Source organism: Pseudomonas fuscovaginae SE-1 (assembly GCF_000364705.1).
GTDB classification, from domain to species: Bacteria; Pseudomonadota; Gammaproteobacteria; order Pseudomonadales; family Pseudomonadaceae; genus Aquipseudomonas; species Aquipseudomonas fuscovaginae_A.
Genome location: NZ_AQOH01000004.1, coordinates 1 through 52787, shown reverse-complemented (window position 1 = coordinate 52787; position 52787 = coordinate 1). Strand labels below are relative to the sequence as shown.

The 52787-nt window shown below is 62.5% G+C and carries 38 protein-coding genes; 24 read left to right on the top strand and 14 right to left on the bottom strand.

Annotated features, from left to right (window positions below):
• The 4 genes from K675_RS0100705 to K675_RS0100690 form a co-directional block, all read right to left on the bottom strand.
• On the bottom strand, nt 1-321 hold a 321-nt coding region (locus K675_RS0100705), incomplete at its 3' end, for a hypothetical protein (RefSeq protein ID WP_017901589.1).
• A gap of 421 nt (nt 322-742) precedes the next feature.
• Nucleotides 743-3091, bottom strand: coding sequence for an FdhF/YdeP family oxidoreductase (locus K675_RS0100700; RefSeq protein ID WP_017901588.1), 2349 nt, complete (start codon nt 3089-3091; stop codon nt 743-745).
• Nucleotides 3088-3927, bottom strand: a complete 840-nt coding sequence (gene fdhD / locus K675_RS0100695) for a formate dehydrogenase accessory sulfurtransferase FdhD (protein ID WP_017901587.1) — start codon at nt 3925-3927, stop codon at nt 3088-3090. The genes K675_RS0100700 and fdhD overlap by 4 nt, the downstream gene beginning before the upstream one ends.
• A 94-nt stretch (nt 3928-4021) precedes the next feature.
• On the bottom strand, nt 4022-4909 hold the full coding sequence (locus tag K675_RS0100690; RefSeq protein ID WP_017901586.1) for a LysR family transcriptional regulator: 888 nt from the start codon (nt 4907-4909) through the stop codon (nt 4022-4024).
• A 138-nt stretch (nt 4910-5047) separates the two neighbouring features.
• On the opposite strand from K675_RS0100690, the gene lysM reads away from it, so the two are divergent.
• On the top strand, nt 5048-5488 hold the full coding sequence (gene lysM, locus K675_RS0100685; RefSeq protein WP_017901585.1) for a peptidoglycan-binding protein LysM: 441 nt from the start codon (nt 5048-5050) through the stop codon (nt 5486-5488).
• A gap of 92 nt (nt 5489-5580) precedes the next feature.
• Here the strand turns inward: lysM and yrfG are convergent, their stop codons facing one another.
• Complete coding sequence (gene yrfG / locus K675_RS0100680; RefSeq protein WP_017901584.1) at nt 5581-6243, bottom strand: GMP/IMP nucleotidase; 663 nt, start codon at nt 6241-6243, stop codon at nt 5581-5583.
• Between the two features lie 89 nt (nt 6244-6332).
• Here yrfG and nudE point away from each other — a divergent pair, with 89 nt between their 5' ends.
• A complete protein-coding gene (gene nudE, locus K675_RS0100675) occupies nt 6333-6899 on the top strand; it encodes an ADP compounds hydrolase NudE (protein ID WP_017901583.1) in 567 nt (188 codons plus the stop codon).
• Complete coding sequence (cysQ, locus tag K675_RS0100670; RefSeq protein ID WP_017901582.1) at nt 6896-7738, top strand: 3'(2'),5'-bisphosphate nucleotidase CysQ; 843 nt, start codon at nt 6896-6898, stop codon at nt 7736-7738. Before nudE ends, cysQ begins: the two co-directional genes overlap by 4 nt.
• A 163-nt stretch (nt 7739-7901) precedes the next feature.
• Here cysQ and K675_RS0100665 read toward each other — a convergent pair whose 3' ends face one another.
• The 7 genes from K675_RS0100665 to rfbB all read right to left on the bottom strand — a co-directional run bounded on the left by K675_RS0100665 (nt 7902) and on the right by rfbB (nt 15035).
• Complete coding sequence (locus K675_RS0100665) at nt 7902-8357, bottom strand: YiiD C-terminal domain-containing protein (RefSeq protein WP_017901581.1); 456 nt, start codon at nt 8355-8357, stop codon at nt 7902-7904.
• A gap of 22 nt (nt 8358-8379) precedes the next feature.
• Complete coding sequence (locus K675_RS0100660; RefSeq protein WP_017901580.1) at nt 8380-9774, bottom strand: sigma-54-dependent transcriptional regulator; 1395 nt, start codon at nt 9772-9774, stop codon at nt 8380-8382.
• Nucleotides 9771-11585 (bottom strand): sensor histidine kinase, encoded by a 1815-nt coding sequence (locus K675_RS0100655; RefSeq protein ID WP_017901579.1) that lies wholly within the window; start codon nt 11583-11585, stop codon nt 9771-9773. Before K675_RS0100655 ends, K675_RS0100660 begins: the two co-directional genes overlap by 4 nt.
• A gap of 72 nt (nt 11586-11657) precedes the next feature.
• Nucleotides 11658-12542, bottom strand: a complete 885-nt coding sequence (gene rfbD, locus K675_RS0100650) for a dTDP-4-dehydrorhamnose reductase (protein WP_017901578.1) — start codon at nt 12540-12542, stop codon at nt 11658-11660.
• Nucleotides 12539-13084 carry a dTDP-4-dehydrorhamnose 3,5-epimerase gene (rfbC, locus tag K675_RS0100645; RefSeq protein ID WP_017901577.1) on the bottom strand — a complete coding sequence of 182 codons (546 nt, stop codon included), beginning with the start codon at nt 13082-13084 and terminating at the stop codon, nt 12539-12541. The genes rfbD and rfbC overlap by 4 nt, the downstream gene beginning before the upstream one ends.
• Nucleotides 13081-13956: a glucose-1-phosphate thymidylyltransferase RfbA gene (rfbA, locus tag K675_RS0100640; RefSeq protein ID WP_017901576.1), complete on the bottom strand. Its 876-nt coding sequence runs from the start codon at nt 13954-13956 to the stop codon at nt 13081-13083. The genes rfbC and rfbA overlap by 4 nt, the downstream gene beginning before the upstream one ends.
• Nucleotides 13953-15035, bottom strand: coding sequence for a dTDP-glucose 4,6-dehydratase (rfbB, locus tag K675_RS0100635; RefSeq protein WP_017901575.1), 1083 nt, complete (start codon nt 15033-15035; stop codon nt 13953-13955). Before rfbB ends, rfbA begins: the two co-directional genes overlap by 4 nt.
• A gap of 438 nt (nt 15036-15473) precedes the next feature.
• On the opposite strand from rfbB, the gene aguA reads away from it, so the two are divergent.
• Both aguA and K675_RS0100625 read left to right on the top strand, forming a co-directional pair.
• The gene (aguA, locus tag K675_RS0100630; RefSeq protein WP_017901574.1) at nt 15474-16580 is read left to right on the top strand and encodes an agmatine deiminase; all 1107 of its coding nucleotides are present in this window, start codon (nt 15474-15476) and stop codon (nt 16578-16580) included.
• Nucleotides 16581-16825: 245 nt separating this feature from the next.
• On the top strand, nt 16826-17026 hold the full coding sequence (locus K675_RS0100625; protein ID WP_026144800.1) for a hypothetical protein: 201 nt from the start codon (nt 16826-16828) through the stop codon (nt 17024-17026).
• A gap of 62 nt (nt 17027-17088) precedes the next feature.
• On the opposite strand, the gene K675_RS0100620 is transcribed toward K675_RS0100625, so the two are convergent.
• Nucleotides 17089-19179 carry a TonB-dependent receptor gene (locus K675_RS0100620; protein ID WP_017901572.1) on the bottom strand — a complete coding sequence of 697 codons (2091 nt, stop codon included), beginning with the start codon at nt 19177-19179 and terminating at the stop codon, nt 17089-17091.
• A 249-nt stretch (nt 19180-19428) separates the two neighbouring features.
• On the opposite strand from K675_RS0100620, the gene K675_RS0100615 reads away from it, so the two are divergent.
• From K675_RS0100615 to K675_RS0100600, 4 genes are all read left to right on the top strand, one after another.
• Nucleotides 19429-20121, top strand: a complete 693-nt coding sequence (locus K675_RS0100615; protein ID WP_017901571.1) for a DsbA family protein — start codon at nt 19429-19431, stop codon at nt 20119-20121.
• A 289-nt stretch (nt 20122-20410) separates the two neighbouring features.
• Nucleotides 20411-21697, top strand: coding sequence for an OprD family porin (locus tag K675_RS0100610; RefSeq protein ID WP_017901570.1), 1287 nt, complete (start codon nt 20411-20413; stop codon nt 21695-21697).
• Nucleotides 21698-21838: 141 nt separating this feature from the next.
• Nucleotides 21839-22774 (top strand): alpha/beta hydrolase, encoded by a 936-nt coding sequence (locus K675_RS0100605; RefSeq protein ID WP_017901569.1) that lies wholly within the window; start codon nt 21839-21841, stop codon nt 22772-22774.
• Nucleotides 22775-22916: 142 nt separating this feature from the next.
• Nucleotides 22917-25010 (top strand): multicopper oxidase family protein, encoded by a 2094-nt coding sequence (locus K675_RS0100600; protein ID WP_017901568.1) that lies wholly within the window; start codon nt 22917-22919, stop codon nt 25008-25010.
• Between the two features lie 39 nt (nt 25011-25049).
• Here the strand turns inward: K675_RS0100600 and K675_RS0100595 are convergent, their stop codons facing one another.
• Nucleotides 25050-26558 (bottom strand): hypothetical protein, encoded by a 1509-nt coding sequence (locus K675_RS0100595; protein ID WP_017901567.1) that lies wholly within the window; start codon nt 26556-26558, stop codon nt 25050-25052.
• A 641-nt stretch (nt 26559-27199) separates the two neighbouring features.
• Between K675_RS0100595 and wecB the strand changes: the two genes are divergently transcribed.
• The 15 genes from wecB to asnB (K675_RS0100515) all read left to right on the top strand — a co-directional run bounded on the left by wecB (nt 27200) and on the right by asnB (K675_RS0100515) (nt 52718).
• Nucleotides 27200-28312, top strand: coding sequence for a non-hydrolyzing UDP-N-acetylglucosamine 2-epimerase (wecB, locus tag K675_RS0100585; RefSeq protein ID WP_017901565.1), 1113 nt, complete (start codon nt 27200-27202; stop codon nt 28310-28312).
• Nucleotides 28309-29556: a UDP-N-acetyl-D-mannosamine dehydrogenase gene (gene wecC / locus K675_RS0100580; protein WP_017901564.1), complete on the top strand. Its 1248-nt coding sequence runs from the start codon at nt 28309-28311 to the stop codon at nt 29554-29556. Before wecB ends, wecC begins: the two co-directional genes overlap by 4 nt.
• Nucleotides 29553-31691 (top strand): bi-domain-containing oxidoreductase, encoded by a 2139-nt coding sequence (locus K675_RS0100575; protein WP_026144797.1) that lies wholly within the window; start codon nt 29553-29555, stop codon nt 31689-31691. The genes wecC and K675_RS0100575 overlap by 4 nt, the downstream gene beginning before the upstream one ends.
• Before the next feature lie 89 nt (nt 31692-31780).
• Nucleotides 31781-34420 (top strand): bi-domain-containing oxidoreductase, encoded by a 2640-nt coding sequence (locus K675_RS0100570; protein ID WP_232434385.1) that lies wholly within the window; start codon nt 31781-31783, stop codon nt 34418-34420.
• 5 nt (nt 34421-34425) lie between these two features.
• On the top strand, nt 34426-36669 hold the full coding sequence (locus K675_RS0100565) for an acyltransferase family protein (protein ID WP_017901561.1): 2244 nt from the start codon (nt 34426-34428) through the stop codon (nt 36667-36669).
• Between the two features lie 95 nt (nt 36670-36764).
• Nucleotides 36765-38537, top strand: a complete 1773-nt coding sequence (locus K675_RS0100560; protein WP_017901560.1) for a glycosyltransferase family 4 protein — start codon at nt 36765-36767, stop codon at nt 38535-38537.
• On the top strand, nt 38534-40708 hold the full coding sequence (locus tag K675_RS0100555) for a heparinase II/III family protein (protein ID WP_017901559.1): 2175 nt from the start codon (nt 38534-38536) through the stop codon (nt 40706-40708). Before K675_RS0100560 ends, K675_RS0100555 begins: the two co-directional genes overlap by 4 nt.
• Nucleotides 40705-43440: a radical SAM/SPASM domain-containing protein gene (locus K675_RS0100550; protein WP_017901558.1), complete on the top strand. Its 2736-nt coding sequence runs from the start codon at nt 40705-40707 to the stop codon at nt 43438-43440. The genes K675_RS0100555 and K675_RS0100550 overlap by 4 nt, the downstream gene beginning before the upstream one ends.
• Nucleotides 43437-44249 carry an ABC transporter permease gene (locus tag K675_RS0100545; RefSeq protein WP_017901557.1) on the top strand — a complete coding sequence of 271 codons (813 nt, stop codon included), beginning with the start codon at nt 43437-43439 and terminating at the stop codon, nt 44247-44249. Before K675_RS0100550 ends, K675_RS0100545 begins: the two co-directional genes overlap by 4 nt.
• The gene (locus K675_RS31770) at nt 44242-45987 is read left to right on the top strand and encodes a polysaccharide ABC transporter ATP-binding protein (protein ID WP_017901556.1); all 1746 of its coding nucleotides are present in this window, start codon (nt 44242-44244) and stop codon (nt 45985-45987) included. The genes K675_RS0100545 and K675_RS31770 overlap by 8 nt, the downstream gene beginning before the upstream one ends.
• On the top strand, nt 45984-46151 hold the full coding sequence (locus tag K675_RS32825; protein WP_017901555.1) for a hypothetical protein: 168 nt from the start codon (nt 45984-45986) through the stop codon (nt 46149-46151). The genes K675_RS31770 and K675_RS32825 overlap by 4 nt, the downstream gene beginning before the upstream one ends.
• Complete coding sequence (locus tag K675_RS0100530; protein WP_017901554.1) at nt 46148-46993, top strand: class I SAM-dependent methyltransferase; 846 nt, start codon at nt 46148-46150, stop codon at nt 46991-46993. Before K675_RS32825 ends, K675_RS0100530 begins: the two co-directional genes overlap by 4 nt.
• A 24-nt stretch (nt 46994-47017) precedes the next feature.
• Complete coding sequence (locus tag K675_RS0100525) at nt 47018-48712, top strand: class I SAM-dependent methyltransferase (protein WP_017901553.1); 1695 nt, start codon at nt 47018-47020, stop codon at nt 48710-48712.
• Nucleotides 48713-48722: 10 nt separating this feature from the next.
• Entirely contained in the window at nt 48723-50720 is a 1998-nt protein-coding gene (asnB, locus tag K675_RS0100520) for an asparagine synthase (glutamine-hydrolyzing) (protein ID WP_026144796.1), read from the top strand.
• A 24-nt stretch (nt 50721-50744) separates the two neighbouring features.
• A complete protein-coding gene (gene asnB, locus K675_RS0100515) occupies nt 50745-52718 on the top strand; it encodes an asparagine synthase (glutamine-hydrolyzing) (RefSeq protein WP_037006179.1) in 1974 nt (657 codons plus the stop codon).
• Nucleotides 52719-52787: the final 69 nt, after the last annotated feature.

Genomic DNA, 52787 nt, shown 5'->3' with positions numbered 1-52787 from the left:
GCCGCCGCCGGCCGCCGCACCGATCAGGCTGCCGGTGGTGCCACCCATGCTGCGGCCGATCACGTTGCCACCGGCCGCGCCCAGCGCGCCGCCGATCGCCGCTTCGCCACGGCTGCGCTTGTCCGCGCCGACCGCACTGCCACCAGCGCCGCCGAGGGCCGCACCGATGGTCGAACCGGTGTTGCCGCCCAGCGACTGGCCGACCGCCGAACCGAGTACACCACCCAATGCGCCGCCGATACCGGCCTCGGTGGTACCACCAGCGCAAGCCAGGCCACTGGCCAGGCTCAGGGACAACAAGAGAATCGACGAGAACTTCATGTGAGAGGAGCCTCCTAGGGATGACGGCGCGATCCTGAGGCTTGTGACAGCGTGCTTACAACGGAAATCCGACGAATAGCACGACGTGTATACAAAAAGGTAACTTACTGATTTGTATGAGGAACTTAGTTGATTTCAGGCGGTCTCAGGCTACTTGAACCCCGCCATTTCCGCGCGCTCTGGAAGAGGCTGACGCCGCTTCCAGGATGCCGATGTGCCCCAGCGTTTTTCCATACCGTACAACTGTTGCCGGTTGCCCAGGTAGGCACTGCCGACCCGGTTGAGCAGGCCCGCACAGGCGGGCAATGCTCCGGGCTCGCCTGCCAGCGTGGAGTGCACGGCGCGGGCGCATATTGGCCACAGTAGGGCGCGGTGGCAATGCCCCGGGACGACAGTGGGTCGAACGCCAGGGCGGCTGGGGTCAACTGGCCTGGGCAAGGATCAGGCTGCTCTCTTTGGCCCTTTCCAGGCAGATTGCGACGAACTTGGAGGTCGGGGTATGGCTGCCTTCGCCGACGCTTTCCAGCGGTACCAGCGGGTTCACTTCCGGGTAGTAGGCGGCGGCCTGGCCGGCGGGGATGTCGAAGGCCAGCAGGGTGAAACCCTTGACCCGGCGCTCGCGACCGTCTTCCCAGAGCGACACGATGTCGACCTTCTGCCCCGGCTTGAAGCCCAGGCGGATGATGTCCGCTTCGTTGACGAACAGCACTTCGCGCTGGCCCTTGACCCCACGATAACGATCGTCGAGACCGTAGATGGTGGTGTTGTACTGGTCGTGGGAGCGCATCGACTGCAGGATCAGGTCCGGCTTTTTCCCGGTGGCGTGGGTGAGCTCGTGGATCAGGTCGTTCGGCAGGCTGTTGGAGCGGAAGTTCGCCCGGCCTGACGGCGTGTTCCAGCGCCGTGCGCCAGCTGTATTGCCCAGATAGAAACCACCCGGATGTTCGAGGCGCTGGTTGAAGTCCTTGAAGCCGGGAATGGTGTCGGCAATCAGGTCGCGGATACGGTTGTAGTCGCCGACCAGCCAGTGCCAGTCCACTGGGTGCGAACCGAGGGTCGCGGCGGCGATGCCGGCGATGATCGCCGGTTCCGAGCGCATGTGCCTGGACAGCGGTTGCAGTTGACCGTTGGAGGCGTGGACCATGCTGAACGAGTCTTCCACGGTCACCGCCTGGGTGCCTTCAGCCTGCATATCGATGTCGGTACGGCCCAGGCACGGCAGGATCAGCGCTTCCTTGCCATGGGTCAGGTGGCTGCGGTTGAGCTTGGTGCTGATCTGCACGGTCAGTTCGCAGTTGCGCAGCGCTTCGAAGGTCCGCGGGCTGTCCGGGGTGGCCTGGGCGAAGTTGCCGCCCAGGCCGATGAACACCTTGGCGCGGCCGTCGAGCATGGCGTGGATGGCCTCGACCACGTTGTGGCCGTTGCTGCGCGGGACCTTGAACTGGAAGCGGCGTTCCAGAGCGTCGAGCAGGGCCACCGGTGGGCGCTCGTTGATACCCATGGTGCGGTCGCCCTGCACGTTGCTGTGGCCGCGTACCGGGCATAGGCCGGCACCCGGTCGGCCGATGTTGCCGCGCAGCAGCATCAGGTTGGCGATTTCCTGGATGGTCGCCACCGAGTGGCGGTGCTGGGTGATGCCCATGGCCCAGCACATGATGACGTTCTTGCCCTTGGCGTACATCCGCGCCGCCTGCTCGATCTCGGCCAGGGTCAGGCCCGACTGCGAGACGATCCGATCCCACGGGGTGTCGTCGATGGCGGCCAGGTAGTCGAGTACGTTGGCGGTGTGTTCGTTGAGGAAGTCATGGTCGAACACCGACGGTTCGTTCGCCGCCTGGGCTTCGCGCTCCCATTGCAGCAGGAACTTGGCCATGCCGCGCAGCATGGCCATGTCGCCGCCCAGGGCCGGGCGGAAGTAGGCGGTGTTGGTCGGCTTGTCACCGTTGGTGAGCATTTCCAGCGGGTGCTGCGGATGCTGGAAACGCTCCAGGCCACGCTCCTTGAGCGGGTTGATGCAGACCACCTGGCCGCCGCGCTTGACCGCTTCACGCAGTGGTTCGAGCATCCGTGGGTGGTTGGTGCCGGGGTTCTGGCCCCAGACGAAAATCGCATCGGCGTGTTCGAAGTCGTCGAAGGTCACGGTGCCCTTGCCGACTCCGACACTCTGCGCCAGGGCCACGCCGCTGGCCTCGTGGCACATGTTCGAGCAGTCGGGGAAGTTGTTGGTGCCGAAGGCCCGGACGAACAACTGATACAGGTACGCCGCCTCGTTGCTGGCCCGGCCCGAGGTGTAGAACTCGGCCTGGTCGGGGCTGTCGAGGTTCAGCAGATGCTTGGCGATCAGCGCGTAGGCCGCGTCCCAACTGATGGGCTTGTAGCGGTCGCTGGCCGGGTCGTAGCTCATCGGCTCGGTCAGGCGGCCCTGGTACTCGAGCCAGTAGTCGGACTGCTCGAGCAGCGAGCTGACGCTGTGTTTGGCGAAGAACGCGGCATCCACCCGGCGCTTGGTGGCTTCCCAGTTGACGGCCTTGGCACCGTTCTCGCAGAACTTGACCATGCCGCTTTCCGGCGAGTCGCCCCAGGCGCAGCCGGGGCAGTCGAAGCCGCCATTCTGGTTGGTCTTGAGCATCATGCGGATGTTCTTCAGCGCGTTGTCGCTGGTCAACCAAGCCTGGGCCACGCTGATCAGCGCACCCCAGCCGCCGGCCGGACCCCTGTAGGGCTTGTAGCGGGGGGTAGGGGTCTGATCGGCTTGATTATGATTGCTCACGCAGGATTCTCCATCGCAGGGCTATAGACCCGCGGCGCACTTTTTTGCGGCAGGTGGATGAGGTTGAGGTTGTGCCGGCGCGCCCATTGCAGCGCCAGTCCGGTGGGGGACGACAGGCTGACCAGGGTCTGGATGCCGGCCCGCAGGACTTTCTGGATCAGCTCGAGACTGCAGCGGCTGGTGACGATGGCCACGCCGCCGGCGGTCGGTATCCGTTGGCGGATCAGCGCACCGATCAGCTTGTCGAGGGCGTTGTGCCGGCCGATGTCTTCGCGGCCCAGCAGTAGTTCGCCCTGATCGTTCATGAACACCGCGGCATGCACGGCACCGCAGTGCTGGCCCAGGGGCTGGAAGGCGCTGATGCGTTGGCGCAGGTCGAGCAGCCAGTCGGCTGGCGGCAGCGGCGCGCCGGGCAGTACGTTCAGCTCCGGCAGGGCCTGCTCCAGCGCCTCGACGCCGCACAGGCCGCAGCCGCTGGTGCCGGCCAGTTGGCGGCGCTGCTGCTTGAGGCTCCAGAACGCGCGGCTGGAAATCTCCACTTCGGCGTAATGGGCCGAGCCATTGCTGGTCAGTTTCAGGTCGTAGAGTTCGCTGGCGTCCTGGATGATGCCGCTGCCGAGGCTGAAACCGACGATGAAGTCTTCCAGGTCGGTGGGCGTGACCAGCATCACGGCCTGGCTGATGCCGTTGTAGGCGATGGCCAGCGCGACTTCTTCGGCGAGGGAGGTCTCAGCGGCTTCGTGATGATCGAGGTCGCTGTACTGGTAGCTTTGGCTGGCGGCCGGCGCGGCTGCCGTGGTGACAGGAATCGCGCAGCCGTCTGGCTTGGCGTGCATGGAGGATTACCGGCGAAATGTACAGTGCCAAGATTAGGCGCGGCAAAAGGTCACGTCTAATCGCTAGTACTGATCCGCCGATAGATGATATCGATCAAGGTGCGCTTGACGATTTCTGATAGAGCGTGAAGCAGGCTTCGGCCAGGGCCGAACGCGGTGCTCCCCGACGCATGATCAGGCCCAGGTTGGCCAGGGTCCGCGCATTTTCGATCGGTTGCAGGTTCAAGTGGTCTGTCAGGGTTTCGAGGCCGCTGTTGAGCGGCATGATCGCGCAGCACAGGCCTCCATTCACGGCTTGCAACAATTGATGAACGGCATCGGTCTGCAGCAGGGGTTGCGGATTCAGGCCACGGCTGTGGAAGTTGTGATCGATGGATTGGCGAAAGTGCATGCCGCTGGTGAGCATGCCCAGCGGCAGCTCGGTCAGCGCTTGCCAGCTCAGCGGCTGTTCGCCGAAGTCGAAGAAGCGCTGGTCGTAGAGCAGGCCCATGGCGGTTTCGCTCAGGGGCAGGGCGTCGAAGCGCTCGGTGTCCAGGCGATCCAGATAGGACACGCCGAGATCGAGGCGGTTGCTCGCCAGTTGTTCGAGGATCTGTTCGGAGCTGAGGGACGACAGTTCGAAGCGCAGGTCCGGATGTTCGGCGTGCAGGCGCTGCATCAGGTGCAGCGGATCGAAGTTCGACAGCGGCACCACGCCCAGGCGCAGGGTGCCGATCAGGTTGCCGCGACAGGCGGCGGCTTCGGCCTGCAGGCCGTCGTAGGCGGCCAGCACGGTGCGGGCCCAGGCCAGCACTCGTTCCCCGGGCGCGGTGAAACCCTCGAAGCGCTGGCCGCGGTTGACCAGTTGCAGGTCGAGCTCTTCCTCCAGGTTGCGCAGGCGCATGGACAGGGTCGGCTGGGTGATATGGCAGCGCGCCGCCGCCTGGCCGAAGTGTCGCGTCTCGTCCAGGGCAATCAGGAATTTAAGCTGTTTGATATCCATCGTCGCTCCAGGCGCGGTCCAGGCCGGGATTCTAGCGCGGTTGGGCTACGCTGAGTCATGGGTCTGTCCGGAACCTGTCGCAGACGTGCCCGGTCCAGTGGTTCGCGTCTGGATATCACCCATCAAGGAGAAGGAACCATGAGTATCCTGAGCTTCGTGAAAGAGGCGGGCGAGAAGCTGCTCGACCTGCTGACTCCGGGCAATGTCAATGCCGGCGAGCAACTCAAGGCGCATATCGCCGGGGTCGGTCTGGGCAACCCGAATGTCCAGGCCACGGTGGCGGGCGACAAGGTCACGGTGACGGGAACGGTGGCCAGCCAGGAGGAGAAGGAAAAGGTCCTGCTGGCGCTGGGCAATATTGCCGGTATCGGCAGCGTCGACGACCAGATCACGGTCAGCGGGCCAGTGGTGCCGGCGGCGCGGTTCGTCGTGGTGAAAAAGGGTGACACGCTGAGCGCCATCTCGAAGGCGGTTTATGGCGATGCCAACCAGTACAACCGGATCTTCGAGGCCAACAAACCGCTGTTGTCACATCCGGACAAGATTTATCCGGGGCAAACGCTGCGTATTCCCGCTTGATACGAAACCTGTAGGAGCCCGGCTTGTCGGCGAAGGGGCCCTTGAATACGCCCAAGCTTTACTGGCAGGCCGGCTCGCCGCACCGCCGTCTTCTACAGGTCAGTGATCAATTCCCTATAGTCGCCTACCGCAGCAAACTCCTCGGTGTCCTTGGGCCCCTTGCGACTGTCCGGCTCGCGCACCGCCAGCAGGTGCGCGACGCCGAAGCGGCGGGCGCTGCGCAGGATCGGCAGGGTGTCGTCGATGAACAGGCTGCGTGCCGGGTCGAAGCCGATATCGGCCTGCAGCGCGTCCCAGAACTGCGGGGACTCCTTGGCGAAGCCGTAGTCGTGGGAACTGATCAGGCGCTCGAAGTAGGGCGCCAGCTCGATCCGCTCCAGCTTCAGCGACAACGAATCGCGATGGGCGTTGGTGATCATGATCACCCGCTTGCCTGCCTGGCGGATCGCCGCCAGGAAGGTGTCGGCGTCCGGCCGCGGGGCGATCAGGTGCGCGGTTTCCAGCTTCAGCTCGCGCACCGGCAGCTTGAGCTCTTCGCTCCAGAAGTCCAGGCAGTACCATTGCAACTGGCCGGCGTTGTCCCGGAACAATGCACCCAGCTCCGCCTCGGCCATGGCGAGGCTGACGCCGTGCAGCTCGGCGTAGCGGCGCGGCAGGTGCTCCATCCAGAAGTGATTGTCGTAATGCAGGTCGAGCAGGGTGCCGTCCATGTCCAGCAGAACGGTATCGATGTCGCGCCAGGGTAATGAGGGCATGGAAAACTTCTCGACCGGGAAAAAGGATATCCGACACAGACAATCGGAAAAGCCACGGTATAGTAACCCGTTAACGCTCAGGAGCCGTCATGCGCCAGAAACCCACCGTACTTGCCCGTGAAATCGTCGCCAGCAGCCGTCTGTTCCGTGTCGAACAGGTCCAGTTGCGTTTCTCCAACGGTGTCGAGCGCACCTACGAACGGTTGGTGGGCAAGGGCGCCGGCTACGGCGCGGTGATGATCGTGGCGATGCTCGACGCCGAGCATGCGGTGCTGGTCGAGGAGTATTGCGGCGGTACCGATGAGTACGAGCTGTCGTTGCCCAAGGGGCTGATCGAGCCAGGTGAGGACGTGCTGGCGGCGGCCGAGCGGGAGTTGAAGGAAGAGGCCGGTTTCGGTGCCCGGCAACTGGAGCACCTGACCGAGTTGTCCTTGTCGCCGGGCTACATGAGCCAGAAGATCCAGGTGGTCCTGGCCAGTGACCTGTATGAAGAACGTCTTGAGGGTGACGAGCCCGAGCCTATGCGGGTCGACCGGGTGAACCTGCGCGAGCTCTCCGGCCTGGCGCAGAACCCGCAATTCACCGAGGGCCGTGCGCTGGCGGCGTTGTATCTGGCCCGTGACCTGTTGACCCAGCGTGGAGTGTTTCAACCATGAGTGATCCGTTTGTGAATCTGCCGCATCCGTTCCTGGCCCCGGTGATCGAACTGGCGCGCCGGGCCGGCGAGGCGATCCTGCCGTTCTGGCGGGCAGATGTCGAAGTGATGGACAAGGCCGATGCGTCGCCGGTGACGGCGGCGGACCTGGCGGCGCATCACCTGATCGTCGCCGGTCTGACCGCGCTGGCACCGGATGTGCCGGTGCTGTCCGAGGAGGACGCCGACATTCCCCGCGAGGTGCGTGCCGGCTGGCAGCGCTGGTGGCTGGTGGACCCGCTGGACGGCACCAAGGAGTTCATTTCCGGCAGTGAGGAGTTCACCGTGAACATCGCCCTGATCGAGCAGGGGCGGGTGGTGTTTGGCGTGGTTTCGATGCCGACCAGTGGCCGCTGCTATTTCGGTGGCCGTGGCCTGGGTGCCTGGCGTGCGGACAGCGGCCTGGCGCCCGAGCCGATTCGGGTGCGTACGCAGCCGCCGGCCGATGGTTCGTTCACCGTGGTGGCCAGCCGTCGGCATTCCAGCCCCGAGCAGGAACAGCTGCTGTCCGGGCTGAGCGCCAGCCTGGGTGAGCTGGAGCTGGCGAATATCGGCAGTTCGCTGAAGTTCTGCCTGCTGGCCGAGGGGGCGGCGGATTTCTATCCGCGCCTGGCTCCGACTTCCCAGTGGGACACGGCGGCGGCCCAAGGAGTGCTGGAGGGGGCTGGCGGCGAAGTGCTGGAATTGGGCGGCGAGCGTTTCAGCTACCCGGCGCGTGAATCGCTGCTCAATCCGTTTTTCCTGGCGCTGCCTGAGCAGGCGCCCTGGCGGGCGCAGTTGCCGAAGCTGCCACGGGCCTGAGCACATGGCTGTGTTTCTGATCCAGGGGAGTATTGACTGTGGGAGCCGGCTTGCTGGCGATCCGCCAAAAGGCGGCCATCTCCCACTGACTATGGCGCCTGCAAAATCGCGATCGCCAGCAAGCCGGTTCCCACAGGATGGTGGTGTTCCCGCGTAGGGGATTTCAGCGGTGCAGCACGTACTGGCCGCTGAAGCGCACGGCCTCCTCTTCGCTGCCGGCATTCATCATCCGGCTTTCCAGGGTCAGCCGCGCCCGGCCGTAGCGCTGGTAGGTCGCCAGGAATTTTTTCCAGACCTTCTCGTCCGGGGCCGCACAGATCGCCTCGGCATCGCCGGTGACCGGCAGCGGGTAGCTGATCTGACCCTCCTGGATGACGATGTGCCCGTTCCTGATGCCCGCCTCGTGCAGGCTCAGGTGCAGCCAGCCCCAGCCGGCCAGCACCGCGCCGCAATACAGGCTGCCGCCGAACATGGTGCTCTTGTGGTTGACGTTGGGCTCCAGCGGCAGCCACAGGCGCAGTTGCCCGCCTTCCCAACCGCCGACCTTGAGCCCCATCTCGCGTGTCAGGGGAATGTCGTGGTGCAGGATGGATTCCAGATAGTGGCTGTCGCGGTTCATGCAGTGACCTCAGTGGTGTGATTCATTCGAGCTCCTCGCCGCCGCCGTGGCTGCCGCTGTCGAAACTCAGGCCGTGTTTGCGCAGCTTGTCGTGCAGGGTCTTGCGCGGAATGCCAAGGGCCTCGGCCAGGCTGCGCAGGGAGCTGTGGGAGCGCGCCAGTTCGGCGGCGATCAGCGATTTTTCGAAGTGCTCGACCTGTTCGCTCAGGCTGCTGCCGCCGTTGCCGATGGCGATCTGCGCATCGAGATTTTCCGGGGCGCTGTTGTCCAGTGCCAGCTCCAGGCCAAGGGCGAAGCGTTCGGCGGCGTTCTGCAGTTCGCGCACGTTGCCCGGCCAGCCATGGCGCAGCAGCAGCGCCCGTTGCGCCGGTTGCAGGCTGTGGGGCGGCAAGCCATGGCGGCTGCTGGCTTCGTCGGCGAAATGCTGGAACAGGAGCAATGCATCTTCACCGCGTTCGCGCAGTGGCGGGATGCGCAGCGGCGCGACATTCAGGCGGTAATACAGGTCGGCGCGGAAACGGCCCTGGTCGGCGGACTGGCGCAGGTCTTCCTTGGTCGCGGCGATGATGCGGATATCCAGCGGGATCAACTGGTTGCCGCCCAGACGTTCGACCACCCGCTCCTGCAACAGGCGCAGCAGCTTGACCTGGACATCCAGGCTCATGCTTTCGATTTCATCGAGGAACAGGGTACCGCCGTTGGCGAACTCGAACTTGCCGATCCGGCGTTTCTGCGCGCCGGTGAACGCTCCCGGTTCGTGGCCGAACAGTTCGCTTTCCACCACCGACTCGGCCAGGGCCCCGGCGTTGATCGCCACGAACGGACCGTTGCGGCGGCTCGACAGGTCGTGCAGGGCGCGAGCGACCACTTCCTTGCCGGCGCCGGTCTCCCCGAGGATCAGCACGTCGGCCTTGGTCGCCGCCAGGGCGCCGATCTGCTCGCGCAGGCGCTGCATCTGCGGCGAGTGGCCGAGCAGGCGGGTTGCCAGTTGCTGGCGATCGCTCAAGGCCAGGCGCAGGCTGCGGTTGTCCAGCACCAGGCGGCGCAGGGCCAGGGCGCGGCGCACGCTGTCGAGCAGGGCATCGCTGGCGAAGGGTTTCTCCAGGAAGTCATAGGCGCCGGCGCGCATCGCCTGGACCGCCAGCGGCACGTCGCCGTGGCCGGTGATCAGCAGCACCGGCAGTTCCGGATCCTGGGCGTGCAGTTCGTTGAGCAGCTCGATGCCGTCCATGCCGGGCATGCGGATATCGCTGACCACCACGCCCGGCCAGTCGCGCTCGATGCGCGCGGCCAGGCCACGGGCCTCGGCCAGCGGCAGGATCTTCAGACCGGCCAGATCCAGGGTCTGGCTCAGGGCCTGGCGCAGGTGGGGATCGTCGTCGATCAGTACCACCTGGATCTGGTGGTCGATAGTCATACACTCGAATCCTCGGCCGGTTGCAGGCTGACCCCGGGCGCACCGGCGCGCATCCGCAGGGTAATCAGGGCGCCGCCTTCGCGGTGGTTGGCGAACAGCAGTTCGCCACCGAAGGCGCGCATCAGGGAGTCACAGATCGCCAGGCCCAGGCCGAGGCCCTGGGTGCGCGTCTTGGTGGTGTAGAACGGTTCGCCGGCGCGATCCAGTGCTTCGAGACAGAAGCCCGGGCCGTTGTCGCGAATGGTCAGGGTCACGCCTTCCGGCGACGCCTGGGCGCTCAGCCAGAGCTTGCGCGGTGGGCCCTTTTCGGTCAGGGCGTCGAGGGCGTTCGCCAACAGGTTGCCGAGCACCTGGCGCAGCCGGGTTTCACCGGCCTCGACCCACAGCGCAGCGGCCGGCAGGTCGCGGATCAGTTCGACTTCCATCGCCCGCCTGCGCTTGGCCAGCAGGGCCAGGGCGTCGTCGAGCGCCGGCTGCAGGGCCACGCTTTCCGGGGCATGCCGGTCGCGGCGGGCGAAAGCGCGCAGGTGGGCGATGATCGAGGCCATGCGCCCGGTCAGTTCGCTGATCAGCTTGAGGTTGCCACGGGCGTCGTCGGTACGCTGGTGGTCGAGCAGCACTTCGGCGTTTTCCGCGTAGCTGCGGATCGCCGCCAGTGGCTGGTTGAGCTCGTGGCTGATGCTCGCCGACATGGTCCCCAGTGCCGAAAGCTTGCCGGCCTGGACCAGGTCGTCCTGGGCGCGTACCAGTTCCTGCTGGGCATGTTCGCGCTCCAGCACTTCCTGCTTGAGTCGGCGGTTGAGTCCTTCCAGATCACTGGTCCGTTCGGCGACGCGCATTTCCAGCTCGCGGCGGGCCTTGGCCTCGAAGGCGATTCGTTCCAGGTAGTGCCGCCGGCGCTGCATCATCAGCCCGAGCAGCAGCATCAGCACCAGCAGAGTGGCGCCGCCGACCGCGACCACGGTCCGCACGGGACGGTCGATCAGCGTCCGTGGGGCGAGGATGCTGACGCTCCAGCCGGTCTCGTCGATCTGCCGGGTTTGGGTCAGCCAGGCCTCGGGATTGATGTTCAGCGGCTGCGGATTGCGTGTTGGATAAGGCTGGATCGCGGTGATGGCATCGCGTTCGCTGCCGTTCAGGGAACGGGTTGCGCGAAAGCGCCAGTCCGCCCGCGAGGTCAGGATGACCACGCCGTTATGGTCGGTCACCAGCAGTTGTTCGGGGCTCTTGCCCCAGAGGCTTTCGGTGTGGTCCAGGTCGACCTTGACCACCAGCGCGCCGATCACCTTGTCGCCGTCGCGTACCGCCGCGGCGAAGAAGTAGCCGCGCTTGCCCGAGGTGGTGCCGAGGCCGAAGAAACGCCCCAGGCGACCGGCCATGGCTTCGCTGAAGTAGGGGCGGAAGGCGAAATTGCGGCCGAGGAAGCTGTCGTGCTTGTCCCAGTTGGAGGCGGCGAGGGTCTTGCCGCTGGTGTCCATCAGGTACATGACTTCGGCACCGGTCTGGTTGCAGATGTCGCGCAGCAGACTGTTGGCGCTTTCCAGGCGCAGGTTCCGGTCCGGTTCGGCGAGTACGGCGCGCAGGGCCGGCAGATCGCCGAGGATCTGCGGCAGGACCTCATAGCGGTGCAGGGTACCCAGCAGGTTGGCGACGTAGAGGTCGAGGGTCTGGCGGTTCTGGCTCACCAGTTCGCTGCGGTAGTAGCGCTCGGCGAGATGTTCCAATGGCCATAGCAGCGGCGCCAGGCAGAGGAACAGCAGGGCCAGGCTGCGCCAGCGGGGTCTGCGTGGAATGGGGGGAGTCGTGATCATCGGGAGTGCGCCGGTTTGGTCCGACGCATTATGGGGGAGGGCGGGCAATCAATAAATGACGTTTCGCCGGCCTCAGCCCTGTTCGGCGAGACACTCGCGCAATGCGGTGTGCCAGTCCGGTTGGCTCACCTGCCATTCGCGCAACAGGCGGCTGCAGTCCAGGCGCGAATTCAGCGGGCGGGTGGCCGGCGTCGGGTAGGCACTCGACGGGATCGCTTCGAGAATTGCGCAGGGCTTGTTCAGGGCCAGCAGTTGTTCGCCGATCGCCTGGGCGAAGCCGAACCACGAGGTTTCACCGCTGGCGGTCAGGTGGTAGGTACCCCAGGCGCCGGCCTGGCCGGCCTGCCAGCGCTCGATCAGGGCGCGGGTGCTGGTGGCGATGGTCCCGGCCCAGGTCGGTGCCCCGACCTGGTCGGCGACGATGCGCAGTTCCGGTTTCTCCTGCAGCAGCCGCTGCATGGTCAGCAGGAAGTTGCGCCCATGGCTGGAGTAGACCCAACTGGTGCGCAGGATCAGGTGCTGCCCCTGGGCGGTGGCGATGGCCCGCTCGCCGGCCAGCTTGCTGCGCCCGTAGACGTTCAGCGGGTTGGTTTCATCGTCCTCGGTGTAGGGCTCGGCCTTGCTGCCATCGAACACGTAGTCGGTGGAGTAGTGGATCAGCGGGACGCCGAGGTCGGCGGCCTCCTGGGCGAGCACGCCGGGTGCCGTGGCGTTGATCGCGAAGGCCAGGTCCGGTTCGGACTCGGCCTGGTCGACGGCGGTATGGGCGGCGGCGTTGATGATCAGGTCCGGACGGTGGGCGCGGACCTGCTGGCGGATCTGCTCGGGGTGCGCGAGGTCGAGCTGGTCGCGTCCGAGCACGATCAGTTGGCCAAGGTCGCCCAGACGCTTCTGCAACTCGCGGGAAACCTGGCCATGTTGGCCGCTGATGAGGATTTTCAGGGGAGATGTGCTCATTCGAACAGATCGGCCTCGTGCAGGGGTTTACCGTTCTGATCCTTGACCGAGAGCTGCGGAACCCCTTCGAATTCCCAGTCGATGGCCAGGGTCGGGTCGTCCCAGCGGATGGTGCGCTCGGCGCTGGGGGTGTAGTAGTCGGTAGTCTTGTAGAGGAATTCGGCGTAGTCGCTGAGGACCACGAAACCGTGGGCAAAGCCTTCGGGTATCCACAGTTGGCGATTGTTCTCGGCCGAGAGGCGTACACTGGCCCACTTGCCGAAGTTCGGCGAACTGCGGCGGATATCCACCGCGACATCGAGTACTTCGCCAGCGGTCACGCGCACGAGCTTGCCTTGGGTATGTTCCAGTTGGTAGTGCAGGCCGCGCAGTACGCCGCGTTGCGAGCGGGAGTGGTTGTCCTGCACGAAATTGACCGCAAGACCCGTTGCCCTTTCAAAATCACGAGCATTGAAGCTTTCATAGAAGAACCCCCGAGCGTCACCGTATACCTTGGGTTCGAGAATCAGCACGCCTTGCAGATCGGAGGTCGTCACGTTCATGGAGTTTCTCCTGCGAGAGTAAAGAGATACTGCCCATATCCGGTTTTGCCAAAATACCTGGCACGTTCGAGCAAGTGCTCGCGATCGATCCAGCGATTCTGGTAGGCAATTTCTTCCAGGCACGCAACTTTGAGACCTTGGCGGTGTTCAATGGTTTGAACGTATTGCGAGGCTTCCAGCAGACTGTCGTGGGTGCCGGTGTCTAACCACGCAAAGCCACGTCCGAAGCGCTCTACTTGCAAGTCTCCACGTTTCAGGTAGGTATTGTTGACATCGGTGATTTCCAGTTCTCCACGTGCTGACGGCTTGACCGCCTTGGCGATCTCGATCACATCGTTGTCATAGAAATACAGGCCGGTGACCGCGTAGCTGGATTTTGGCTTGGCCGGTTTCTCTTCGATGGACAGTGCCCGGCCCTCCTCGTCGAAGTCGATCACGCCGAAACGCTCCGGGTCCTTGACCCGGTAGCCGAAGACCGTTGCACCCTTTGGTTGGCGGGAGGCTCTTTGCAGTTGGGTGCTGAAGGACTGGCCGTGGAAGATGTTGTCGCCCAGGATCAGGCATACCGGATCCTGGCCGATGAATTCCTCTCCGATCAGGAACGCCTGGGCCAGGCCGTCCGGGGACGGCTGCTCGGCATAGCTGAAGTGCACGCCGAACTGGTTGCCATCGCCCAGCAGGTTGCGGTACTGCGGCAGGTCCTGCGGGGTGGAAATGATCAGGATTTCGCGAATGCCGGCCAGCATCAGCACCGAAATCGGGTAGTAGATCATCGGCTTGTCGTAGATCGGCAGTAGTTGCTTGGACACCCCGAGGGTGATCGGGTGCAGGCGGGTGCCGGAGCCACCGGCCAGTACGATGCCTTTCATCATGCCAACAATTCCTTGTGGTCGAGGGAACCCAGGCGTTCGCCCTGGTAGCTGCCGTCCTGTACCCGGCGGCACCATTCCAGGTTCTGCAGATACCACTGCACGGTCTTGCGCAGACCGCTTTCGAAGGTTTCTTCCGGGGTCCAGCCCAGTTCGCGTTCGATCTTGCCGGCGTCGATGGCGTAGCGCAGGTCGTGGCCCGGGCGGTCCTTGACGAAGGTGATCAGGTCGGCGAACCGCGCCACGCCAGCGGGGCGGGTGGGCGCCAGTTCTTCCAGCAGGGCGCAGATACCACGGACCACATCGATGTTCTTCTGCTCGTTATGGCCACCGATATTGTAGGTCTCGCCGACCACGCCATCGGTCACCACCTTGACCAGGGCGCGGGCGTGGTCCTCGACGAACAGCCAGTCGCGGACCTGCCGGCCGTCGCCATACACCGGCAGCGGCTTGCCGGCCAGGGCATTGAGGATCACCAGCGGAATGAGCTTTTCCGGGAAGTGGAACGGCCCGTAGTTGTTCGAGCAGTTGGTCAGCAGCACCGGCAGGCCATAGGTACGGTGCCAGGCGCGAACCAGGTGGTCGGACGCGGCCTTGCTTGCCGAGTACGGCGAGCTGGGGGCGTACGGGGTGGTTTCGGTGAACAGGTCATCGACGCCATGCAGGTCGCCGTACACTTCGTCGGTGGAGATGTGGTGGAAGCGAAAGGCGCTTTTTTCCGGCGTGGCCAGTTTCGACCAGTAGTCGCGGGCGGCTTCCAGCAGGCTGTAGGTGCCGACGATATTGGTCTGGATGAAGTCCGACGGGCCGTCGATGGAGCGGTCGACATGGGATTCGGCGGCCAGGTGCATGATCGCGTGGGGCTGGAAGCGGCCCAGCACCGCGCTGACCGTGGCCTGATCGACGATATCGGCCTGGACGAACTCGTAGCGGGTGTCGGTCGCGATGCTGGTCAGCGACTCGAGGTTACCGGCGTAGGTCAGCTTGTCGAGGTTGAGCACTTCGTGCTCGGTGTTGCGGATCAGGTGCCGAATCAGGGCGGAACCGATAAAGCCGGCGCCGCCGGTGACTAGAATACGCATGTCGGTGTGCCTTTTCCTTAGACGGACATTCGATGGATGCAGCATAGCTTGTGGGTAGGGACGCAGCGGTGCAAGTGCGATTGCTCCTGTATCGGTGTCGACTCTTCCTACTTTACTTCGTGCTTGCGTATTGACGGCGCCGATGGCGACAGAGACATCCGATAAAACTTCAGGGAGTCGTTGCATGTTGCTCGCCTCGTCGGTCCGTCACGTATTGTGGACTGTTTCGTCGACAGGCTGTCGGAGGTACTGGACGAGCGGCTTTGAGGGCCGCTTTCCCCAGGCAGACTTTGTTCTTTAAGTCGATTGTTATCGATAAAATTTGCTTTCTGAAAGGTTGTAAATACTTCTTTAGCTTTAAAAGCCGATTTTTATCGGCTATAAAGTGGGTGCCACATGCCCTGAAACTTTCGACGGTTCCCCGGAGTCCTGATCCCCATGAGTATCCTGCACAGCACCCCTCGCGCCGATGGCTTCCACATGCCTGCCGAATGGGCCCCCCAGACCCAGGTCTGGATGATCTGGCCCGAGCGCCCGGACAACTGGCGCCTGGGCGGCAAGCCGGCGCAGGCGGCCCATGCCGCAGTGGCCAAGGCGATCGCCCGCTTTCAACCGGTGACAGTCGCGGTCTCCGCCGGCCAGTACGAAAACGCCCGGGCGCGCCTGGACGTGCCGAGCATCCGCGTGGTGGAAATGTCCAGCGACGATGCCTGGGTTCGCGACAGCGGGCCGACCTTCGTCATTAACGACCAGGGCGAGGTTCGTGGCGTGCACTGGGGCTTCAATGCCTGGGGCGGCTTCGACGGCGGCCTGTACTTCCCGTGGAACCGTGACGAGCAGGTGGGTGGCAAGATCCTCGAGATCGAACGCTGCCAGGAATACCGCACCGAAGGCTTCGTGCTTGAAGGCGGTTCGATCCATGTCGATGGCGAGGGCACGGTGATCACCACGGAGGAATGCCTGCTCAATCGTAACCGCAACCCGCACCTGAGCCGCGAGGAGATCGAGAAAGTCCTTGGCGAGCACCTGTCGGTGGAGAAGGTGATCTGGTTGCCGGACGGTCTGTTCAACGACGAAACCGACGGTCATGTGGATAACTTCTGCTGCTATGTGCGTCCTGGCGAAGTGCTGCTGGCCTGGACCGACGATCCGCAGGATCCGAACTACCCGCGTTGCCAGGCGGCGATGCAGGTGCTGGAAAGCACCCGTGATGCCAAGGGCCGCGCCTTCGTGGTGCACAAGATGCCGATTCCGGGCCCGCTGTACGCCACCGAGGAAGAATGCGCCGGCGTCGATGCGGTGGCCGGCAGCCAGGAGCGCAACCCGTCGGTACGTCTGGCCGGTTCCTATGTGAACTTCCTGATCGTCAACGGCGGGATCATCGCGCCGAGCTTCGACGATCCGAAGGATGCCATTGCCCGGGAGATCCTGCAGAAGCTGTTCCCACAGCACGAGGTGGTGATGGTGCCGGGCCGTGAGTTGTTACTGGGGGGGGGCAATATCCATTGTCTTACCCAACAACAACCTGCGCCGCACCATGGATGAGTGAGGCTGTAACATCTGGCGTCACCACGACAAATACTGGCACTTTTGCATCATTGTAAATTTTTCTTCATCAAACCCGCGGCCCTTATGGGGCGCGGGTTTTTTTATGGATGCTGGCACGCGGAAGTGGCATTTTGGCATAGCTCTTGTATCTGCCTGGGGTACAGACGAAGCGTCTTCGGACTGCGACGTTTTGTCATAAACCTTGAGTAACTTAGCCGCTCATGAATCAGGAGAGCGCCGAGATGGACGTAGCCAGCGAGCGAGTTTCGCATCCCCTGTCGGTGACGAGCGAGTCGCTTCAAATTCTGGCTCAGTGGTTGAAAAGCAATGGAACGCGTGCAACCCGTGCTCAGGATCCTCGTCGAATGATTATCGACCGCTACCCCGCGGGCCTGTTCAGCGAAGCTGAACTGGAGGCATTGCTGGGGGTTTTGCAGGGTTAAATGGATTTATACGAAAACGCCGCTGCCCGGAGCGATCCGGACAGCGGCGTTTTTTATGCGCGTCAGAAACTGTAGGTACCGGTAACGACCAGGTTGCGCGGGGCTCCCGGCTGGATCTGGAAGGCACTGGTGGCCGAGGTGTAGTAGGTGCGGTCGCTGATGTTGCTCAACGCGGCGCGCAGGTCCCAGTCGCGGGTACGGAACCCGGCCAGGGCATCCCAGGTTCCGTAGCCTGGCAGGAGCACGGTGTTGGCGTTGTCGGCGTAACGGTCGCCGACCAGCGTCAGGCCGGTTTCGGCGTACCAGCCCATTTCCGGCTTCCAGGTCAGGAACAGGCTGCCGTTGCGCTTGGCGACGTTACCGACGCGCTTGCCCTCGAAGCCGTTGTTGTCCTTGACGATGGTGGCGTCCTGCAGACCGATGCCGCCGCGCAGGTACCAGTTGCCGGTGATCCGGCCGGTGCCGGTCAATTCGACGCCACGTGAGCGCTGCAGGCCGCTGAGCAGGGTGAACCCCGGGTTCTGCGGGTCGCTGGTACGGCGGTTGTAGAGCTCCAGCTCATACACGGCCAGGGTGGTGCTCAGGTTCTCGCCGAGCCAGTCGCTTTTTACGCCGACTTCCTTTTGCCGGGTCAATTCGGGGCTCAGGTCGTTGCCGTTGCCGGCGGCATTCGGGGTGATACCGATCAGGCCGCCGCCCACTGGCGAGAAGCTCTTGCTCCAGGATGCGTAGAACGAATGATCCTGCAGCGGCGTCCAGACCACCCCCAGTCGGGGGCTGGTGCTGTGACTGTCGCGGCTGTCCTTGATGCGGGTCAGGTTGTTGGTGGTCTCGACCTCGAAACGGTCATGGCGCAGCCCGGCGAGCAGTTGCCATTGATCGTTCAGGCGCAGTTGGTCCTGCACGTAGAGCGCACGGCTTTCCACCTCGGTGTGGTTGTCGCTGGATACCATCATGGTGCCGGTGTGGCTGAGATTGTGGTTTGGCTTGAACAGGTCAAGTGCGGGCACTGCCTGGCCACCACGGTTGGCGGCGAGCGAAGTGTAGAGCTTCGGATCTCGGCGCTGGCTGCCCAACTCCAGGCCGGTCAACAGGCGATGCTCGAAGCCGAAGGTGTCGACGCTGCCCTCGGCTTCCAGGTTGCTGAAGAGGTTGCGGGTGTTGAGGTCCTGTTGCCAGCGCTGGCGCGCGACCTGGCGGGTCGTGGCGTTGTAGCCGGTCAGGTAGGTGTTGTCGAAGTCGCTGTCGAGCTTGAATATCCCGAGGGTGTGGCGCAGTTGCCAGTTGTCGTTCAGTGCATAGGTGAGCTTCGAGCGCAGCGACTGCGCCTTGTCGTCGATGTAGTCGCGTGGGTCGCCGTAGCTGGTATCGCGACCGACATCGGCCGGGCGACCGTTGATCCCCGGGATACCGCGATCCGGCGTACGGTTGTAGCGGCTGTATTCGTACTGCACCAGCCAGTTCAGGTCCGGCGTCAGTTGCCAGCTCATCGACGGTGCGAACAACTGGCGGTTACCGCTGACGCCGTCGCGGAAGCTGTTGTTGTCCTGGTTGCCCAGGTTCAGGCGCAGGCTGAGGTCCTGCGTGGGATCGACGCTGAGGTCGGTGTAGAGGCTGCGCAGGTCATCGCTGCCACCCTGCACCTCGACCGTGGAGCGGCGTCCGAACTGCGGCAGCTTGCTGACCCGATTGACGATCCCGCCCTGGCTGCCACGACCGTAGAGGACTGCGGCGGGGCCCTTGAGTACCTCGATGCGTTCGATATTGTGCAGGTCGCGAATGTACTGGCTGTCGTCGCGGACACCGTCCAGGTAGAAGTCGTTGCTGGCATCGAAACCGCGGATTCGCAGGCTGTCGAAACGGGTGTCCGCGCCGCTGCTGACGTTGGGAATGCCGCTCAGTGCCTTGCCCAGGTCGTTGGTACCGTAGTCGAGCACATTGGCGGTCTTCAGCGAGTCGATGGCCTGAGGAACGTAGCGCGCCGGCGTGGCGGTGCGGGTTGCGGTGCTGACCTCCTTGACGCGTGGATCGTCCGGATCGGACTCGGCGCTGATCGACAGTTCCGGCAGGGTGGTCGTGGCTTGGGTGAATCCGGCGGACAGCAGAACGCAAAGCCCGAAAGTGACGGGCGCCAGGCGATAAGGGGCAGGCATGACGGGGATGTATCCGTGAGGGTGTTGAGGGGGTGGAAAGCGCGCGAATGGTATCGAGTATTATTTCTAATTGGTAATAATTACCAATAACGCGAAGGCCTTGTTTGTATCTAAATATGTCTGATCTGTTGCTTAGGCGGGATATGACCGATTCCTGCAACAAACCAGCCGCCATACCGGCGTTTTTCGAACAGCTACCCGGCGCTAACCTGTCGACATTGCCAATTGACGACTTTCCTGGAGACCGCCATGACCGCTCCCGCGACGCTTCACTATATTTATGACCCTCTTTGTGGCTGGTGCTACGGCGCCAAGCCCCTGGTGCAGGCCGCCAGCCAGGTGCTGCCGGTGACCCTGCACGGCGGTGGCATGATGGCCGGGAACAACCGGCAGTTCGTCAGCCCGAACCTGCGAGACTACGTCATGCCCCATGACCGGCGCATTGCCGAGTACACCGGCCAGCCGTTCGGCCAGGCGTATTTCGAAGGATTGTTGCGCGACAGTTCGGCGGTCTTCGATTCCGCCCCGCCGACGAGTGCCGTGCTGGCCGCCGAAGCATTGGGCGGACGCGGACTTGAGTTGCTCGGCAAATTGCAGACGGCGCATTACCTGGAGGGACGACGCATCGCCGATGCCGACGTGCTGCTGGAGCTGGCGACCGAGCTGGGCCTGGAGCCGCAGGCTTTCCAGGCGGCATTCGAGCGCAACGGCGGCGCGGTGGCGGCCGAGCACTTCAAGAATAGCCGGGCACTGCTGTCGCGCGTTGGCGGGCAGGGATTCCCGACCCTGGTGCTGGAGCGCGAGGGTCGCTTCAGCCTGGTCGATCTCGGGCTCTACCTGGGCAAACCGGAAGCGTTCGTTCAGTCCCTGCGCGAGTCGGCCGGATTATCCGTACAGGGCGGGACGGCACCGTCTTGCGGGCTGGACGGTTGCGCGAGTTGAATCATCCTGGCCGCTCATGCAAAACCGTCGTGCCGCTGGCTGATATGCCATTTTTCGAGGTTGGCCAAAAATTCTTGTCTAATTGGCGAGGATTCACGAAATTGACACTTTAGTCGTGTCGCGGATAGGATTCGCGGCACGCCTGTGGCTATAAGCCATATACCCAAAATAATAAGAGGCCCGCTGCATTCACCCGCAGGCGGGCCTTTTTTTTTCTGCGTGAAAATACCAATACACAGGTTCAGCTCGGGAGCTGCAGGGCGTTTCATCCAGCTATAAGGAAAACAACATGTTGAACAAACGGATCGGTCTGCTCGCACTGGGCATCCTCAGCGCTACCCAGGCCATGGCAAGCGATCAATCGGACGCCAAGGGTTTCGTCGAAGACAGCCACCTGAACGTGTTGCTGCGCAACGCCTACATCAATCGTGACTACAAGGACGGCAACAAGGACAAGGCCGAGTGGGGCCAGGCGGCCATCGGTACCTTCAAGTCCGGTTTCACCCAAGGCACCGTCGGTGTCGGCGTTGACGCCTTCGGCCTGTACGGCCTGCGTCTGGACGGAGGCAAGGGCACTACCGGTGCACAAGGCATCGACTTCTTCGCCAAGGACAACAAGGGCTCGCCTGAGCGCGATCTGGCCAAGGCCGGTGCCGCGGTGAAATTCCGTCTGTCCAACACCGTGCTGACCTACGGCGACCAGATGCCGGTCCTGCCTGTGCTGAGCTACGACAACGGCCGCCTGCTGCCGGAAAGCTACACCGGTACCCTGATCACCTCCAAGGAGATCAAGGGGCTGGAACTGAACGCCGGTCGTTTCACCGCCGAATCGCGCAAGAGTGATGAAGGCCGTGACAGCGGTGGCCTGAAGAGCATCAACGTGCTGGGCGGCAGCTATCAGTTCACCGACAACTTCAAGGCGGCCCTGTATGCCTCCGACGTCGAAGACGTGCTGAAGAAGCAGTACGTGAACCTGAACTACGTGTTCCCGGTTGCCCAGGACCAGTCCCTGACCCTGGACTTCAACGGTTACCGCACCAAGCTGGACAAGGACTACGCGGCCGACCACGACGCCGACGGTCGCGACAACAAGATCTGGAGCCTGGCGGCCACCTACGCCCTGGGTGCCCACTCCTTCACCGTCGCGCACCAGCGCAGTACCGGCGACAGCCTGCTGGGCTATCCGTACGGTGGCTACCAGCGTGGCCAGGGGCGCGTGGGGGATGGTGGCAACTCCATCTACCTGGCCAACTCCTACTGGTCCGACTTCAACGGGCCGGACGAGCGCTCCTGGCAGTTGGGCTACGGTCTGGACTTCGGTGCCTTCGGCGTACCGGGCCTGACCTACAACGTGGCCTATGTCCGTGGTGACAACATCACGACTGCCACCAGCTCCGGTGGTACCGAGCGCGAGATCTTCAACCAGGTCAAGTACGTGGTCCAGAGCGGCCCGGCCAAGGACCTGAGCGTGAAAGTACGCAGCTCGATCCTGCGCGTGTCGCAGAAGTCCTCCGACTACAACGTCGGCGGCAACGAAGTCCGTGTATTCGTCGACTACCCGATCAACGTGTTCTGATCGACGCGACAACGTTGGAGCGACCTGATCCCAGGTTGAACAGACGCCCCGACCGGTTCGGGGCGTTTTTGTTTGTGCCGGTTGCGGGTAATCTGTGGGGCTTGTGAGTTGATGCTTCCCCAGGATTGAGAGCCGGGCGCCATGACCGTCAGAACCTTTATCGCCCGTCGCCGCTGGCTGTCCCTGGGATTGCTGGCGCTGTTCCTTGCTGTTGGTCTGCCCTACGGTTGTTCCCGGCTGGCCTACAAGGAGCGCGAACTGTTGTTCAATATCCAGCCGGGCACCGCGGGCTGGTTCAGCGGCCTGCCGAGTGGGGTGCGGGAAATGCGGATCCCGGTCAGCGATGGCCTGGCCGGCAGTGACTACCTGCATGCCTGGTGGTGGCCATCGAGCCGCGTCGACGCGCCGACCATCCTCTACCTGCACGGCACCCGCTGGAACCTGACGGCGCAGGTCGGGCGGATCACCCAGCTGCGTGAACTGGGTTTCTCGGTGCTGGCCATCGATTATCGCGGCTTCGGTGACAGCCCCGGTGGGCTGCCGTCCGAGCGCAGCGTCTACCAGGACGCCGGCAATGCCTGGAAGCGCCTGGTGCAACTGCAACCCGACGCCCGCAAGCGCTACATCTACGGCCATTCCCTGGGGGGCGCGGTGGCGGTGGACCTGGCCGAGCGCCTGGCCGCCGACAAACAATCACCCAAGGCGGCCGGGCTGATCATCGAGTCGACCTTCACCGACCTGGGCGATGCGGCCCGGGCGGCGATCCCGACCTCGTTGCCGGTGCGCTGGATTCTCTCCGAGAAATTCGACTCCATCGACAAGATCAGCCAGATCGGCATTCCCTTGCTGATCGTCCACGGCACCGACGACCCCTACGTTCCGTCGCGCTTCAGCAAGGCGCTGTATGAAGCGGCCGCACAGCCCAAGCACCTGCTGCTGATCAAGGGCGGCAATCATATCAACAGCATGATTCTCGGCAGTCGCGAGTATGCCAAGGCCTTGCGCCAGGCCTTCGCCGGTTTCCCCGCGCCGATCGCCACTGGCTTTGCCGGCCAAAACGCTGTCAAAGCCCAATAAACATTGCACTGCCCCGATAACGGACTAGCTTTATGCCAGCACGGATTGCTGCTATTGAACACGGACTTCGTACGTCTGCGTTTCATCATCACTCCTGTGCCGACCCCCTGACCTTAGCGGTTGATTTGCAGGAGCAGTACTCATGACAGGATTGCATCACGACAAGGTGCGCTGCGCGCTGGGCCTGATCGCCCTCGCGGTGGCGAGCCAGGCACTGGCGGCGGAACCTTCCCGGCTGTTCAACAACCCGCCGGCGTTGCAACTGGAAGCGCCCAAGCCGAAGACGGGCACGTTGCTGCTCAAGAGTTCCCAGGCCGTCGAAACGACCCAGCCCGTCGTCACCCCGCAGGGGCACGCTGGCCGCGAGCGGCGTCTGGACCTGACGATCCAGTACACCGACAACCACATCTTCAACCCGGCGACCGGCGAGAACGTGCCGGTGTCGCTGCGCAGCTATACCGGTTCGGATGTCGACCCGGCGGCGCCGTTCATTGCACCGACCATCGATGTCACCCCCGGCGACACGGTACGCATCACCCTGGACAACCAGCTCAAGCCGGACCCGAGCTGCACCCAGCCGCCCGCCAACCCCGACCAGCCGCACTGCTTCAACGGCACCAACCTGCACTCCCACGGGCTGTGGGTGAGTCCGTCGGGCAACAGCGATAACGTGCTGCTGTCGATCAATCCCGGGGTCAAGTTCCAGTACGAATACAACATTCCCGCCGACCATCCGGCCGGCACCTTCTGGTACCACCCGCATCGCCACGGCTCCACTGCGCTCCAGGTCGCCAGCGGCATGGCCGGTGCGTTGATCATCCATGGCGACCGCCTGCCGGGCAAGGACGTCAACGGTGACATCGACACCCTGCTCAAGGACGCTCAGGGCCAGGCGTTTCCCGAGCGGCTGCTGGTGTTCCAGCAGATCCCGTATGCGTGCAAGGGAGCGGATGGCAACTTCCGCTACCAGCCGAAGAAGGACAAGGACGGCAATATCGTCAAGGACAAGGACGGCAAGGCCGTGATGGTCATCGACTGGACCTGCAACAAGGGCGAAGTCGGCGTCGTCGAGTCATTCGACCAGATGGAGTTCGGTACCTGGGGGCCATCCGGTCGCTACACCAGCGTCAACGGCCTGGTGCAGCCTATCTTCGATAGCGCCAAACCGGGGCAGGTGGAGCGTTGGCGGCTGGTCCATGCGGGGATTCGCGACACCATCAAGCTGCAGTTCCGGCGCATGGAGGACAGTGCCAAGGCTATCAGCGACCTGGGGGTGGGTGCCGAGAAGGCCGAGCAGTTCATCAGCCAGCAATGCACGGGCAAACCGGTCGAGTACCATGTCATCGCCTCCGATGGCCTGACCATGAAGCAGGCCCGGGCGCGCAACCTGGTGACCCTGCAGCCGGGCTATCGCAACGACTTGCTGCTGACCTTCCCCGAGTCGGGACGCTACTGCGTGATCGATGAGGCGGCGAGCAAGGCGAGCAACGTCGACCAGGCTGCCAGTGGCCGGCAGGTGTTGGGTTTCGTCGATGTCGGTCCTGGCGAGAAGGTCCCGGACACCACGGCGCACCTGACCACGGTGCTGGTCGCGGCAGCCGAGCGGCAGATGCCAGCCGAGGTGCGTGACACGGTGGTCGCCGACCTGAAGAAGGACCTGCATCTGGACAAGTTCATCCCGCATGCGGACATCGCCGACAGCGAGCTCAAGGGCGAAGGCCAGACACTGGTGTTCCTGATCGACACCTCCGATCCGAACAACACCAAGTTTGCCGTGGGCAACACCCTGGAGGATGCCGAACCGTTCAAGCCCGGTGTGGTCAACCGGCACCTGCAACTGGGTACGGCGGAGCAATGGAAGTTGCAATCGGCCCTGGCCAGCCATCCGTTTCATATCCACGTGAACCCGTTCCAGATCGACAGGATCATCGGTCCGGATGGCACCGACCTGAGTCTGCCGGGGGCTGTGGATAAAACCGATACGGATAATGAATACGCGGGGCTGAAGGGCGTGTGGAAAGACACGCTGTTCGTGAAGAGCCGCTCCAGCCCCGATGTATTTCCGAAGGGGGAAGGGGTTTATACGTTGTATGTGCGCACACGCTACGAACGCTACATCGGCGAGTTCGTGCTGCATTGCCACATCCTCGACCATGAGGACCAGGGCATGATGCAGAGTGTGAAGATCGAACTGCCGGATGGTAACGGCGGAGTGGTGCAGGGCGCGCACCACTGAGTCAATGCCGACGCAGGCTCGCCGGTAGGCGGGCTTGCGTCAGTGCAGGCCGTACGAGTAGACCCCCAGGTCGCGGCTGTTGTACCCGTTGCCCTTGGCCCAGAAAACCCGGTCCTGTGCTCCCTGGAAACCGAGAATGCCCAGGTAGCCGTCGATCGCCAGCCGTTTCCAGGAGCGTCCCCAGTCCGTGGAATAGAACACCCCGTCTGCGGAGATCGTGGCCTTCGACCACCAGTGCAGCCAGCTTGGCGGCTGATGATTGCTGGAGGTGTTGATCAGCAGGCTGTTCTGCCCCATCCAGAAATGCCCCTCGCGCAGTTGGGTATGGAACCCCATTGGGCCGAACACGCTGGGCAGTTCGCCAACGATATTCCAGCCCAGCTTGGCGATGTCCAGTTCGCCGACCCTGTTCTCACCCCGATCACCCTGATCGATCAGAGCCATGACGCGACCATTGCCGTTATCCACCAGGGCATCGATGAACAGCCCGTCCTCCCGCTGCACGGATTCCACCTGCCACGGGCCTGCATCCCGCTTGAGCTGGGCGCGGGTCGTCACGCTGACCGACAGGTTGCGGTCCCCCTCACCCGGATTACGCCCCCAGAAGCGTTGCGACACCCAGATGACCGCATGCTGTGCGTCCAGTTGCGTGACATGGGTCTGGAGGTCTCCGGTGTCGCTGGCGTCCTTTGACCACTCGGTAACGTCCGGTCGCTTGCCCTGGGCATATTCCTGGGTCACCAGCAGCGACTGGGAGGCAAAAATCTCGGTGTTGGTCGCACCGCCGTCGGCCGAGTAGAACACTCCGGTGGAGATGCCGTCGGGTATGTCGCCATAACCCATCGATTCCTGACTCGGCGAACTCCAGGCCCAGATCTCGTTCTGGCCATGGAAGTACGGCTTGATATTCCAGGCAATGTGATCGGCCTCGGAGAAAAAGCCCTTGGGCAACCAGCTCCAGTGCTTGCCCTGGTCGTCGGTGCGAAAGACCGCGCTTTGTGTTCCGGCAAACAGCACCTGTGGCTTGCCATCGTCGGGGGGCGTATCGGTCTCGGGGCGGTCCAGGCCGCTGAGCAGGAAGACCCGGTTGCCATCCGGACTGGCCACCAGGCAGGCGGGGTCGGTGATATGGGCCACCAGCTCGAACCGGCCCTGGTCGTTCAGGCGCGAGATGAAGGTGGTTTCCTTCTGACGCGGGGAGAGGAAGCTGGAGAAGGTGCCGGATTCTTCCGCGTCCTTATCCTCGTTCTGCGCCGGTTTGCCATAAAGCACGGCGTCCAGGTCCACCACGTTGGCGGCAGGTTGCAGCTCCTTGGCATCGGTCTCGACGCGCCCGACCAGCCAGGTGCCTTGCGGTGTGGCGACGACACCGGTGCAGAACTGGGTCATCGCGCGTTGGCGGATGTCCTGCACCGCGCCCAGTGTCTTTTGGTCCGGGCTGCCACCGCCCCATTCGAGCTTGGCGCTGAGAATGATCCACATGTACCACAGTGCGGCAGCGAGGATCAGTATGACGGGCAGTTTGATGAGCAGCTTCAGGCGAGACATGGGAGGTCCGTATCCAGGGAAAAGGCTGGGTAGTTTTTCTCATTTTCGGGGGCTGGAGTAAATTGCTGGCGCCGGGTGAAAGGTTGGAGATGTGAAGTGGGTCAGGTGGGGACGTGCTTGAGTGCGGAGGGGGAGGCGCGCCTCTGTGTACTGATAGGGTCCCTCTGTGTGGCGATCATACCTGCCCAAGAAAGGTTTCGGGATAGTAGACCACTTCAAAGTGGCAAATACCCTACCAGAAATAGTAATATTTCAGCGATATGATACGGGGCTTCGGTTTTACGTCCCGATCATCCCTGCGTCGCTTCTATCTGGTGGGTAGATATCTTTACCTCTGAAGTTACACGGCGAAATGGATTTTATTACCGGCTGAGGGCCATGTCCTGCGTTCACTCAGGTCCCTGCCTGTGCGGCTAGCGCAAGAACGGCAGCCTGAAAGAGGTGGCGGTGCAGGAACGATCGACCACGAGCGAGAACTGCTCACCGCTGAGTTTACGATCGAAAAAGAAACAGGTGCTTTCATGATGCACCGGATTTCTTGGGGTTAGCCTTGGCGCGCTCCTGCGTCGTCTCTGCAGAAGAAGATTGCATATGGCATGGGTATTCAACTGCTGTTTCGGACTTCAGAAGGAAGCTGGGGAATGAAGATACTTTGTGTTTTTGGTACACGGCCCGAAGCCATCAAGATGGCTCCGGTGGTCAAGGCGCTTCAGGCAAAGGCCTTTGTTGATAGCCGTGTGTGCGTCACCGCCCAGCAACGGGAAATGCTGGATCAGGTGTTGGACGTGTTCGGTATCGTGCCCGACCATGATCTTGACATCATGCGCCCCGGGCAGAGTCTGACCGATATCACTACTCGAATCATGCAGGGTATTGAGCCCGTGCTTGAGGCCGAGAAGCCTGATCTTGTTCTGGTGCACGGTGATACCTCGACCACCTTTGCCGTCAGCCTGGCCGCTTATTACAAGCGCATCCCGGTGGGACACGTAGAGGCGGGGCTGCGTACGGGGAACATCTATTCTCCGTGGCCTGAGGAAATCAACCGGCGTTTGACCGGAACTATCGCTGCTCATCACTTCGCACCCACCGAAGCGGCGCGCAGCAACCTTCTGCGCGAAGGTACTGCTGACACCAGCATCTGCGTGACCGGCAATACCGTGGTTGATGCCTTGCTCGATGTTGTGCAACGTTTCGAGGCTGACCATGCTTTGAACACACGATTCGAGCAGCAGTTCGGCTTTCTGGACTCCAGCCGCAAGCTGATTCTGGTCACGGGCCACCGCCGCGAAAGCTTCGGGCAGGGTTTCGAAAACATCTGCATGGCGCTGCGTGAGCTGGCCTCTCGCGATGATGTGGAAATCGTCTATCCGGTCCACCTCAATCCAAACGTGCAAGAACCCGTCGGCCGCATCCTTGGTGGCTGCCCGCGGGTGCATCTGATCGCGCCACTGGATTACCTGCCATTCGTCTATTTGATGAAGCGTTGTCATCTGATTCTTACGGACTCTGGCGGCATCCAGGAGGAAGCGCCGTCGCTTGCCAAGCCGGTGCTGCTGATGCGCGACACCACCGAGCGCCCCGAGGGCGTTGATGCAGGGGCCGTGCGACTGGTCGGCACCGACATCAGCGAAATCGTCACGCAGACCCTGCGGCTGCTCGACAGTGAAACCGAGTACCAAATCATGGCAAGCGCCGGAAATCCTTATGGAGACGGACTGGCCGCACAGAGAATCGTGCAGAGAATACTGGGATGATCCAATACAAGCGTGTGTCGATGATTGGGCTGGGCTATATCGGCCTGCCGACTGCCGCCCTTATTGCCAGCCGCGGTTGCGAAGTGCTGGGTATCGATGTCAATCCATCGGTTGTGGCCACACTGAACTCCGGCAAGACTCATATCGTCGAGGCCGAACTCGATGTACTGCTTTCCGGTGCTGTGGCTTCAGGGCGTTTCCGTGCTTCGTTGCAACCGGAACCCGCCGATGTGTTCATGGTGGCGGTGCCTACGCCGTTCAAGGATAACCATCAGGCCGACCTCAGCTATATTGAGGCGGCGGCACGTAATATTGCACCGGTGCTTAAGAAAGGCGACCTGGTGATTCTCGAGTCCACCTCGCCGGTGGGCACCACCGAGAAGCTCGAACAGTGGCTGTGCGCCGCTCGTCCGGACCTGAGCTTCCCTGGCGATGTCGGTGAAAATTCGGATATCCGGCTGGCCTACTGCCCCGAGCGCGTGCTGCCAGGCCGGATCATCCATGAGTTGGTGAGCAACGACCGCATCATCGGTGGCATAACGGCCAAGTGTGCCGAACAGGCCGCAGCGTTCTATCGTCTGTTCGTCGAAGGCAACTGCCTGGCCACCAGCGCGCGCACCGCCGAAATGGTCAAGCTGACCGAGAACGCCTTCCGCGACGTCAACATCGCGTTCGCCAATGAGCTGTCTCTGATCTGCGACCGTCAGGGCATCGATGTCTGGGAATTGATCGAACTAGCCAACTGCCATCCGCGTGTCAATATTCTCCAACCCGGCCCAGGTGTGGGTGGGCACTGCATCGCGGTAGACCCATGGTTTATCGTTGAGCAGACCCCGGATCTGGCGAAGTTGATTCACACGGCGCGCCTGGTCAACGACGGCAAGCCGCGGTGGGTGATCGAGCAGGTCAAGGCCGCGACCAAAAGCTTGAAAAATCCCAGGGTGGCGTGTCTGGGCCTGTCGTTCAAACCCGATATCGATGACCTGCGCGAGAGCCCGGCGTTGGAGATTGCCGCGCATCTGGCCCATGAAATAGATGGCTTGATCTACGCAGTCGAGCCACATGTCGACACCCTGCCGCCGTCACTGAGCAAGTATCGCAACGTCGAGTTCATGCAAGCCGAAGATGCCATCGCCGGCGCTGATGTTGTGTTGCTGCTGGTCAACCACAAGATGTTCATGACCATCGATCGCACGTTGCTCGACGGTAAGGTCGTCATTGATACTCGGGGCGCTTGGCGTTGAAGCAATTGCTGTTGAAGCAGGGGGCGGCACGTCTGGAAGAGGTACCTGCTCCTTTGGTGGGAAGTCGGCACATCCTTGTGCGTGTCGAGTACTCCTGCGTCAGCGTGGGTACCGAGGCCGCCAGTGTGGTTCAGGCTGCGGAGCCGCTGTACAAGCGTGCGTTGAAGCGCCCGGAAAAAATCAAGCGGGCCTTTGATATGGTTCGTGAGCAGGGGTTTGCGCGCACCGTCGAGCGCATTCGCGGTACGTTGGCGGCCGGCCAGCCGACAGGCTATTCGGCCTCTGGTCTGGTGGTGGCGGTGGGCGAGCAGGTCGACGGCTTCAAGGTCGGTGATCGGGTGGCCTGTGCCGGTGCCGGCATTGCCAATCATGCGCAAATCATCAACGTTCCGGTCAACCTGGCCGTGCTGGTGCCTCAGCCGTTGCCGACGTTGCAGGCGGCAACCGTGACCCTGGGCGCGATTGCCCTGCAAGGCGTGCGCAGAACTGCCCCGACATTGGGCGAAACCATCGTCGTGGTCGGTCTGGGTGTGCTTGGGCAATTGGCCGTGCAACTGTTCAAGGCCAATGGCTGTCGCGTGATCGGTGTTGACCCGGACCCCCGTCGCCTGGAGGTTGCCCGGCAGTGTGGCGTGGACCTGGTCATCGATCCTGCTCAGGACGACCAGGTCGCCCGGATCACCTGGATGACCGATGGCCTGGGCGCCGATGCGGTGGTGATCACTGCCGCATCGACCAGCAGCGAGCTGATCAGCCTGGCCATGCGCGCCTGCCGCAAGAAGGGCCGTGTGGTGCTGGTGGGCGATGTCGGTCTGGATATCAAGCGCGAAGACTTCTACCGCAAGGAACTCGATTTCTTTATCTCCACCTCTTACGGGCCGGGACGCTACGACGCGAACTACGAAGAGGAAGGTCAGGATTATCCGCTGGCCTACGTGCGCTGGACGGAAAACCGCAATATGGGGGCCTATCTGGAGTTGCTGGCGCAAGGCAAGGTGAACCTGCAGGCGTTGCTGCCCGAGGTGGTCGACCTGGCCGACGCCGAGGCGTTGTATGTGCGCCTGGCGCAGGGTAATGACCGGCCGCTGCTGGCACTGTTGCGTTATCCCGCCGACGGGCAGCCAGAGCAGACCCGCAGCCTGATGCTGTGTGCGCCTGCCGGTAGCGAGGGCAAGGTGCGGGTCGCCCTGATCGGTGCCGGTGGTTTTGCCCAAGGTATGCACCTGCCCAACCTGATCAAGTTACGTGACCGTTATGAACTCCGCTGGGTCGTCAGCCGCACCGGCAGCAGCGCCAAGGCCGCCGCTACGCAGTTCGGTGCCAGCTTTGCCGGTACCGATTACCGTGAGGCGCTGGCCGACCCGGATGTGGACCTGGTGTTGATTGCCACCCGTCACCATCTGCATGCGGCGCTGGTCAAGGAGGCGCTGGAGGCCGGCAAGCACGTGCTGGTGGAAAAGCCCCTGGCCCTGCAGGAGGGCGAAGTGGCTGCTGTCGAGGCCTTCTATGCCACGGCCGGGCCCGGGTCCATGCCGTTGCTGATGACCGGTTTCAATCGGCGCTATGCCCCCGGCATCGCCAGTATCAAAGCGGCGCTGCGGGGGCGGGTCGCGCCACTGATGATTTCCTACCGGATGAACGCCGGCTATCTGCCACCGGAGCACTGGGTACATGGGCCGGAGGGTGGTGGACGCAATATCGGCGAGGCCTGCCATATATATGACCTGTTCGCCTTCCTCACGGATGCCGAGCCGGTAACGGTAGAGGCCACCGCGATTGGCGGCAGTGCCGGTGGCATTCGCCGCAATGAAAACTTCAGCGCGACCATTCGCTACAGTGATGGCTCGGTGGCTACCCTGCTCTATACCTCGCTGGGCTCACCCAACCATCCCAAAGAGTGCATGGATATCTATACCGATGGCAAGGTCCTGAGCCTGGACGACTATCGTGTAGTCACCGTGGCCGGCGAAAGCGCCAAACTCTGGGCAGCGTCGACGCCGCAGAAAGGCCAGTTGGAAGAACTCCAGATTCTGGCCGAAGCGATCCGCGTCGGTGCGCTGGACGAAACGAACATCCGCAGCCAGATCGCGACCACGCGACTGGCGTTGATCATAGAAAAACAACTGCAGTCCTGATACCTGGATGACGGTCCGTCATGGCGGGCCGGACCCCGTCGGTGTCGTGAATAATTCGATGCAACTGCTCAAGACGAAGGAAAGTGTTGATGAGGCAAGTTCTGTTAGCCAATGATCGTGTACGCATCGCACGGATGCCCGCACCCGGTGTTGAGCCTGGTGCTGTCCTGGTTCACGTGCAGTATTCGATGATCAGTGTCGGCACCGAAGTCGCCGGCCTGCGTCCGACCACTGCGGGCGAGGCGTCAACCGGTCTGGACCAGGCGCGTGAGATTACCAGTCGTGCAGGCCGCTACCTGGTCAAGGCCATCGCCGATCCGCGCCTGGCCGCCTCTCGCCTCAAGCGTATCGCCAAAAATCAGATCGCCCGGCTGATGCCGGAACCGCCCAAGGTGCGCCTGCCGGATCAGGAGCTCGGCGCCGTGGCCTGGCAACGCGATGCGGCCAGCGAGTTCGTGGTCGACAATCAGCGCCTGTCGCTGGTGACCGATGATTCCGACTGGCAGTATCAGGCGCACACCGACGCCTTCCGGATTCCCGCTGGTTATCAGGTGGCCGTGGAGCTGCGTGGCAGCATTCACAGTGGCAAGCTGGCCCTCGGTATCCTCGACGAGAGCGGCAGCAAATGGCTGGGCAACCGCACCCTGGCACCGGGTGTGCTGGACGACAGGCTGATCTTCGACCCGCAGGGCGAAGAGGCGGCGAAACTGGTGATCTCCAACGCCCAGGGTGGGGTGACCCGCGCCGATTTCGAGCGCTTGCACGTGGTGCTGGTCGCGCCCAATCCGGGAGGCGATCCGCACAACGAAATGGACGAAACCGGCTGGAACCTCGGATACTCGGCTGCCGGCGTCGTGGTGGCGCTGGGTGCTGGCGTACAGGGGCTGAAGGTCGGTGATCGGGTGGCCTGTGGTGGCGCCGGGCGTGCCAACCATGCCGATTATGTGCTGGTGCCGCGTAACCTGGTGTGTCCAGTTCCGGAGGGCTGCGACATGCGCTGGGCCGCCTCGGCCACCATTGGCACCATCGCCATGCAAGGTGTGCGTCGGGCTCAGCCGGATCTGGGGGAAAAGGTCGCGGTCATTGGCCTTGGCCTGCTCGGCCTGTTGACCGTACAACTGCTGCGCGCGGCCGGTTGCCAGGTGATCGGTTTCGACCTCGACCCCAAGCGGGTGCAGCGTGCCAGTGAACTGGGCATGGAACATGGTACTTCGGATGCCGCGCAATTCCCTCGACTGATTCGGGACGTCACCGCTGGCCTGGGTTGCGACCGTACCCTCATCACCGCCGCGACCAAGTCCGATGGCGTGATCAACACCGCCATGGAAATCACTCGCCGTCGTGGCGTGGTGGTCATTGTCGGCGACGTGGGCCTCAACGTGCAGCGTGCGCATTTCTATCGCAAGGAAATCGACTTGCTGATGAGCACCTCCTACGGGCCGGGTCGCTACGACACAAGTTACGAGGAGAAGGGCAACGATTACCCGATCTCCTATGTACGCTGGACGCTCAACCGCAACATGCAAAGCTACATGGAACTGATCGCGGCCAAGCGCCTGGATGTGGAGTCGCTGGTCGATATCATCGCACCGGTGGACGAAGCGCCAGCGCTGTACAAGACCCTGGCCAACAGCCAGGAGCCGCCGATTGGCGTGTTGCTCGATTACACCCGTGCCGATAGCGCGGTGGTCGAGCCAGCCGAAGCCGAGCGGATCCAGCTGCGCGGTGCGCGCAGCCCGCAGAGTGGCAAGATCAACTACCTGCTGGTCGGTGCTGGCGCCTATGGTCAGTCGATGTTGGTGCCGATGCTCGACCGTATGGACAACATCTTCCTGCGTGGCGTGGTCAGCCGTGATGCGGTACGTGGCGGCAACTTCGTACGTGAGCGCCGCCTGGGCGTATTCGCTTCCAACCTCGATGCCGCTATCGACGATCCCGATGTGCACATGCTGGTGATCGCTACCCGCCATTGCGAGCACGCATCCCAGGCCATTGCCGGATTGAATGCTGGCAAACATGTGTTCGTCGAAAAACCGGTGGCGATCACCTGGGACGAGCTCGACGCGCTGACCGAGTGCCACGACGCGCTGGAAAACCCGCCGTTGCTGATGGTGGGCTTCAATCGTCGTTTCTCGCCGGCCATCCAGGCTCTGCGCGAGGTGCTGGCCGGGCGCACCGCGCCGCTGGCGATCAACTACCGCCTGAACGGCGGCTACATTCCGCTGGATCACTGGATCCAGACCGAGCAGGGCGGCGGTCGTAACATCGGTGAAGCCTGCCATATGTACGATGTGTTCCGTTGCCTGGCGGGCGCAGTGGTCACCACGGTCAGCGCTACCGGGATCAACCCCGGTGGCCGGCCTTACCTGGCGACAGACAACTTCAGCGCCACCGTCGGGTATGCCGACGGCAGTATCGGCAACCTGTTCTATACCGCGCTTGGCCCAAAACAGGGGCTGCCGAAGGAGCGCATCGAAGTGTTCTGCGACGGCGAAGCCTATGTTGTCGACGACTTCAAGCAACTGATCAAGTCCAGCACCGGCGAGGTGCTCTGGTCGGCCAGCGAGGCTGACAAAGGGCAGGGCACCCAGATGAAGCTGCTGGCCGAGGCGTTGGCGACTGGCGGGCCGGCACCGATTCCCTTCGACGAAATCATCGAGACCACGGCGGTGGCTCTGCGTGTCGAAGAGCTGCTCACTGGCGTCGCGGCCGTTCAGGTGGGCGACTGACTGGCATGGTGGCCGATGAACATCGCAATAACTTCGACCTGATCCGCTTGCTCGCGGCCTTTCAGGTCGCGTTCCTGCACATCTTCGTTGGCTGGTTGAAGGTACCGGTGCCGTATGAGATCCGCCTGCTGCTCCTCTGTTTTCCAGGGGTGCCGGTGTTCTTCGTGGTCAGCGGCTTTCTGATCACCCGCTCCTACACAAGCCGTCAGCGCGGACTGCTGAACTACTTCGGCAGTCGCGCCCTGCGCATTTATCCAGCGCTTTGGCTGCAGTATCTGTTGGTGATCGTGGTGATGGCCTGCACCGGCGGATTTGCCCTGTCCATGCTTGTGGAGCCGATGTTCTGGAAGTGGCTGTTGTCGGCGATGTTCATCGGTTCCAACTTCTATGCCAATGTAGTCACCAACTGGGGACCCTTTACCTGGACCGGCCTGTACCAGGGCTACCCTGCCGATGTGCTGTGGACCATCCCGGTCGAGCTGGGGTTCTACCTGCTGGTGCCGTTGGTGTTTTCCAAAACCCTGGCGCGCTGGAAGTTGACACCCTGGCTGATCTTCCTGTGTTTCAGTGCGTCGCTGGCTTATGCCATGCACGTCGGCCCCTTGTTGCGCAGCGACCCGAGCAGCAGCTTCACCGGCATGATCCACTCCAGTCCGCTTCCATACTTCTGGCTGTTCCTCGTCGGGGCAACGGCTGCCACCTACTGGGAACGTCTGAAGGTGTTTTTTGTCGGTCGGGCGGCCTGGTGGCTGCTTGCATGGATGGTTATCACTGGCCTTTATTTTGCGAAAACCGGCATCATTCTCGTGGACTACCGCGTTCCCAATCTGGAGGTCGCCCTGCGGGCTCTGCTACTGGCAGGTGTGGTGCTGGCGTTTGCCCACTCCTGGCCGCAGCTTTCGGGCTGGATGCGCGGTCATGATCTTTCTTACGGGCTTTATCTGTTCCATATGCCATTGCCGCTGGCTCTCTACAGCGCCGGAATGACCGGCCAGCCCTGGTTGGCGTGGACATCGCTGGCGGTGGCCTTTGTACTGGCTGCGTTGTCCTGGACCCTGGTCGAGGCTCCGGCGCTCAGGCTGCGCCCGCACTTGGGGCAGGTTCGGTTTCGCCCGCAGTTGCCGCGTTTGTCAGCTGTCGATCTACGGCGCTGGCGTCCGCACTTGTTTGGCCTCACCATCCTGCTGGCGATCAGCCTGACGGTTTTCGCGGTGTCGCGTTCGACGCTGCTCGATACGCGCGGGCCGTCCGCGCTCAAGCATTTCTTTGACGACGACAGTGGTCTGGTCGCGCAGACTTACCAGACGCCTGATCTGGTGCTGCATCGCGGCAGTCTGCAGGTCAGCGGTGACGGTAAACCAGCGGGATTGAGTTTGGTGGTTGAAGCCAGCCAGCAGGGGAGTCGCAAGCTGGAGCTCGAGGGACGGCAGGTAGGTGGGCAGGCCGTGAGTGGGCGCCTGACCATCGACAGTCAACCGAGTACGTACTTCCGCATGCCTGATGGCCCCTTGTCCATCACGGTGGCGCCTGGCGCACGTGTTGAACTGCTGATCTATGCCGATGTGCCGTATGCCTATCAGATCGAGAAGGCCGACTTGAAGGCTTGTGCGGATTGCATTGACGATGCGCAGGCAGCGTCGCTTGACGGGCAGAAGGCAGCGGGCGCGGATTCGGCCACAGTTGCGGCGCAGCAGCCGACCGGGTTGGCAGCCGCCAGGCAGTTCTTCGGTGAGGGTAGCGGCCTGACCGTGCAGCTTTATCAGCATCCCGCTCTTGCACTGCCTCGCGGCAATCTGAAAATCAGCGGCGAGACCACGCCTTCGGGCCTGGCTCTGGTTGTTGGAGCGAGCCAGCAGGGGGGGCGCAAGCTGGAGCTGGTGGGGCGTCAATTAGGGGCTCAGACCGTGAGCGGGCGTCTGACCATCGATAGCCAACCGAGCAGATACTTCCGCATGCCTGATGGTCCTTTGTCCATTACGGTGGCACGCGGTACGCGGGTTGAGTTGCTGATCTACGCTGACCAGCCGTTTTCCTATCAAGTGGAAAAGTTCAGCCTGAGGGCGTGCACGAACTGCGCCACCGACGCGCAGATGATCACGTATATCAGGCAGGATACTCCGGCTTTGGATCAGATCTCCAAGATCGGGGGGGAACTGCTGAAAAAAAGCGTGATCTCGATCATCGGTGTCGAACCGGACATGGGGGATGCCATGGTCAACGATCCTACCACTCATAACGTCGCGTATTAAGAGGGAACATAATCGTGCGCCATTTGCCTATTTTTCAGTTCCCGCTTCGTGTGGCTCGCTCCCTCCGGCGTCGTGCCGCGGGTGCCTGGCATGCCATGCGCGTGGCCCGTATCGAACGCGTACAACAGTTCGGCTGGAATGCCGTGGCTGCCCGCGTCTTCACCGCCCAAGCGCAAGGATTTCATCTGGAGAGTGACGACTCCGCCTGGGGCTATCAGTTGCGCTCGCAACTGATAGCCGTGCGTCCCGGACAGATGGCGGTGCTGTCGATTTCCGGAGAACTGACCAGCGGTGCCATGGCGGTTGGATGCCTGAATACCGACGAGTCCACTTGGCTGGGCAACTTCCCGCTGCCCAAGGGGCGTTTCACCGAGCGTTTTGTGTTCGACCCGGTCGCATCCAAGAGCCTGACCCTGGTTTTCAGCAATGCCATGGGTGGTCCGTCGTCGCTGAACGTCAGCGAGTTGGTGATCGAGTGGATGCCGGCCGACCTGGCGCGCCTGCTGGGTGATTCGGAGTCGTCCATCGTCGCCGAGATCGAGCGGCATATCGCCGAGGCTTCGCCTTATCCGTTGGCCATCAGCGGTATGCCCGGCGCCGACAACAAGATTCCTGGCACCGGTGTCTACCTGCGCACCGATTACTGGGTGAAGATTGCCGCTGGCGGCAGCTACGGGCACACCTGCTATGTGGCCCAGGAACTGGCGGAATGTACCGAGAACCTGGTGTGTTTCATGGCCAACCGTTTCGATTTGCTCGATACCATGGGTATCGAGCAGGTGGTCATGGATTCGCCTTCCTCGACCTGTAACGAGATCGACGTGCTAAAGGCCTCGCGTTTCTATTACAAGTGGTTGCGCGACCGCCTGGCTGAACTGAAACCGGCGTATATCTATGAGCGCGCCATTCTGGGCAGCTACGTCGGCGCGCAACTGAGCCGCGAGCTCGGTATTCCCTACATCCTTGAGTACAACGGCTCGGAAATCTCCATGAAGCGCAGCTTCGACGAGCGTGGCTACGAGTTGGAAACCGCCTTCGCTCTGGCAGAGCAGGCCGCCTTTGCCCAGGCCACCAGCATTGTGGCGATTTCCGAAGTGATCGAGGACGGCCTGATCCAGCAGGGGATCGCCCCCGAGAAGATTCTGTTCAACCCCAACGGCTGTTCGCCCGAGCACTACGCGCCCCTCGACAGCCAGCTCAAGCGCGAGATGCGTGTGGACCTGGGCTGGCAGGCGGACACCTGCGTGGTCGGTTTTATCGGCACCTTTGGGGGCTGGCACGGTATCGATGTGCTGGCTGCGGCGTTGCCCCTACTGTGCGAGCGCGACCCCAACCTGCGCTTTCTGCTGATCGGTGACGGTAACTTCCGCCACCTGGTCGACGATGCTGTCAAACGTCACAAGTTGCAGGACCGCGTGCACATGCCGGGCACCGTGGCGCAGACCGAGGCAGCCAGATTGCTGGCCTGCAGCGACATCCTCATTTCGCCACACAACCGCCATATGGTCGACAGCAAGTTCTTCGGCTCGCCGACCAAACTGTTCGAGTACATGGCCCTTGGCGGTGCTATCGTTGCCAGCCGCCTGGAGCAGATCGGCGAGGTGCTGGCTCCGTCGCTCGAGCCCCAGGAGTTGGCAACGGCCGACGCCGGGCAGTTGGCCGGCCAGCGCGCAGTGCTGTGCAAACCGGGTGACATCGAAGATTTCGTTAACGCGGTGGCCGGGCTGGCCGCACGTCCGGACCTGTGGTCGGCACTGGGCGCCAATGCGCGCCAGGCGCTGCTCGACAATTACACTTGGAAGCAGCACGTGCACAAGATTCTGCAACACGTTGCGCAGCGTTCGGCTGCATTAAAGGAGGCATCGTGATCAGCAGAGGATTTCGCTTCGCCCGTCGCAAGCTCTGGTACGCCCTCAGTTCGCTCGCCGCGCCACACCGTGAACGCCTGAAGACCGGGTTGCATCGATTTGAAAGCTTTCAGGAGCGTACCTGGGAGTGGGGCCGTTACCTGTTCGCCCGGCAACCGGCGGACGGCGAGATGACCGCCATCCTGCGGCGCAATGGCTGGCAGGGCTTTTACAGCTACCTGATTCGCCAGCGTCGCGGCGATTTCGGCCGGCGCAACTTTTTGCCATCCGACCGCGATTCGGTGGTGCAGCAGCTCAGGGCGATACCCGGTGAGGTCGAACGTATCATTGCCCAGGCCGACCGGCTGGTGCGTGGCGAGTTCGACCTGCTCGGCAGCGGCCCGGTGGATATGCGCCGTGGCAAGCGTGGCGCCGGGTATCGTATCGACTGGAACCGTGACCCGATTTCCGGTGAACGTTATGCCTCGGTGTTCAGCCAGTGGCGCTGGTCGCCGTTCGCAATGCGCCGTGGCAAGGCTGATGTCAAAGGCCCGTGGGAACTGACGCGCTGCCAGCATTTCCCGACACTGGGGCAGGCTTACTGGCTGACCGGTGACGAAAAATATGCACGCTGCTATGCCCGTACCATCGCCGACTTCATCACCCGTACCCGACCGGGGCTTGGCGTACATTGGGCCTGCCCGATGGATGTCGCGCTGCGTCTGGTCAGTTGGCAGGCCGGCCTGGCGTTTTTCCAGGGTTCGGGCGAGCTGAACCGACGCTGGTGGCGGCATTTCCTCAAGAGCCTGGTGCAGCATGGGCGGCATATCACCGCGAACCTGGAGTTCGGCACCCTGGAGGGACGCATCATCGTCTCCAACCATGGGTTGGCGAACCTGTTCGGTTTGTACTGGCTGGCGATGAACTTCCCGGGGCTGGATGCCGGTTGCGTCTGGCGCGGCATCGCCGAAGCCGGGCTGGAGCAGCAGGTGCGCCTGCAACTGCTGGAGGATGGCGGCGGCTTCGAGTCGAGCGTCCCGTATCATCGCCTGGTCACCGAGATGTTCCTGTCTGCCTACGCCTTGGCGCAGCATCACAAGCAGCCGTTCTCCCCGGAGTACCGCGAGCGCTTGCTCAAGGCCTTGCATTTTGTCAGCGCCTTGCGCCAAGAGAGCGGCCGTCTCCCGCAGATTGGCGATGCTGACAACGGCCGGGCGCATATTTTTTCGGCCTATGACCGCTGGGAGGCCGAGCAGGAGCACATGGATCACCTGCTGGCCGCCGGTTCGAGCGTACTGGGCTGTCAGGTCTCGGAGCAACCTCTGGACGCTGCCGGGCAGGCAGAGGCACTGTTCTGGCGTGATCCCTGGGACCCGCTTCCGGTCGCTACCCAATTGCCGCCTACCACACCGGTGATGTTGTTCAAGCAAGCCGGTGTCGCCGTATTGCGCCAGGCCGGCCACTACGTGGCGATGAGCAACTCGGTGTGCGGAACGTTCGGTATCGGCAACCACAAACACAACGACCAGCTCGCCATCGAATGGGCTATTGGCGAGCAGCCGCTGTTCGTCGATGCGGGCAGCTACACCTACACCCAGGACCCGGACGCGCGGAACTGGTTCCGCTCCACCGCCCACCACAACACGGTCCAGGTGGCGGGCGAGGAACAGCACGGCATGGACCCCAAGGCACTGTTTCGCTTGGTCCAGCAAGGGCAACCCGAGTGGGATGTAGCGCGGCATGGCCACGGAAGCATCGGTATCATCGGCCGTCATTCGTCTTACCAACGTCTGGCCCCGGAGCTGCTGCACGAGCGGCGCGTCTGCCTGGCCGGCAACGGTGCGCTGATCGTGGAGGATCGCCTGGGTAACGGCCAAGGCCAACCGTTGCGTTGGCATTTCCTGGTTCACCCCAGTGTGCAGGTGACGGTGGAGGCCAACCGCGCGGTGCTGCAATACGCTGGTGGCAGCGCCGTGTTCGAGGCGCCCGCTGCGCTGCAATGGAGTATCGAGGATGCCTGGTATTCCAGCGGTTATGGCGTGCGCGTGCGCACTGTGGCGATCGTGACGCAGTCGTCCAGTGTCTCCAACGCCCTATTTGTCGGTGCCGCATTGAATGGCCCCTCCTATGTACAGGCTCGCGAAAGTGCCAACGCGCTATGGAATGCCGAACCTGAAGGACTTTATGCATGAACATTATTCCTGTCGTCGAAGTGAGCGGAAACGTCGGTCGCGAAACCGGGCGCAAGAAGCGCACGGGGTTTATCGAGCCGGAGATCGCCCCAGGCGTTGTCTGGCAAGCCCTGTGTGCCAAACCTGATGAAACGCGGGGCGAGGGCTGTTGGGTGTGCGACGAAGGTCCGCTCAATACCCAGTTGCTGTCCTCCGCGCTGCAGTTGCAAAAGGGCCAGCTTTACACCTTCGAGTTGCAGGTCGAGGTTGATCACGCCGCCCCACTGGCCCTGGTCCTGATCAAGGATGAGCATCAGGGCAGTGCTGGCAACTCGAATCATTGGTTGCGCCATCGGGCGATGGAGCAGACCGGCAAACAGCGCCTGGCGTTTTCCTACGCGCCCGAGGCCAGCGGTGATTATCGTCTGGCGATGATCAACTACTACGGCACCTATCCGCGCGGCAGCACCTTCCGGCTCGAAGCGCTGGAAATTCTCGCGGCGCCTTATGTGGCCGATGACAGCATCCTCGACGTCGACACCTACCTGCCGAGCTGGGGCCCGCTCAAGCGTTACATTCATCGCCGTTGCAAGAGTTCGCGACTGTTCAACGCCTTTGTCGCCGGCATGGAAATGCGCCTGAACCGCGAAGAGAGCCTGAGCCTGCCGATGTATCTGGCGCTGTGCCCCACCGGGCAATGCAACGCACTCTGCGAATTCTGCTCGGTGACCATCAAGCGCACCGGCATCATCAAGAAGCAGTTGCCGTTCGACAAGGTCCAGCGCTTTATCGCGCCAACCCTCAACACCGCGTATATGTATGGCGTGGAAGGTAACGGTGAGCCGACCCTGTACCGCGAGTTCAACTCGCTGCTGGTCACGCTGCAGAAGAAGGGGGCCTCGTCCTACCTGATCACCAATGGTGCATTGATCGAGCCGGAGCAGATTCCTCACCTGTTGAGTCTGCAGTCGATCACCTTCTCGCTCAACGCCGCTACGGCGGCGACCCATCGTGAAGTGATGAAAATCAAGGAGTTCGACCGGGTTACCAACAGCATCCGGGCTATCGTCGACCAGCGCGCCTGGAGCGACTCGCCCAGCGTGTTCGTGTCGTTCGTGGTGCATGCCACCAACGTCCACGAGCTTCAGCAGTTCTTGCAGTTCGCCGAATACGACCTGCGCGTCAACGTCATCATGATCCGCCCACTGTCCGAATTGGGTGCGGATCTTGGCGCTGTGGAGGACCTGCGCGATATCGTGCCGTACGAGTCGCAGGTCAACGATGCTCTGGATGCCGTTCGGGAGTACCTGGGGGACGTGCCGCGGCGGCGGATTCCCTACACCATCAACGACTGTGATATCCGCATTGATCCGACCACCTTCCGCTCCGTGCGTCCTGATCCGGTCGATCGGGTGATCATGCCGCCCGGCTTCGAAGGCCGTCTGCTGGCCCCGCGTCGTGATGACTGGCATGTCTCCAGTGCAGACATGAGCGTGTCGTGGAATCTCAACCGCGCGCTGGTGCGTAGCCCGCAGGGCAGCGCGGGCGAATACACCTGGCGCAGCGCGTCGACACCGGTTGAGCCGGGCAAGCAATTGCTGTTCAAGGCTAATGTCACGCTGCAGGATGCGCCATTGCAGCTCTCGGTTCTGGCGGAATCGGGTCGGGTCCTGGCCAGTCGGGTGATCCAGCCAGGCGCGGGGGAGCAGGCCGTGGAGCTGGCTTTCGAGACCGGCGAGGAACTTCAGGTCTCCCTGGTCTTCGCAGCGGCTGGGGCTTTTGTCGCCGACATCGACTTCATTCGCGTCATGCGTCCCGGTGCCGGTATCCGCAAGGCGTTCAAGTTGCCATTCCCGCGTCGTTGGCAGATCGATAGCCCCGGCGTACGCGCCCGCTGGGAAGGCCATGCGTTGAACATCGAGGCGGTGCCGAACCTCAATGGCCGCTACTTGATCAAGTCCTATTCCAACCCTTGCGCCCCTGGCGATCACCTGTCGTTTCCGGTGAGGGTCGAGGTCACGAGCGGCAAGCTGGTCATCGGTGTTCTCAGCGAAGACTTCCAGAAGTGGACGCATCAGTTTGCCTTCGGCCCCGGTAGCCATGCCCAGGATCTTCTCATCGACACGGCAGAAAACCATCGTTTGCAGGTGGTGCTCTTTGCACGTGGGGACGAAAGTCTGAGCGCACGTATCGATTGGGGCGATGCCTTGGAGCAGGCCCCTGATCGCGAGCGTGAAGGCGAGTTGATCGAGATGGAGGCCGTCGCTGGCGATGTACCCGCCGCCTCCTCGCCGACCACGGCGACACCGGGCAAGGCCAAGCTGATCAAGGTCAAGCAGGTTCCGGAAAAGGTGCGTTTCTATTGCCAGAAGCCATGGACCGATATCAACAATTTCACCGTTGATGGACGCATGGACGTGTGCTGCATCACTACCGGGCCGAGTCAGGAACATTACGCCCTGGGCAATATCTTCGAGCAGGATTTCCAGTCGATCTGGAACGGCGAAAAAATGCGCGAGTTCCGCCGTACGGTGAACTCGGATACACCCTTGCCGCCCTGCCAGCGTTGCCCGATGGCCTACGGTTACCAGGGACCGTTCTTCGATCGGACACTGGCTGACGCCAGCATCGCCAGCTTTGTCATGACCAACCGGCTACCGGGCCGTGGCCCTCTGCAGCGCGTTGTCGCAACGCTGGCGGACGCTGTGAGAAAGCCCCTGGTGGAACTCCTGTTCCGGGGGTTCAAACGATGATTCTGCGTATCGGACGCTCGGCAAGTCGCGTGTTGTCGATGATGTGGGCCTACCGCGAGGTTCTGGCCGCCGTCACTCGCGTGGAGCTGGCCAAGCGCTATTCCGGCTCGGCTTTCGGAAAGGCCTGGCTGTTGATCAACCCCATGTTGTTGCTGAGCATCTACCTGTTTGTTTATCTGGTGGTGTTCAAGATGCGCTTCCCGGGGTTCAGCGAGTTCGACTACACGCTGTATGTGTTCGCCGGTCTGGTACCGTACATCGGCATGAGTGAGGCACTCAACAGCGGCGCGGTTTCCCTGCGCCAGAACATGCACTTGGTAAAGAACGTGATGCTGCCGGTCGACCTGATCCCGGTGCGCACGGTGCTGGTGGCGCTGGCTGGTCAGGTAGTCAGCATCCTGATCGTCGCCTTGCTGGTGCTGGGTGACGAGAACATGAACTGGCGCTTCCTCCTGCTGCCAGCGGTGATTGCCCTGCAGGTCCTGTTTCTGCTGGGTTGCGTTTTCGTGCTCTCGGCCGTGGTGGTGGCGCTGCCCGACGTAGCCAATTTCGTCAACCTGACCCTGCTGTTGCTGATGTTCATCTCGCCCATCGGCTTTACTCCGGAAATGGTGCCGGGTGGATTCAAGGCGATGATTTACCTCAACCCGGTTTATTACATGACTGAGGCTTTCCGCACTGTGCTGCTGGCCAACCACCCGGTGGATATGGAGGCCTTGGGCTGGTATGCCCTGATCTGCGTGGTGACATTCGCCCTGGGCTGTGCCTTCTTCAGACGTTTCAAGAACATGCTGGTGGACTATGAGTGATGTAATCATCCACGCCGAAGGCCTGTCCAAACTGTACAAGCTTTACGCAAAGCCTCACTACCGCTTCCTCGACATGATGGGGCTGCTGCGCCGTGCCGACGCCTACCAGGAGCACTGGGCCATCCGCGATGTCAACCTCACCATCCGCAAGGGTGAGAAAGTGGCGTTCATTGGGCGCAACGGCGCGGGCAAGAGCACGCTTCTGCGGCTGATTACCGGGGTGACGCAACCCACCGAGGGCCGCTTCGAGGTCAGCCAGGGTGCTCATGCGCTGTTGCAGATCGGCACCGGCTTCCATCCCGATTTCACTGGCCGCGAGAATGCCCTGGCCTATCTGGCGCACCTGGCGGTAACGGGCGAGAAGGCCAATCGCAAGGTCGAGGAAATCATTGCCTTCTCCGAACTCGAGGAATACATCGATCAGCCGGTGAAAACCTATTCGAGCGGCATGATGGCGCGACTGATGTTCGCCACCTCGACTGCCATTTCCCCTGAACTGCTGGTACTCGATGAGATTCTTGGTGTGGGCGATGCCTATTTCGCCAACAAGAGCTTCGAACGCATCCGCGAGATGACAGAGGAGAGCGGCACCACCGTGTTGCTGGTTTCCCATGATGTGTATTCGGCTTCGAAGCTGTGCAGCCGCATGATCTGGATGGACCGCGGCACCGTGTTGCTGGATGGCCGTAGCGATGACGTGATCCGCGCCTATGAACATTCGGTACGCCTGCAGGAAGAGGCCCGCCTGCGTACCAAGGCCTTGGCCACCCGCCAGGCAGGCTTGTGCGTGCTGGAGTTGTCGAGCGCCGATCAGACGCCTGCACGTGGGCAGTTGCTGATTCGTGCGGTGCGTGTACTCGACGGTGAGCAGGTGCTCGGTGAGTATCTCATGCAGGAAGGCGACGCGCTGTTTGAACCGTCTTCGGGCTTTGAACATATCGCCGGCGAAGCAGGACTGCGCATCCTGGCTGATGGCAGCGCGGTCAAGCGCTGCCGCCTGGTGCTGGACCTCAGCCAGCAGCGTATTCGCCAGGCCGGCGAGGGCGCGCTGAGGATTGAGGTCGACTATGCCGCAACCGAAGACAATACCTTGCTGTGTGAGCTCTGGTTCAAGGACAACTGTGAGGTGCGTGCGGAACTGGTACTCGTCGCCGCCCAGCCGCTCACCGCGAGTAACGGGCAGGGCGTGCCATTGGCGTGGCCGCATGCGCGCAGTGAGATGCAAGCGCCAACCACCCAGCTGGCGCCTCAATCCAATCTGCATGGTTCTGGTCGCATATGGCTGGAAGATATCGAGTTGTATGGCCGCGACGGAGTCAGTCGGTTCGTCTTCGACGCCGGTGAGCCCCTCGGTGTACGTGCCCGCTATCGGGTCGAGCCAGGCAGCGGACCGTTGCCGGTGGAGTTCCTTTTTGCCGTGCACCGCGACGGGGTCACCGATATCGCCCGTCTGACTGCCGGCGCCATTGACATTGTCGATGGCGAAGGGGAGGTAAGCTTCGACTGCTCCAACCTCAAGCTCGGGCTGGGAACCTTTACCCTGACGGTGTTCGCCGTGCGCCCCGGCTACTTCGAGAACAACGACGGCCGTTTCTTTTCTATCAACGATGACGTGTATTTCGCCTACAACCGCGGCATCGAGTTCAACGTCAATGGCAACGGCGGCAAGTTCGCCGGGGCCAATACCCTGCTGTCGATGCATGTAACAGCGCACAGTGCCTGCACGGAGCCGGCATGACGAACACAACCAACATCCTCCTGGGCCAGACCCCTCGCCGTGCTGCCGAGTATCCGCAATGGCTGGAGCACAAGGCCGTTGTCACAAGTGAGGTGCACTGTGTCGGACGGGGTACGCTGGCGAATGAGAGCCGGGGGCCGATCATCAAGAAGGTCAAAGCATGAAGCTGAGTTTCACCGAGGAGTTAAAGCGCGACTTCGCCTCTGAGTTCGCCATCGCCGACCAAGCTGCGCAGCAGGTGATGGCCTGCATCGACGGCAAGGACTATACGGCTCTCGAAGCCCACTCCCCGGGCCTCAAGGGGTTCAACTGGTGCAACTACATCAACCTGAGTTCGATCCGCATGGTTCGTGCGTTGCGTATGCTGCGCCAGCACGTGGCCCCCGGGGCTCGCGTGCTGGACTTCGGAGCCTATTTCGGTAACTGCTCGCTGATGCTGGCGCAGGCCGGTTATCAGGTGACTGCACTGGACTCCTATGACAGTTATGGTTCCTGCTTCGAGGATAACCAGCGTTTACTGCTCGAACAGGGCGTACGGGTGCAGAACTTCGCCGACTTCAAACCCGATGGTGGTTATGATGCGGTGGTGCTCATGGGTGTGATCGAGCATGTGCCGCATACTCCGCGCCTGTTACTCCAGGATCTTCATCGCTCGCTGGTTGCCGACGGCCTGCTGGTGCTCGACACGCCGAACCTGGCCTACATCTACAACCGCCAGAAGCTGGCCCGCGGGCAGTCGATCCATCCGCCGATCCAGAGCCAGTTCGCCACCGAGCTGCCGTTCGAGGGACACCACCGCGAATACACCGCCAGCGAGATCGAGTGGATGTTGCAGGCTTCGGATTTCCGCGTACTGGAGTCCGAGGCGTTCAACTACAGTATCTACGGCCTCACCGAGCTGGTGGGCACCGATCTGGAGAACTACCAGGCCATGCTGGCGGACCCGACCCAGCGCGAACTTCTGATTTACTCGGCGCGTGCTGGTACCGCCGAAGTGATCGGTTAATGACTGCCGAGGGCCGAACCATCTATGTCGATTGACCAGACCGCCGGAGACCTGGCGGGTGACCTCGCCCGCCTGATCGTCGCCCTGACTACCCAGCCAGACGATGAGGCCAGTGCCCCGCGCATGGCCATTGGAACGCCGTTCAGCACCATGAGCCAGTCCGACTGGGGCGAGGCTGTACAGTGGTGGAACCGCTCCGGCCGCCCGCTTATCGGGCAGTTGCAGGCGCGGGGCTGTCCGGCCTGTGGCTCGGAGCAGAATCAGCGGCCGATTTTTCAGTCCTACGATGGTTACGACTATGAAGAGTGTGGTCAGTGCGGCTGCTGGCATGTACCGCTGAAGGTCGATGCCCGCCTTTTCGAGCGGTTCTTCGCCCAGTGTCCGCAGGCGCTGGATGTGCTGCAGCGCTCCTTTCAGAAACGCCTGTCGGCAGAGAATCAGCAGGCTGATCTGGCTCGTTTCAATGATTATTTCACTCGCCTTGGCGTGTTGTTCGAGCAACGCCAGGGGCTGCGTTATCTGGATATGGGCTGTGGCCTGGGCAATTCGCTGGTCGCCGCTCGCGAGCATGGGTTCGAAGGACTGGGTGTGGAGTCTTCGCGCGAGTGCCTGAAGCTCTGCCAGCAAGCCGGGTTGCAGGTGCTGCATGACGAGCAGACCCCCGAGGGGCGCTTCGACCTGATCAGCTTCTGGGAGTCGCTGGAACACATGGTCGATCCGGCGCAGATGTTGCGTAGCTGCCACCAGTTGCTGGCCGAAAAGGGTGTCCTGGCCTTCACCATCCCCAATCTCGATTCACCCCTGCTACGTGTCCAGCGTGGTGACTGCAGCGTGGTGCACGGCGGCTACGATACGCCCGGGCATATCAACCTGTTTGGGCCAGAGCAGGTACGTTGCCTGTTGGCGCGTTGCGGATTCGACCTGCTCTACATGGACGGGCAGTACGGCATGAGCCTGCCTGAACTGGCCGCCTACATGCTCGGCCGTCACCGCGGTGCCGCCGACCTGCTGGTCGGGCGTGGCCAGACGCAGGAACTGCCGACTTCGACGCGTGCCCTGCTCAATGCCATCGGCCCCGCCGTTTCGTTGCTTGAGCGCTTCTCGCTGACTGCGCCGATCCTCTTCGTCGTGGCATGCCGTCAGGAAGATGCCGTGGCATTGGCCGGGCACAAGCGCTCCCTTGCCCAACAGCGCCGTGCCGACCTGCTGGCCCAGGCCGAGCCCATGGCCCAGGTCGGTACCGCTGCGCAAATAAGCGAGCTGAACCAGCGCGTGCGGCAGTTGCAGGAAGAGGCCCGCCGGGCCGCCGAGGAGCTTGATCGGGAATCGCTCGGTGCCCACTCGCACCGGGAGCAGTCAGCACAGTTGCAGCAGGCGCTGCAGGACGAACTGCTGCACAGAAACGAGCAACTGAACCGGATGGCCGAGGTGATCGCCCAGGAAACCGCCCATGCCACCGAGCGTGAACGCGAGCTCGGTGACGCACGTCAGGCTCTGGCGCGCGCGGAGGATGAGCTGAGTCAGCGCGATCTCGCACTGAGCGAACACGTCGAACAGGTCCGGCAGCTCAGCCGGCAGTTGGAGGTGATGGCCGACAAGCACGCCACACTGACGGCGCAGGTGCAACGGTTCAAGCACAGCCGGCGTTACCGGCTCACAGGCCTGCTGGCCAGGCTTTTGCGCCGCGAGCAGGACCCCTTTAACAACAACGAACACTGAGAACAGTCGAATGTGTGGAATTACGGGCGCCTTCAATCCGCAGGCAAGGGTTTGCGATGACCAGACGTTGATCAACATGCGTGACCGCATGTTGCATCGTGGTCCGGATGGCGCAGGGATCTGGCGGGAGCGGCAGGAGCGTTGCGTACTGGGGCATCGCCGGCTGTCCATCATCGACTTGTCCACCGCTGCCACGCAGCCGATGGCCAACGAAGACGCCACGGTGGTGCTGAGCTTCAACGGCGAGATCTATAACCATGTTCAGTTGCGTCGTGAAATCCACGCGATCCGGCCGTTCGCCTGGCGTACCGATCATTCCGATACCGAGGTACTGCTGCGTGCCTACGAAGTGTGGGGTATCGATTGTGTACAGAAACTGCATGGCATGTTTGCCTTCGCCATCTATGACGCGCGCAACCCCAACGCTCCGGTGCTGCACCTGGCCCGTGACCGGGCTGGCAAGAAGCCTTTGTACTTCAGCCGTACCAGCGCCGGTGAATGGCTGTTCGCCTCGGAAATCCGCGCCCTGTTCGGCCATCCGGCGGTATCGCCACAAATGGATCCTACGGCGTTCTCGCACTATCTGACCTTTATCGTGACCCCGGCGCCGCTGACCTTGTTCAAGGGCATCTTCAAACTGCCCGCCGGTCATCGCATGACCATCGATGCCAGCGGCAAGGCCAAGGCACACAAGTACTGGGACTGCATCCCCAGCGCCTCGGACATTATCGAGCGCAGCGATGAACAGGCCGTGGCAGAAATGACCAGCCTGCTGCGCCAGTCCGTCGAGCGCCGCATGGTCTCGGACGTCCCGTTTGGCGTGCTGCTTTCCGGTGGCGTGGACTCCAGCCTCAACGTGGCCCTGATGAGCGAGCTGAGCAGCGCCCCGGTGCGGACCTTTTCCATTGGCTACGATGGCGAGGAGGAGACCAACGAATTCAAGTTCGCCCGCCGCGTTGCCGAGCGCTATCGCACCGAGCATCACGAGATGTCGATCAACCACCGCGACGCCCAGGACTTCCTGCCCGAGATGGTACGCCTGCAGGACGAACCGATCGCCGACAACGTGTGTATCCCGTTGTATTTCCTGTCCAAGCTGGTGCGTGACAACGGCACCACCGTGGTTCAGGTCGGTGAAGGTGCGGACGAGAATTTCCTCGGTTACTGGTGGTGCGACCACTACCGCGACAAGGCCGTGAACATGTATGGCCCGGCACTGCCCGGTGGTGGTATCCCTTGGTGGCGGCGCTTTATCTCGCAGCCGCGGGCGCTATTGCCTGCAGTGACCACCGAGGACAAGGAAATCCAGAAGCGCGCTCGTGCTGGCCAGGAGCTGTTCTGGGGGGGCGCGGTGTGCTGGTGGGGCGGCATGCGCGATCAGTTGACACCAAACACTGAAGTGTTCGCCAGCCAGATCGATTGTCCGGTCGAGGGCCTGTTGCCCGATTCCCATCGCAATACCGACAGTCATGCAGTGGTGGAGTACTACATGTCGCAGATCAAGGGCAAGTTGCTGCAGCCCGATGTGCTACAGAAAATCCCCTACCTGGAAATGAAGCTGCGTCTGCCCGAGCACCTTTTGATGCGCGTGGACAAACTGACCATGGCGCACTCCATCGAGGCTCGTACACCGTTCCTCGATCACGATGTCATTGAGTTTGCCCGCACCCTGCACCCACGGCACAAACTGCGTGACGGTGTGGGCAAGCACGTGCTGAAGAAGGCTGCCGAGCCCTACCTCGACCACGACATGATCTACCGCAAGAAACAGGGCTTCGGTGCGCCGATGGAGGCCTGGTTCAAGCAGGACGACTTCGGTCGTCGCTGTATGGCCGCATTCGAGCGTTCGCGCCTGGTGCGCGATGGTTTCTTCGACAACGACTACTTCCGCGACATGCTGAAGCACCAGATGGGCAGCGGTGGTGGATACAGCTTCCACCTGTGGACCGTGCTCAATGCCGTGCTCTGGCACGAGTCCTGGATCGAGGGGCGCGTCGATTGTTTCTGATGTCGTCTGCGAGAGCCTGAGAGCATGTGTGGAATTTGCGGAGTGTTCGTTGCGCAAGGAGGGACAGCGGTTTCCGATACGCTGCTGACCTGCATGCGCGATAGCCTGCATCATCGCGGGCCGGATGCGGCCGGGCTATGGATCGATGCTTCCAGGCGTCTGGGCCTGGGGCACCGACGCCTGTCTATCGTCGATCTGGACGTGACTTCCACGCAGCCTATGGCGGATGCAGGGCAGTCCGTGGTCGTCGTCTTCAATGGAGAGATCTACAACCATGTTGCGCTGCGCCGTGAGCTCGAAGGCGCGGGGTATGTCTTTCGTACCGCGCATTCGGATACCGAGGTACTGGTCCATGGTTATCGGGCATGGGGCTGGGAGGGCCTGCTGTCACGCTTGCGCGGCATGTTCGCCATCGCTTTGTGGGATAACCGGCGCCGTCTGCTGTTTCTGGGGCGCGACCGGGTTGGCATCAAGCCGCTCTACCTGCACGCCAGTGGCGGGCGGCTGCTGTTCGCTTCGGAAATCAAGGCGATCCTTCAGGTACCTGACGTGGCGCGCGACATTGATCCGAGCGCGATGTACCACTACCTCAGCGGCATGGTCGCGCCCGCGCCGCTGACGATGTTTCGCGGTATCCAGAAGCTGCCTCCCGGCTGTTATCTACAGGTGGGTGACGATGGCCGCATTACGTTTACGCGTTACTGGCATCCGGCGCTGCATGCCCCGGTGCAGCCGGTTGGGCGCGCTGAGGCGGTGCGCAGTATTCGCGCGAGCTTCGATGAGGCGGTGGTCGAGCATATGACTGCCGATGTGCCGGTCGGTGTATTGCTCTCCGGGGGCGTGGACTCCACCTCGCTGCTGGCTGGCATGGCGGCGCAGGCGAGCGGGCCGGTGCATTCCTTTTCGGTGGGCTATGACGGCTTTTCGGACATGGACGAACGCGAATATGCCCGTGACATGGCCCGGCACTTCGGTGCCGAGCACCAAGAAGTTTTGGTCACCCAGCAGTCTTTCGAGGAGTCCTGGGCCGATGTTCTCTATCACCAGGATGAGCCGCTGGCCGACTGGGTCTGCGTGCCGCTCTACCATGTTTCCAAGCTGGCCGCCGGCCAGGTCAAGGCGGTACTGGTGGGTGAGGGCGCCGATGAACTGTTTGCCGGCTACAACGGCTATCTGCGTTATCTGAACCTTCATCGGCGCTTCTGGAAGCCCTACAGTCAACTACCAGGTGCGGTTCGCCGAGGTGCTGGCTGGTTGGCCGAACACGTCGGGCGTGACGGTTTGGCCCGTGCCTCGGGACTGGACTTCCTGATTCGCGCCAGTCGCGACAAGGAGTGCTTCTGGGGAGGGGCGGCGACCTTCTGGGAAATCCAGAAGAACGCCTTGCTCGACAAGGGCGCCATTGACTGGACAGGTAGCGTCGGGCCGCTGGATGACAGTGCGCTGCGTGTGGCCGACAGCAACGCGGTGATGGCCGCAGCGGCGTCCCTGCTGCCGGCCGGGGATACCGAGCAGTTGCGTCGTATGACCCAGCTGGAACTCAGCTATCGCTTGCCCGAGCTGCTGCTGATGCGCGTGGACAAGATGACCATGGCGCACTCGTTGGAGGCGCGTGTGCCGTTTCTCGATCATCGCCTGGTCGAGGCAGCCTACGGCTTGCCGGAGGCCTGGAAGCTGGAAGGTGGGCGGCCCAAGTCATTGTTCAAGGATGCCGTGCGCGGGCTGATTCCCGACCGGGTCATCGACCGGCCCAAGGTGGGTTTTGGCGCCCCGGTGGCGCATTGGTTGAAGGGCGAGTTCGGCCGTCGGGTGGAGCACGAAATCAACCGGTGTGCTCTGTTCCAGAGGGGCTGGTTCAATCCCGGCTACGTTCGTCAGTTGTTCGAAGCCCACCGCAGCGGCCGGGGCGACTACGGTACCAATCTGTGGGCCCTGTATAACCTGGCCGGCTGGTACGACCGCTGGATCGACGCGCCGAACGGGTGGGGGAAGTGCTGATATGGCCGCACACCTGCTGATTTGTGACGGCGCGCGCCCGGCTGGGCTGCCGCTACCGGCTTGCGTTGA

What these genes read in the sequence shown, in the direction of transcription:
- fdhD (WP_017901587.1), bottom strand. Translation starts at nt 3,927, where the DNA reads ATGCACGCCAAGCCAGACGGCTGCGCGATTCCTGTCACCACGGCAGCC.
- K675_RS0100690 (WP_017901586.1), bottom strand. Translation starts at nt 4,909, where the DNA reads ATGGATATCAAACAGCTTAAATTCCTGATTGCCCTGGACGAGACGCGA.
- lysM (WP_017901585.1), top strand. Translation starts at nt 5,048, where the DNA reads ATGAGTATCCTGAGCTTCGTGAAAGAGGCGGGCGAGAAGCTGCTCGAC.
- yrfG (WP_017901584.1), bottom strand. Translation starts at nt 6,243, where the DNA reads ATGCCCTCATTACCCTGGCGCGACATCGATACCGTTCTGCTGGACATG.
- nudE (WP_017901583.1), top strand. Translation starts at nt 6,333, where the DNA reads ATGCGCCAGAAACCCACCGTACTTGCCCGTGAAATCGTCGCCAGCAGC.
- cysQ (WP_017901582.1), top strand. Translation starts at nt 6,896, where the DNA reads ATGAGTGATCCGTTTGTGAATCTGCCGCATCCGTTCCTGGCCCCGGTG.
- K675_RS0100665 (WP_017901581.1), bottom strand. Translation starts at nt 8,357, where the DNA reads ATGAACCGCGACAGCCACTATCTGGAATCCATCCTGCACCACGACATT.
- K675_RS0100660 (WP_017901580.1), bottom strand. Translation starts at nt 9,774, where the DNA reads ATGACTATCGACCACCAGATCCAGGTGGTACTGATCGACGACGATCCC.
- K675_RS0100655 (WP_017901579.1), bottom strand. Translation starts at nt 11,585, where the DNA reads ATGATCACGACTCCCCCCATTCCACGCAGACCCCGCTGGCGCAGCCTG.
- rfbD (WP_017901578.1), bottom strand. Translation starts at nt 12,542, where the DNA reads ATGAGCACATCTCCCCTGAAAATCCTCATCAGCGGCCAACATGGCCAG.
- rfbC (WP_017901577.1), bottom strand. Translation starts at nt 13,084, where the DNA reads ATGAACGTGACGACCTCCGATCTGCAAGGCGTGCTGATTCTCGAACCC.
- rfbA (WP_017901576.1), bottom strand. Translation starts at nt 13,956, where the DNA reads ATGATGAAAGGCATCGTACTGGCCGGTGGCTCCGGCACCCGCCTGCAC.
- rfbB (WP_017901575.1), bottom strand. Translation starts at nt 15,035, where the DNA reads ATGCGTATTCTAGTCACCGGCGGCGCCGGCTTTATCGGTTCCGCCCTG.
- aguA (WP_017901574.1), top strand. Translation starts at nt 15,474, where the DNA reads ATGAGTATCCTGCACAGCACCCCTCGCGCCGATGGCTTCCACATGCCT.
- K675_RS0100625 (WP_026144800.1), top strand. Translation starts at nt 16,826, where the DNA reads ATGGACGTAGCCAGCGAGCGAGTTTCGCATCCCCTGTCGGTGACGAGC.
- K675_RS0100620 (WP_017901572.1), bottom strand. Translation starts at nt 19,179, where the DNA reads ATGCCTGCCCCTTATCGCCTGGCGCCCGTCACTTTCGGGCTTTGCGTT.
- K675_RS0100615 (WP_017901571.1), top strand. Translation starts at nt 19,429, where the DNA reads ATGACCGCTCCCGCGACGCTTCACTATATTTATGACCCTCTTTGTGGC.
- K675_RS0100610 (WP_017901570.1), top strand. Translation starts at nt 20,411, where the DNA reads ATGTTGAACAAACGGATCGGTCTGCTCGCACTGGGCATCCTCAGCGCT.
- K675_RS0100605 (WP_017901569.1), top strand. Translation starts at nt 21,839, where the DNA reads ATGACCGTCAGAACCTTTATCGCCCGTCGCCGCTGGCTGTCCCTGGGA.
- K675_RS0100600 (WP_017901568.1), top strand. Translation starts at nt 22,917, where the DNA reads ATGACAGGATTGCATCACGACAAGGTGCGCTGCGCGCTGGGCCTGATC.
- K675_RS0100595 (WP_017901567.1), bottom strand. Translation starts at nt 26,558, where the DNA reads ATGTCTCGCCTGAAGCTGCTCATCAAACTGCCCGTCATACTGATCCTC.
- wecB (WP_017901565.1), top strand. Translation starts at nt 27,200, where the DNA reads ATGAAGATACTTTGTGTTTTTGGTACACGGCCCGAAGCCATCAAGATG.
- wecC (WP_017901564.1), top strand. Translation starts at nt 28,309, where the DNA reads ATGATCCAATACAAGCGTGTGTCGATGATTGGGCTGGGCTATATCGGC.
- K675_RS0100570 (WP_232434385.1), top strand. Translation starts at nt 31,781, where the DNA reads ATGAGGCAAGTTCTGTTAGCCAATGATCGTGTACGCATCGCACGGATG.
- K675_RS0100565 (WP_017901561.1), top strand. Translation starts at nt 34,426, where the DNA reads ATGGTGGCCGATGAACATCGCAATAACTTCGACCTGATCCGCTTGCTC.
- K675_RS0100560 (WP_017901560.1), top strand. Translation starts at nt 36,765, where the DNA reads ATGCGCGTGGCCCGTATCGAACGCGTACAACAGTTCGGCTGGAATGCC.
- K675_RS0100550 (WP_017901558.1), top strand. Translation starts at nt 40,705, where the DNA reads ATGAACATTATTCCTGTCGTCGAAGTGAGCGGAAACGTCGGTCGCGAA.
- K675_RS0100545 (WP_017901557.1), top strand. Translation starts at nt 43,437, where the DNA reads ATGATTCTGCGTATCGGACGCTCGGCAAGTCGCGTGTTGTCGATGATG.
- K675_RS31770 (WP_017901556.1), top strand. Translation starts at nt 44,242, where the DNA reads ATGAGTGATGTAATCATCCACGCCGAAGGCCTGTCCAAACTGTACAAG.
- K675_RS32825 (WP_017901555.1), top strand. Translation starts at nt 45,984, where the DNA reads ATGACGAACACAACCAACATCCTCCTGGGCCAGACCCCTCGCCGTGCT.
- K675_RS0100530 (WP_017901554.1), top strand. Translation starts at nt 46,148, where the DNA reads ATGAAGCTGAGTTTCACCGAGGAGTTAAAGCGCGACTTCGCCTCTGAG.
- K675_RS0100525 (WP_017901553.1), top strand. Translation starts at nt 47,018, where the DNA reads ATGTCGATTGACCAGACCGCCGGAGACCTGGCGGGTGACCTCGCCCGC.
- asnB (WP_026144796.1), top strand. Translation starts at nt 48,723, where the DNA reads ATGTGTGGAATTACGGGCGCCTTCAATCCGCAGGCAAGGGTTTGCGAT.
- asnB (WP_037006179.1), top strand. Translation starts at nt 50,745, where the DNA reads ATGTGTGGAATTTGCGGAGTGTTCGTTGCGCAAGGAGGGACAGCGGTT.